At 63.1% G+C, this 57,671-nt stretch carries 42 protein-coding genes and 2 tRNA genes (1 of these 44 running past the window's edge); 23 read left to right on the forward strand and 21 right to left on the reverse strand.

Annotated features, from left to right (window positions below):
- Positions 1–234: 234 nt before the first annotated feature.
- Both KA354_09290 and KA354_09295 read right to left on the reverse strand, forming a co-directional pair.
- The gene (locus tag KA354_09290) at positions 235–1,524 is read right to left on the reverse strand and encodes a neutral/alkaline non-lysosomal ceramidase N-terminal domain-containing protein (protein ID MBP7934825.1); all 1,290 of its coding nucleotides are present in this window, start codon (positions 1,522–1,524) and stop codon (positions 235–237) included.
- Between the two features lie 199 nt (positions 1,525–1,723).
- The gene (locus KA354_09295) at positions 1,724–2,722 is read right to left on the reverse strand and encodes a sugar phosphate isomerase/epimerase (GenBank protein MBP7934826.1); all 999 of its coding nucleotides are present in this window, start codon (positions 2,720–2,722) and stop codon (positions 1,724–1,726) included.
- 184 nt (positions 2,723–2,906) lie between these two features.
- Between KA354_09295 and KA354_09300 the strand changes: the two genes are divergently transcribed.
- Positions 2,907–4,619 carry an AarF/ABC1/UbiB kinase family protein gene (locus KA354_09300; protein MBP7934827.1) on the forward strand — a complete coding sequence of 571 codons (1,713 nt, stop codon included), beginning with the start codon at positions 2,907–2,909 and terminating at the stop codon, positions 4,617–4,619.
- Between the two features lie 55 nt (positions 4,620–4,674).
- Here the strand turns inward: KA354_09300 and KA354_09305 are convergent, their stop codons facing one another.
- Genes KA354_09305 through KA354_09315 form a run of 3 tightly spaced genes read right to left on the reverse strand, consistent with a single transcriptional unit; the run spans position 4,675 to position 8,834 of the window.
- A complete protein-coding gene (locus KA354_09305; protein MBP7934828.1) occupies positions 4,675–5,478 on the reverse strand; it encodes a SagB/ThcOx family dehydrogenase in 804 nt (267 codons plus the stop codon).
- Positions 5,479–5,492: 14 nt separating this feature from the next.
- Positions 5,493–7,805 (reverse strand): TOMM precursor leader peptide-binding protein, encoded by a 2,313-nt coding sequence (locus KA354_09310; protein ID MBP7934829.1) that lies wholly within the window; start codon positions 7,803–7,805, stop codon positions 5,493–5,495.
- Positions 7,806–7,832: 27 nt separating this feature from the next.
- On the reverse strand, positions 7,833–8,834 hold the full coding sequence (locus KA354_09315) for a hypothetical protein (protein MBP7934830.1): 1,002 nt from the start codon (positions 8,832–8,834) through the stop codon (positions 7,833–7,835).
- Positions 8,835–8,999: 165 nt separating this feature from the next.
- On the opposite strand from KA354_09315, the gene KA354_09320 reads away from it, so the two are divergent.
- From KA354_09320 to KA354_09330, 3 genes are all read left to right on the forward strand, one after another.
- A complete protein-coding gene (locus KA354_09320) occupies positions 9,000–9,236 on the forward strand; it encodes a hypothetical protein (GenBank protein ID MBP7934831.1) in 237 nt (78 codons plus the stop codon).
- Positions 9,237–9,912: 676 nt separating this feature from the next.
- Positions 9,913–10,986: a tRNA preQ1(34) S-adenosylmethionine ribosyltransferase-isomerase QueA gene (gene queA / locus KA354_09325; GenBank protein MBP7934832.1), complete on the forward strand. Its 1,074-nt coding sequence runs from the start codon at positions 9,913–9,915 to the stop codon at positions 10,984–10,986.
- A 28-nt stretch (positions 10,987–11,014) separates the two neighbouring features.
- A complete protein-coding gene (locus tag KA354_09330; protein MBP7934833.1) occupies positions 11,015–12,433 on the forward strand; it encodes an RtcB family protein in 1,419 nt (472 codons plus the stop codon).
- A gap of 87 nt (positions 12,434–12,520) precedes the next feature.
- Here the strand turns inward: KA354_09330 and KA354_09335 are convergent, their stop codons facing one another.
- The 3 genes from KA354_09335 to KA354_09345 form a co-directional block, all read right to left on the reverse strand.
- The gene (locus tag KA354_09335) at positions 12,521–13,309 is read right to left on the reverse strand and encodes a hypothetical protein (protein MBP7934834.1); all 789 of its coding nucleotides are present in this window, start codon (positions 13,307–13,309) and stop codon (positions 12,521–12,523) included.
- 75 nt (positions 13,310–13,384) lie between these two features.
- Entirely contained in the window at positions 13,385–14,005 is a 621-nt protein-coding gene (locus tag KA354_09340; protein MBP7934835.1) for a methyltransferase domain-containing protein, read from the reverse strand.
- Positions 14,006–14,085: 80 nt separating this feature from the next.
- Positions 14,086–14,159 (reverse strand) — tRNA-Arg (locus KA354_09345).
- A 975-nt stretch (positions 14,160–15,134) separates the two neighbouring features.
- On the opposite strand from KA354_09345, the gene KA354_09350 reads away from it, so the two are divergent.
- Positions 15,135–15,206 (forward strand) — tRNA-Thr (locus KA354_09350).
- Positions 15,207–15,561: 355 nt separating this feature from the next.
- Entirely contained in the window at positions 15,562–18,408 is a 2,847-nt protein-coding gene (locus KA354_09355) for a glycoside hydrolase family 78 protein (protein ID MBP7934836.1), read from the forward strand.
- 84 nt (positions 18,409–18,492) lie between these two features.
- Here KA354_09355 and KA354_09360 read toward each other — a convergent pair whose 3' ends face one another.
- Entirely contained in the window at positions 18,493–20,496 is a 2,004-nt protein-coding gene (locus KA354_09360) for a hypothetical protein (protein MBP7934837.1), read from the reverse strand.
- A 247-nt stretch (positions 20,497–20,743) separates the two neighbouring features.
- On the opposite strand from KA354_09360, the gene KA354_09365 reads away from it, so the two are divergent.
- Positions 20,744–21,643, forward strand: coding sequence for an aldo/keto reductase (locus tag KA354_09365; GenBank protein MBP7934838.1), 900 nt, complete (start codon positions 20,744–20,746; stop codon positions 21,641–21,643).
- Positions 21,644–21,649: 6 nt separating this feature from the next.
- Here KA354_09365 and argH read toward each other — a convergent pair whose 3' ends face one another.
- Positions 21,650–23,047, reverse strand: a complete 1,398-nt coding sequence (gene argH, locus KA354_09370; GenBank protein ID MBP7934839.1) for an argininosuccinate lyase — start codon at positions 23,045–23,047, stop codon at positions 21,650–21,652.
- Positions 23,048–23,096: 49 nt separating this feature from the next.
- Here argH and KA354_09375 point away from each other — a divergent pair, with 49 nt between their 5' ends.
- Together KA354_09375 and KA354_09380 are read left to right on the forward strand one after the other, a co-directional pair.
- Positions 23,097–24,296: a DUF1570 domain-containing protein gene (locus KA354_09375; GenBank protein MBP7934840.1), complete on the forward strand. Its 1,200-nt coding sequence runs from the start codon at positions 23,097–23,099 to the stop codon at positions 24,294–24,296.
- Between the two features lie 187 nt (positions 24,297–24,483).
- Positions 24,484–24,681: a hypothetical protein gene (locus KA354_09380; protein ID MBP7934841.1), complete on the forward strand. Its 198-nt coding sequence runs from the start codon at positions 24,484–24,486 to the stop codon at positions 24,679–24,681.
- Positions 24,682–24,808: 127 nt separating this feature from the next.
- Here the strand turns inward: KA354_09380 and KA354_09385 are convergent, their stop codons facing one another.
- A complete protein-coding gene (locus tag KA354_09385; protein ID MBP7934842.1) occupies positions 24,809–26,554 on the reverse strand; it encodes an Rne/Rng family ribonuclease in 1,746 nt (581 codons plus the stop codon).
- Between the two features lie 24 nt (positions 26,555–26,578).
- Between KA354_09385 and KA354_09390 the strand changes: the two genes are divergently transcribed.
- Positions 26,579–26,923: a hypothetical protein gene (locus KA354_09390; protein ID MBP7934843.1), complete on the forward strand. Its 345-nt coding sequence runs from the start codon at positions 26,579–26,581 to the stop codon at positions 26,921–26,923.
- Positions 26,924–27,543: 620 nt separating this feature from the next.
- On the opposite strand, the gene KA354_09395 is transcribed toward KA354_09390, so the two are convergent.
- The 5 genes from KA354_09395 to raiA all read right to left on the reverse strand — a co-directional run bounded on the left by KA354_09395 (position 27,544) and on the right by raiA (position 31,355).
- On the reverse strand, positions 27,544–28,239 hold the full coding sequence (locus KA354_09395) for a TIGR03936 family radical SAM-associated protein (protein ID MBP7934844.1): 696 nt from the start codon (positions 28,237–28,239) through the stop codon (positions 27,544–27,546).
- A gap of 129 nt (positions 28,240–28,368) precedes the next feature.
- Positions 28,369–30,108, reverse strand: a complete 1,740-nt coding sequence (gene ptsP, locus KA354_09400; GenBank protein MBP7934845.1) for a phosphoenolpyruvate--protein phosphotransferase — start codon at positions 30,106–30,108, stop codon at positions 28,369–28,371.
- Between the two features lie 6 nt (positions 30,109–30,114).
- Entirely contained in the window at positions 30,115–30,342 is a 228-nt protein-coding gene (locus KA354_09405) for an HPr family phosphocarrier protein (GenBank protein ID MBP7934846.1), read from the reverse strand.
- A 140-nt stretch (positions 30,343–30,482) separates the two neighbouring features.
- Positions 30,483–30,956 carry a PTS sugar transporter subunit IIA gene (locus tag KA354_09410; GenBank protein MBP7934847.1) on the reverse strand — a complete coding sequence of 158 codons (474 nt, stop codon included), beginning with the start codon at positions 30,954–30,956 and terminating at the stop codon, positions 30,483–30,485.
- A gap of 48 nt (positions 30,957–31,004) precedes the next feature.
- Positions 31,005–31,355 carry a ribosome-associated translation inhibitor RaiA gene (raiA, locus tag KA354_09415; GenBank protein MBP7934848.1) on the reverse strand — a complete coding sequence of 117 codons (351 nt, stop codon included), beginning with the start codon at positions 31,353–31,355 and terminating at the stop codon, positions 31,005–31,007.
- 219 nt (positions 31,356–31,574) lie between these two features.
- On the opposite strand from raiA, the gene KA354_09420 reads away from it, so the two are divergent.
- The 4 genes from KA354_09420 to KA354_09435 all read left to right on the forward strand — a co-directional run bounded on the left by KA354_09420 (position 31,575) and on the right by KA354_09435 (position 39,888).
- Positions 31,575–33,440 (forward strand): hypothetical protein, encoded by a 1,866-nt coding sequence (locus KA354_09420; protein MBP7934849.1) that lies wholly within the window; start codon positions 31,575–31,577, stop codon positions 33,438–33,440.
- Entirely contained in the window at positions 33,437–34,966 is a 1,530-nt protein-coding gene (locus tag KA354_09425) for a hypothetical protein (GenBank protein ID MBP7934850.1), read from the forward strand. The genes KA354_09420 and KA354_09425 overlap by 4 nt, the downstream gene beginning before the upstream one ends.
- 589 nt (positions 34,967–35,555) lie before the next feature.
- Entirely contained in the window at positions 35,556–36,653 is a 1,098-nt protein-coding gene (locus KA354_09430; GenBank protein ID MBP7934851.1) for a M48 family metalloprotease, read from the forward strand.
- 4 nt (positions 36,654–36,657) lie between these two features.
- Positions 36,658–39,888 carry a hypothetical protein gene (locus tag KA354_09435; protein MBP7934852.1) on the forward strand — a complete coding sequence of 1,077 codons (3,231 nt, stop codon included), beginning with the start codon at positions 36,658–36,660 and terminating at the stop codon, positions 39,886–39,888.
- 21 nt (positions 39,889–39,909) lie between these two features.
- Here the strand turns inward: KA354_09435 and KA354_09440 are convergent, their stop codons facing one another.
- On the reverse strand, positions 39,910–41,397 hold the full coding sequence (locus KA354_09440; protein MBP7934853.1) for a sulfatase-like hydrolase/transferase: 1,488 nt from the start codon (positions 41,395–41,397) through the stop codon (positions 39,910–39,912).
- A 284-nt stretch (positions 41,398–41,681) separates the two neighbouring features.
- Between KA354_09440 and KA354_09445 the strand changes: the two genes are divergently transcribed.
- From KA354_09445 to KA354_09470, 6 genes are all read left to right on the forward strand, one after another.
- Positions 41,682–41,879 (forward strand): Flp family type IVb pilin, encoded by a 198-nt coding sequence (locus tag KA354_09445; GenBank protein ID MBP7934854.1) that lies wholly within the window; start codon positions 41,682–41,684, stop codon positions 41,877–41,879.
- 336 nt (positions 41,880–42,215) lie between these two features.
- The gene (locus tag KA354_09450) at positions 42,216–43,853 is read left to right on the forward strand and encodes a hypothetical protein (protein ID MBP7934855.1); all 1,638 of its coding nucleotides are present in this window, start codon (positions 42,216–42,218) and stop codon (positions 43,851–43,853) included.
- A 79-nt stretch (positions 43,854–43,932) separates the two neighbouring features.
- Positions 43,933–45,708, forward strand: a complete 1,776-nt coding sequence (locus tag KA354_09455; protein MBP7934856.1) for a hypothetical protein — start codon at positions 43,933–43,935, stop codon at positions 45,706–45,708.
- Positions 45,709–45,718: 10 nt separating this feature from the next.
- Positions 45,719–47,044 carry a hypothetical protein gene (locus KA354_09460; protein ID MBP7934857.1) on the forward strand — a complete coding sequence of 442 codons (1,326 nt, stop codon included), beginning with the start codon at positions 45,719–45,721 and terminating at the stop codon, positions 47,042–47,044.
- An 83-nt stretch (positions 47,045–47,127) separates the two neighbouring features.
- Positions 47,128–47,823: a response regulator transcription factor gene (locus tag KA354_09465; protein MBP7934858.1), complete on the forward strand. Its 696-nt coding sequence runs from the start codon at positions 47,128–47,130 to the stop codon at positions 47,821–47,823.
- Positions 47,823–49,691, forward strand: coding sequence for a HAMP domain-containing histidine kinase (locus KA354_09470; GenBank protein ID MBP7934859.1), 1,869 nt, complete (start codon positions 47,823–47,825; stop codon positions 49,689–49,691). The genes KA354_09465 and KA354_09470 overlap by 1 nt, the downstream gene beginning before the upstream one ends.
- Before the next feature lie 27 nt (positions 49,692–49,718).
- Here KA354_09470 and KA354_09475 read toward each other — a convergent pair whose 3' ends face one another.
- A complete protein-coding gene (locus KA354_09475) occupies positions 49,719–51,743 on the reverse strand; it encodes a hypothetical protein (protein ID MBP7934860.1) in 2,025 nt (674 codons plus the stop codon).
- Between the two features lie 307 nt (positions 51,744–52,050).
- Between KA354_09475 and KA354_09480 the strand changes: the two genes are divergently transcribed.
- Positions 52,051–52,359, forward strand: coding sequence for a hypothetical protein (locus KA354_09480; protein ID MBP7934861.1), 309 nt, complete (start codon positions 52,051–52,053; stop codon positions 52,357–52,359).
- 6 nt (positions 52,360–52,365) lie between these two features.
- Here the strand turns inward: KA354_09480 and KA354_09485 are convergent, their stop codons facing one another.
- The 3 genes from KA354_09485 to KA354_09495 form a co-directional block, all read right to left on the reverse strand.
- The gene (locus tag KA354_09485; GenBank protein ID MBP7934862.1) at positions 52,366–52,989 is read right to left on the reverse strand and encodes a class I SAM-dependent methyltransferase; all 624 of its coding nucleotides are present in this window, start codon (positions 52,987–52,989) and stop codon (positions 52,366–52,368) included.
- Positions 52,990–53,041: 52 nt separating this feature from the next.
- Complete coding sequence (locus tag KA354_09490; GenBank protein MBP7934863.1) at positions 53,042–54,100, reverse strand: radical SAM protein; 1,059 nt, start codon at positions 54,098–54,100, stop codon at positions 53,042–53,044.
- 91 nt (positions 54,101–54,191) lie between these two features.
- On the reverse strand, positions 54,192–55,991 hold the full coding sequence (locus tag KA354_09495) for a glycosyltransferase (GenBank protein ID MBP7934864.1): 1,800 nt from the start codon (positions 55,989–55,991) through the stop codon (positions 54,192–54,194).
- A gap of 202 nt (positions 55,992–56,193) precedes the next feature.
- Between KA354_09495 and KA354_09500 the strand changes: the two genes are divergently transcribed.
- Together KA354_09500 and KA354_09505 are read left to right on the forward strand one after the other, a co-directional pair.
- Positions 56,194–56,457: a transcriptional regulator gene (locus KA354_09500; protein ID MBP7934865.1), complete on the forward strand. Its 264-nt coding sequence runs from the start codon at positions 56,194–56,196 to the stop codon at positions 56,455–56,457.
- A 257-nt stretch (positions 56,458–56,714) separates the two neighbouring features.
- On the forward strand, positions 56,715–57,671 hold the 5' portion of the coding sequence (locus tag KA354_09505; GenBank protein ID MBP7934866.1) for a hypothetical protein. It continues 324 nt past the right edge of the window; 957 of the gene's 1,281 nt are visible here — the first part of the coding sequence; the start codon lies at positions 56,715–56,717; its stop codon lies off the right edge, out of view.

Consider the following 57,671-nt stretch of genomic DNA (forward strand, 5'->3'; position numbering starts at 1 on the left):
GTTTGACCATGCCCCAGCGGCTGCGATACCTCGAAGAGGCTGCGCAAATGTAGTGAAGACTTTCAGAAGGAAACGGCCTTGGCGCTATCGCCAGGACCACTGACGCTGCCAAACTCAGTAACTTGGGTTAGATCCCAAGGCAGACAGTCCGCCCCACCCAACGCCAGGATCGGCAGACCGCAGAGCAACAGCCGCCGCTGAACGCTTCAACGGTCACTCATGCCACCTCTCTCTTCAACCATGTCGGACCAGGTCGGTCACGTGGTCACGAAGCCGCTCAAACTCTCCCCGCTCGACCGGCAAGCCTCCGTAGAAGACAAACGCACTCTCGATCTCATAACCGCCCTCGTCATACGCCGCCGACGGAGCCAGATACCCTGCATCCCCGTTGGCGTAGCCCACGACGTACAACCTCCAACCGAGACGTGAACGCAAGTCATCGGCCATGACCGAGAACACCTCGGCGCCAAGACACACCCACGTCGCCTCGCCGAACCGCAGAATCTGCACATCCACGGGGATCCGCGGGCACCAATCCGGCTGGGCGACCCGGGCGATCATCCTCCGCTCCCACAGGTCAACCGCCTCCCGGTAACGATCGGCCACATAGCCGGTCTCCTGGGCATAGACCAGGCGAAGCCTGGCGGCATGATCTCTGATCTGGCCCGCATCGAAGGGCTGAAGTCGGACATCGAACTGCGAGAGGACACTGTGAAGCCGCGGCTGGGGTACCACCTCGGTCAGAGAGACCGCGGCTACGATGGCAGCCGCGATCTGGTCACCCCACCGCGCCATTTGCGCGAAGGTCGGCAGGTTGGCCGTGCGCTGGATGAACTCGCTGGTCACCGAGGGTGGATTCAGGTTGCCACAGGCGCCGTTGGTGACCAAAACCACCGGATTGCCCGGCAATCCTGTCGAGGCGGTGGCCGCCGCCCGCCCGGCCATGTCCGCGCTGATCGACCGGTTGTCCGCCCGCATGGCCACGTGGTGAATCGGGTAGTTGGCCAACACCCCCGCGAAGCTGCCATCCGCCCGCCGCCATGCGACAACGCCGAGGCGCGGATCGGCGTGGGCGCTGACCTTGCCACGGCGGTCCACGGCCAAGGTGCACCGCCCTTCTCCGACGAGCATCTCTGCCTGCTCGGGGGAGCATTGGGCACCCGCAGCTGCCTTCAGCATCTCACGGCCCAGCCGATCCACGTAGCCGGCATCGTAAGTGCCGGCATTGATCAGCGGTATCGTCGCCGGACCCGAATGGGTGTGAGTGGCGGAGAGGACGATCTCGTCGCGTCGCAGGCCAAAGCGAGCGGCCAGGGTCTGCTTGACCTCGGCCACAAGCTCGCGGGTGTAACCGATGAGATCAGCATGAAGCCAGAGCAGTCGCTGACCGCCGTCCTCCAGATACAGGGCCCGCACCGCCAGTCGATCGTGGATCTCCACCGAAGGCTGTACCCGAGCTAGAAAACCGGACAGCTCCAATCCCGGCTCGGGCGTAATATCAACGACTGATGTCCCGATCCTCATTCATACCATCCTGACCAACCAGGCAACCGCGATCTAACCAGAGTGTCGGGCCAAAGGGCGATCCGGTCAACACCACATCCAGAATGAACGTGCAGACTGCCCCGCTCCAGTCCTACGGCAGGCGTGCGGTCCGACAGAACTGTCTTCAAGAGGAAACCCCCAACGAGCGGGCTCCCGTCACCCCGGTGTTGAATGCCGCTCAAACTCTCGCGTACTGGCTCTTCACGTAGTCCCGAGCGCGGGCAACGTCCTTGAGCTGAAGATGCTCGATGACCAGGTCCAACTCCTTGTCCAGCGCGGCCAGATGCCGAAGATAGAGCGGATAGTCAAGAACGCCCTGCCCGGCAGCAGGCAAATCCGTTCCATCTGCCGCCGCCTTCACATCCTTGGCATGGGCCAGGACGGTCTGTTTGCCGACCCGCTTGAACATCTCGTCAAGCATCGGCTGCATCCGGGCAAGATCATCCTTGCGGTAATAGTTGCACGGATCCATGGTCAGCTTCAAGGAAGGAGACGGCACATCCTTGAAAAGCCGCTCCGCCCGCTCGATCGAGTCGATGACGTTCCGCCAGTAGACTTCGATGGCCACAATGGCTCCGGTCTTCTCGGCCATGCGGGCCAGCCGAGCGAAGGCATCCCGGCAGGCAAGGTAGCCCTTCTCCGTGTAGTTGTCCGGGTGATCGCTGAACTCCGACTGCGGATTAAACGAACCTGTCTCGGTTGAGATGATCGGCTGGCCAAAACGCTTCCAGTTCTTGAGCAGACACTCCATGCGCTGCTCACCATGACGACGACGCTCTGTCACGGGGTCGATGACATTGTAGTAGCCGAAAAGGCCCGCCACCCGGATCCCCTGCTTGTCCAGCGCGGTCATCATCTTCCTGGCAGCATCCCAGTCAGGCTTGGCTGCGTCGAACTGGACGTCGGCGAACTGACCTTCGAGTACTACGCTGGCGAATCCGTCCTCCCGGATTCGGCGGGCCGCTTCATCGACGGGGAAGCTCGCATAGACGCTCGACATGATCCCCAGTTTGAGATTCCGGGCGGCTTTCGTCTTCAGGTCCGGCCTGGGCGGCGTCTCCAATGGCCCGTCGCCCAGGAGCGTGCAACCCTGTCCCGCCAGGACCGCCGCCCCAGCACCGGCCGCCTTCAACCACGCCCGCCGGGTCATGCTCACCTTTGCTCCTGTTCGCTCCATGTGCCACCTCGTAGTCCGTGCCCGAAGAAGAGCGCCTACGCCCACTCCGTTGATCCTAACGCCGCGGTTCGCATCTGTCGAGTTGACGCTCCTTCTCCGTCCGCTATTCTAACGTCCTTCGGCGGATATGGGATCGGCGTTGGCCGGCCAGATCCGGTCCATCCGAAGACAGGCGGTGGAACCCGTGACTCTCAACCTCCCCAAGACCGTCCGAAGCATCCGCCGCGTTCAGACCATCGCCGGTGTGCTGAGCCGGCACGGCTTCGGGCACCTGATCGACCGGTTGCACCTGGGGCGATATGTTCCCCTGCCCAAGCGATGGCGAGAAGTGATCGCACCGCCATCCGACAGGGCCGTCGACGTCAATCTCGGGCGGCGGATCGCCCGGGTGTTCGAGGAACTGGGCCCCACCTTCATCAAACTTGGCCAGATGATGTCCACCCGACCGGACGTTTTTCCGGCCGACATCATCAAGGAACTCATCGCCCTCCAAGACCGTGTACCACCCTTCAGCACGGATGAGGCCAAGCACACCATCGCCTCCAACCTCGGCAGCCCCCTTGAGGAGTGCTTCGCCACCTTCGATGATGTCCCCTTCGCCAGCGGCTCCATTGCCCAGGTTCATCGAGCTACCACCCGCCCTACCGAGGATCGGCCAAGCGAGCGGGTCGTGGTCAAGGTCAAGCGGCCGGATATCGAGGATATCGTCCGCCTAGACATGACCATCCTCCGGTGGATCGCCGACCTGACCGAGCGAATGCTGCCCGAGCTGCACATCTATCACCCGTCGCTGATCGTGGACGAGTTCGAACGAACGCTTCTTCGGGAAATGGACTTCGTCAACGAAGCGGCAACCATGGCTCGCTTCGGCGAGTCCTTCGAGGGTGACCCCGGCCTCCACATCCCCAAGGTCTACTGGGACCTGACCGGTCCCGGTGTACTGACCCTCGAAGAGATACGCGGGGTCAGCGCCCAGAAGTTGATCGATCAACCCGACCCAAAAGTCAACGCCAAGGCCGTGGCCGCTCAGCTGGCCCAGGCGTTCGTCCGCCAGTTTTTCGAGATCGGCCTGTTTCACGCCGACCCCCATCCGGGCAATTTGCTCATCGAGCCCCCCGCCCGGATCGGGCTGATTGACTTCGGCCTCACCGGCCGGATCGACGAGGAACGACTCAGCCAGCTGGTTGTCGCCCTCATCGCCGCGTTCAACCGAGAACCGGAGATCGTGGTTGAAGTCCTGGCCGACATGGACGCCCTAGGCGAGAGCACCGACCGGCAGGCGCTGCGGCATGATTTCCTGCAGCTCATCGAGAAGTACTACGGCCTGCCGCTGCACCGCTTCGATCCGCAAACGCTCTTCTTCGAGATCACCAGCCTGATCCGCCGCCACGAAGTGAGCCTGCCACGCGAATTCGTCATGTTCGGCAAGGCTCTGGTAGCCATCGGCGGCGTATGCCTGCAGTTCGACCCGCAGCTCGACCTGCTCAGCCTTGTCCAGCCCAAGCTCACCGCCCTGCTGGCCAACCGCTTCCGGCCGTCCCGGTTGCTCAAATCGGCAGCGGTCTCAACCTGGCACATGGCCCACATCGTCAAGACCGCCCCCGGCCAGCTCCGCGACATCTCCCGGCGTCTGGCCCGCGGCAAGTGGCAAGTGAATATCCGCCACCAGAACCTGGACATGCTCGCCCAGGAGTTAGACCGGTCCAGCAACCGGCTGTCGTTCTCGGTAGTCATTGCCGCGATCATCGTCGGGAGCTCCTGGGTCGTGACCACTCCGGCGACGACCAAAGTCTTCGGTATTCCCCTGCCGGCTCTCGGCTTTACCGGCTACCTTGTCGCCGGCATCATGGGACTCGGCTTGGTGGTCGCGATGCTCCGCAGCGGCAAGCTGTCCTGACGCCGTACCCGCCCTGGTTCCACGCCCCGTGGGACGCTCCGCGCCGAGATGCTCCTCAGCGGCCAACGACAATCAGATAGACCAAGTGTTGCTCCCGCGTGTTGCAGCCGAAAACGCCTGCCACTTCCTCGTCGATGAACCCGCCGACGGGCACAGCCGCAAGTCCCAGGGCGGTGCTGGTCAGCAGCAAATTCTGGGCCGCGTGGCCGGCCTCCAGCAGCGCGAAGCGGTAGCCGCGATCCCCGTACTTCACAATCAGCCGCCGCCAATCGGCGACAAACCCGATCACCGCCCCGCAGCCTGCGACCAGATCGCCGTGGAGGGAGACCCGCCCGAGATGCTCGACCGGCACGCCTTCAGCAAGTCGTTCGAGGCAGTGATCCATGGTCTGGTATCGATAGATGCCTCTGCCAAGACCGCCCACGTTCAGGGCCGCCAGCCGATACTCCAGGGGAAACAGGGCCCCCGCCGAAGGTGCGGCCCGACGCGGCCAAGGGATGCCGTCCGCATCCGCGTTCGGCCGAGAAGTGACCCCGGCCGTATTCAGCAGCAACCGCGACAGCACGGTCATGCCCAGCGGCCGACCGGTGAACCGCCGGATCGTGCGTCGGCATCGGATCAGCCGGTCAAGTCCCCACCATCCTCGTTGCCGCGGCAGAGCGATCTGCGGGGCGGCCGGACTGATACTGATCTGCGGGTAGAGTTCCTCCATCGCCGCGGTCGCCTGGCTGAGCCGCTCCTCGAACTCCAAGAGGTTGGCCGCGGTGAGGCTCGTGTTCTGGTGATACATACGAGCCAACTCGCCATCCGCATGACGTTCCAGCTCGGCACCCCCGCGGTGATCGTCAGTTGAAGACATCGCGATAGCCCCTTCTACGGGTAGGGATGTGGCCATGGATTCCGCCGCTTCGCTCGAGTCGTGCACCAGGCGAAGACGCGCTCCGGCTGATCCTGCCGCTGGCCGCCAAGGAACGGCAGCAGATGATCCCCGTGCAGCAGCTGCGTGCCGGGTACCAGGACACGCACCACGCGTAGCCCGGCGGAGCCCACATCCGGCGTGGTCAGGTCAGACCAGCAAGCCCTCAAGCCGACGGACTCAATCCGGTTCACAATCGCCTCGATGGCGGCAGCACCCGTCAATCCCGGCTGGTCAAACCGGTCCAGGTCCGCCGACAGGCGGGTACTCACGAGGCGGAAGAGGTGGCGGCAGAGACGTGGCCTCCGCGTGTAGAACTGGGCGTGATCTTCAAAAGTGCGCACGTCCAAGCCGTCGCGGCGGTAGCGGATGCCCGGTCGACGGCGCAGCTCTTCGCGAATGTACTTACGGCCCATTCCGGCCTCGATCAGCGCCTTCAGCACCGCGGTGCGGGCATCCGGGTGAGTGGCGGCCCCGAAAGAGATGACATCTCCGTCTTCGGATGGGCCTCGCGAAACCACCGCGTAGGTAGGAACGCCCGTGTCCGGCGTGAGGTCCGCGATGCGGTAGTCGATCCGCGGCCACAGGAGACAATCCTCCAGGATCTCCCTGTGCCACCTGCACTGGTCGGAAGCCAGATCAACCTGCGGAGCCGATAGCCCGTTCCGCCATGCGACGACGAAGGCATCCCGCTCGATGACCTCGCAAAGTGCGGAGAGAATCGCCGCCTCCGCGGTGGGTCCGGCGGCCAGGCCGGTGGATGTGGCCACGGCCAGAGGAGAACGCTTCTGACGCGGCGGAAATCCCAGATACACCAGGTCTGCGGGAAGCCAGGCGAGACGATGATCGCCCCAGCGCCCACCACTCAGCCAGGACCCTTCTACCCAGTCGGTCAGCGTGTCGCGGCGAAAAGGGTCAAAAGGGAACTCGGGCAGGCGATACTGAGCGCCGGAGTACAGGGCGACGCTTTCCGGATCGACAGCCGCGGAACCATCGAAGTCAGACCACTTGCAGGTCTTCACACTCTCCTCGCTCGGCGGCAGACCTGCACAATACCGTTCGGCAGCCTCGCCGACGGCCGCACGCCAGGCATCGCTCGCCGTGAGTCCACCTCCACCACCGCCCGGTGACACCGACCATCCTCCCAGGGATCGGAGGTCCGCCACCTCCGCAGTGACGACGAATAGCCGCGGGTCGTCCCAACGGCCGGGGACCTCACGTGCTCCCCGGATGATCCCGCAACGGCGAGCCACCAGCAGATCCTGCCATTCCTGCAGCCCGGCTCCCGGTTTGAACAAGGCTGCATCCTGGAACCTGCGTTCCGGTGGTGAACGAGATGCCGGTGGCCCTCCGCAAGACGAGCAGCTGGGCACCGAAAGCACGGCCTCACTGTTCGTGGCATAGGTCCGCAAGTCCACAACCAGAAGCCGCCCCAGGCATCGGCAGGGCTGGTGGCCAAACAGGTAGCGAAGGATCTCCGCGACTGCCAGGTTGACAATGATCTTCCTGATCCAGGACGGCGGAGCGACCACGATGGCCCGATCGTCAGGCAGCGTCGTCAACTCGTCCGCCGCCGTTGACGATGCCGCTCCGAGACTGCGGCGATTGCTGTTGAGTCGCTGCTGAAAGCACGCCCAGCAGGCGGTCTGGCCGGGCACGAACAACGGACCGATCCATCCCGTATCCAAATCACCACTCAACCACATCCAGCTCCGATGATGCCGGATCGCCTGATCGTTCAGGTCATGCCAATCACGCGTTCCCGGTCCGTCCTCGACAGCCACATGCAAACCATGCGTGGTCTCGGCGTCCGCGTCAGTCCATCCTCCCGCGTAATCGCTGGTCAGCCCCGTTTCCTTGACTGCCGTTTGGAGATCAGACGCGATCGATCCCTTTCCGACCACACGAATGGGACACGCGGCGCGAACCTGGCGAATCTGCTCTGACCCGATGCCCCATCGAGACAAGCACCTGGCGAGCATCTCCACATCCCAATCCCGCTGCTCACCAGGCTCTGAAGCCGCGATCTCAACGACGCCTTCTGCGATGAGTTCATTCAGCGCCCGGCGCACCTCTTCCTCACTAAGCCCATTCGGCATCAAATCGCGAACCTCGGCACTCGTTCGCGCTCGAGTCAGCGACTCGATGACACCACTGAGCCACGGAGGACCTTCCAGCGTCCATCGGCGCATTCCACCGTCTCTGGCTACCCACCGACCGTCTCGGACCGGCAGAAGAGTCAGATGCGGTTTGAGGCGATACCGTGGCATGACCCTACTCAAACTACAAACCACCCGCTAGAGGAAGGCGGCGATGGTCACTCCCAGGCATGAGCCTACCAACGCCCCCCCGACCGGACCTGTCGAGACCGGGTGCCAGAGCGTCACCGGAAAAGGCACGTAGGCCCGAGCTCGACGGACTTGAGACTCATCGAATTCCCGCCCACATTCCGGACAGCGTGGCTCCGGAAGGCCGGTCAGGTTGTAGCCACAACTGAGACACACCATGGGCTGGTCCTCAGGAACCACAACCGTCGACGGAGAGCTCCTGTGGCTCAAAATGCCCAACACAAGCCAGATCGCGGCGCCCGCGAGCATCGAGCCACCCATCCAGAGTATGTCCGGCCAGGAGTTGTTGTCCCACAGAACAGTTCCCATGATGGCGGCCATCCCACAAGCCAGGCTGTCCGACGCGACCGCCAGCGCTGTCCACGATCGCCACCGCGTAGGCCTGGTTGCCCTGTTCTTCATCCTGCACCGCCGCAGGCTCAGTAGACCCCCGACCAGGCCCGCCGCGCCGGTCAGGATCCACGGATACCATACGGGTAATGTCTGCACCGCCAGGAGGGGGATGGCCGCGAAAGTCAGCGCGAGATTCGCACCCACCAGAACGCCCGTCAGTCGCCCGAAATGGGGCTCGGGATGAATGAAGCCATCGCGTTGCTCGAGTCGAGCCAGCTTGTGGGCAACGAGTCCCCCCGCCACGGCGGCTACGGGAAAAACCAGTGTCGAGACCATGCGAAACGGCGTGTTCAGGTTGAAGTCGTCAAGCACCGACACGGCGATGCTACCCAGCCCCACACTCAGCACGATGACAGCAAGGACCGACCGCATCAGCTTCAACGGTCGCCCATAGGCCTCGCGATACGGACGATCCGCGAGCAGCGCGTGCCAGGCCATTGGCAAGCTCAGACACAACGGCGCAAGACAGCCCGCAACGTACAGCAGGATGTTGTCCTCCCAGTCGAACCATAGGACCAGCGCGACCATTCCCTCGATCCCGCCCAGTAATAGTCCCATTCCGACGAGCCGAATCCACATCGGCCAGCTGGGACGATGCCGACCCGGAAGGTACCCGATCCCGAGCAACAACGGCGCCGCCAGCACGCCACATCCAGCGCCGACTGGCACTTGCAGGCAACACGTACAACAACAGCAGGCGACTTGATGGAGTCTGCTGGGTGAGTGTTCGAGGAAATCGCCGAGGCCTCGCCGAATGGTGAGGAGTCGAGGCTCCTCCTTCGAGGCTCGATGAGCAACAGGGTCGAGAAACATGAACGTTCCCGCTCGCCAGGCGCGTCAGGCGATGCAAATCTAACCATGGGACTCGAGATAGACAAGGTCGAACCGGACGAAAGGAAGAAGGAAAAACGTTGCCTACGCCAGAAAGTCGATGAGACCCCCGACGCCGCGCCAGAGTAGGACTCTCTGAGGTTCCATGAAGGAGATCTCATCTGCGATGGGGGCTGCAACTGGCGGCGGTGATTCGTTGGGCCACCACCGGCGAACTTCGTCGAGAAAGGCCGAGTGTGCCGGCCAGGGTTTCCAGGGCTCGACAGCCCAGACGCGGCCGTCCTGCGGGGCGCTGGGCCTACTGCCCCACCATGCCATGAGCCGCTGTGGGCAGGGAGCACCCACCTCGGGTCGCTTCGCCAAGCACCAATGAACGTACAACGGGGCGATCTGTGTCAATGGGTGCCCCGTCCACTCGCCCGCTCCAACTGGGCGTATCGGGGGTATCAAGGTGCGCTACTCCCCCCTCATGTGACTTCTTTCCTACCGGAAGCACCGAAGGGATCCCCGCTTGAGGCCGATCCCTCGCTCTCACAAGGCGGATTATCGGCAATCCATGTGCCGAAAACCCGCCTTCCAGTATTATGGACAGGACTGTCCCGATAAGCTTCGCGATGGCATGAGGTTGTCGAGCGGTGTTTTTCCGTCTCAGGCATCCGCCTGATATCCTGCATCCATCTCAGATGTTGACGAGGGGCAACACGTGCAAAGCCCCTGGACGGCCTAACTTTCTGCCTCAATAGCGGTTATCATCAGCGTCCGGAATCCGCCCCCTGTGGTTTTTCCAGGACATCGAGGAGCAGGCTTGTTCACGCGCGAGTTGCAGTACGACTTGCCACCCGAGCTCATTGCCCAGCAACCGACGGCTCAGCGCGGCGTCAGCCGGCTGTTGGTGCTTGACCAGCGAAGTGGCCGGTGTCGTCATGAGACGTTCAGCCGGCTGCCCGATATGCTTCCCTCGGGTGCGCTGCTGGTGCTCAACGACACTCGTGTTCTGCCCGCGCGACTCAAGATGCATCGCCGAACCGGCGGACGCGTTGAGGGGCTTTACATCCGCGACGTGTCCCCCGGCGTCTGGGAGATGATGGTCACCGGAGCCGGGCGGCTCCGAGCCGAGGAGGAGCTGTTCGTCGACGGCAGCGGGCAGCGCCTTCGGCTTCTCGACCGGATGGATCGAGGCACATGGCAGGTTCGGCCTGAACCACCCGGCGAAGCGGGGACCATACTCGAACGCGACGGCTTCATGCCCCTGCCGCCCTACATCCAGCGTCGTGGGAAGATCTCGGCCGATCAGGCGGCTCTTGACGCCGAGCGGTATCAGACCGTTTATGCCTGCCGGTTGGGAGCGGTGGCGGCCCCGACGGCCGGCCTGCATTTCACCCCGGAGCTGCTCGAGCGGCTGCGGACGGGGGGCTTCGAGATCGTCTCTGTCACGCTGCACGTGGGGATGGGAACGTTCGCGCCGATCCGCGTCGAGAACCTGGCCGACCACCCCATGCACGCCGAGTGGTATGATTGTCCGGCATCGACCGCCGCGATCATCAACCGAGCTCATCGCGAGGGCCGGCCGATCATCAGCGTGGGCACCACATCCGTGCGGGTGCTGGAGACCTGTGCCGCTGAGGACGGGACGGTTCAAGCGGGCACCGGTTGGACGCGGATCTACATTTACCCGCCCCGAACGTTCAGAGTCGTGACGGGTATGATCACCAACTTCCACCTCCCCGGCAGTACGCTGCTCGCCCTGTTGTTCGCCTTCGCAGGACGCGAGCACGTCCTTGCCGCCTACAATGAGGCGATTCGCGAACGGTATCGCTTCTACAGCTACGGCGACGCGATGCTGGTCTACCCTGACGCCGTAGGGGGCGGGAAGCGATGAATGGGACACCTGAAGCGAGACGGTCAACATGAAGGCTCGTGAACTGCTCAAGCTAGGATACCCCCAGGGCCGGATTCTCGGCATGGCTCGGGCCGCGGCTGGGGCGGCTCGCGTGTCTGGCAAGACGACCCGCCAGGTACGGTCCATTCTGGAGCTACTTCTGCGTGAGCCGGCCCACTTCTCTGAGGATCCGGTTTTTGGGGCTCTGGCGGCGGAGGTCGTTGCCCAGGGCATTCAACCGAAGACGCTGCCAACGCCCTTTTCCATGATTGACTACCGCCGTCCGGAGGATCTGACGTACAAAGTCTGGGGCCAGGACATCGACGTCGCTGCCCATCAGCAGATGCGTAACGCATGCCGGCTGCCGATCTCGGTGGCCGGAGCCCTGATGCCGGACGCCCACGTCGGCTACGGCCTGCCGATCGGCGGTGTGCTAGCGACCGAGAACGCGGTGATTCCCTACGCGGTAGGCGTGGACATTGCCTGCCGCATGATGATGACCGTATTCAACCTGCCGCCGGATCAGTTGACGGAGGACTCGTCCCGGTTCGCGGGCATTCTGGAGGAGAACACGCGTTTTGGTGTCGGGGCGGAGTGGCGGCCGCGGCGTTACCACCCGGTCATGGACGAAGATTGGCGCATCAGTTCGACTACCGCTCACGTCAAAGACCTCGCCCACAGGCAGCTCGGGACCTCCGGTTCCGGGAATCACTTTGTCGAGTTTGGTGAGCTCTTGCTCAAGGAGTCTGTCCGGGGCATTGAGCCCGGCCGGTACCTAGCCGTCCTGTCGCACAGCGGGAGTCGCGGCCCGGGGAACAAGGTGGCCACCCAGTTCAGTAAGTGGGCGATGAGCAAGCACCACCGCATGCCCAAGGAGCTTCGGCATCTCGCCTGGCTCGATCTGAACGGCGACGGGGCCGAGTACTGGGCGGCCATGGAGTTGATGGGCCGATACGCGTCCGCCAACCACCAGATCATTCATCGCCAGATGGTCGCGGCCGTGGGTGAGTCTCCGCTTCTGCAGATCGAGAACCACCACAACTTCGCCTGGCGGGAGAATCACGATGGCCGGGAGGTGATCGTCCACCGCAAGGGGGCGACACCGGCCGGCAGACGCATGCTGGGCATCATTCCGGGCTCGATGGCCTCCCCGGCTTACCTGGTTGAAGGGCTGGGCAACGCGTCCTCACTGAGTTCAGCCTCACACGGTGCCGGGCGGCGAATGTCCCGATCCGCGGCCTTCAAGCAGAACACCTGGCCGGAGGTGAAGAAGTACCTCGCCGACCGCGGCGTGATGCTCTTGTCGGCCGGGCTGGACGAGGCCCCCTGGGTCTACAAGGACATCGATGAAGTCATGGCCGCCCAGGAGGATCTGGTCCGCCCACTGGCCCGCTTCATGCCCCGGATCGTCAAGATGTCGCCGGCCGGGGAGCGGCCGGAGGACTGACCGCTGACCGGCGCCATCCGCCACACACGGCCGACAGCTTGCGAAGGCGAGGGACGCGCAGCCGGAAGCCGGGGCGCGGGGCGCGGCTCAGGGTATCCTGCCGACCGCCTCCGGGGAGGTGGCCGTGGCCAATGGCGGCAGGACCCTGTTGATCAGCTCTGCCCAGAGGCGATAACCGGGCTCGTTGAGATGTAGGCCGTCACGCGAGAGGTCCCTCCTCAGCTGTCCCTGTGTGTCGGCGAAGGGCATGTAAACGTCGATGAACGGGCACTTGAAGTCAGCCGCGATCTTCTCCAACCGTCTGTTGAAGTCCACGACGTATGGCGTGAGTGGGGAAAACCGGTCACGGGTGGGGAATAGGCCGACGACGACCAGAGGCACATCGGGCAGCCGGGCGCGGATCTCCTTGACGACCTTTCGATAGCACCTGTCGATCTCGTCCATCGAAGGCTTGCCGTTCCGCCACAGTTCGCCCAAATCGTTGACACCGTTCTCAAGAATGATGAAGCCGGGGTTACAGTCGAAGACGGAGCTGTCCAGACGATGCAGCACGCCGCGGTCTTCGATGCCGATCCGGTCGGATGCGATGCCGCGGTTTACGACTCGCCGGCCGGGAAGCAGCTTGGACGCGTCGAAGCCCTCGACGTGCGACGAGCCGACCATGACGATGTTCCTGGCGGCCGCGTTCTCTTGCCTGAATCGGGCCACCCGGTCGTGGTAGTGTCTGACCCACTTGTCTGCCGTCGGCGGTGGCTGGCTAGCCCGCGGGCTTGACTTTCTGTCATCGCTGGTCGCGGCCATGCCGGCCACGAGCACGGCGCCGATCACCATTCCCGCGGCGATAGTCCATTGCCATGTCGTGTTCGTCCGATTCACGAATGTGGTCTCCTGAACAGACCGTCTCCTTCTTGCCGACTACCGGTCATGGACGGCTGATACGGGGGTTGCGTCTCAGGGCCCGCTCTTCACTGCCACTGCCGTGTAGTAGTACCCACCCAGCCGCTGGGCGACCTGCAATCCGGGAGACAACTCCGCCAGCCTGGCCACGTAAGGGCGACACGGCTCCACATGGTGAAGCTGCATCCAGTTTCGCAACGCCCGTCCCGCCGGCCCCCATCCCTCGAAGGTTCCAAAGTCCAGGACGACCAGCCGCCCCCCCGGTCGCAAGTGCTCCCACGCCCGATCGATCGCTCCCTGCCAGTTGGCGATCATGGTCAGACTATACGCAAAGAGGATCGCGTCAAAGGCCCGCATGAGGCGAATCCGGCTGGCGTCGCCGGCTATCAGTGCGACGTTGCTCCATCGGTGTGATGTCACTCGTTGCCCTGCACGCCGGAGCATATCCACTGACAGATCGAGGCCGATGATGCGTCCGCCCCGCCGGGCATCAAGCCGTTGCTGAAGGCGGCCGAAATTGAGTCCTGTCCCGCAACCCACATCCAACGCCCAACCGTCGGCTGGAACTCCCAGCAACTCGACGGCCCGCGAACGACCGTGGAGGAACAACCACCGCGTCCAGTCGTACAGTGGGGCCTGGCGGCGATAGAAGCGTTGAACAGCGGACTCAGCCAAAGGACATCCTCTGATGATGGGTTGCTTCCACCGCGCGTGGCCGCCTTTGCCTCCCCCTGGCATCCCCGGTTTGTCTCCACCGCGCCCGGCAGGACTCGAACCTGCGACCGACGGATTAGAAATCCGTTGCTCTATCCGACTGAGCTACGGGCGCAACGCATCTCCATTTAAGCACTTGCGACGCGCGCCGGACACGCTGTGTACAACCGGACGCACACCCTGCTGCACGCACGTTGCTGGATCTCGCGGGGGATCCACGAACGACGAGCGCGGCGTGGGGATTTTAACTCCCTCCACCGGCTCGGGCAACGCTGCTGGTGGCCAAGTCTACACCGAGGACACGGGCTTCGGTGAGCAGTCAGCGAGCAACAGTCAGACACGATGAGCGATTCAAGATCAGCAGGAGGTGAGTGGGCCTCTGGCCGGGCAAGAAGCTGTTTGCGCCAAACGAACCCAAATTGCTACCTGCAGTCCGTAACCCATGTGTTCGTCGAGTTTTACGCGACCATTCGGATCCGTTCGTATCCTCCATCCTCGACGGGCCCGGGGTACGCCTGGGCCCCAGGTTGATCGACTGTCACGGCTTCAGGCTTCCCGTCTTTCCCTGTGGGCTTCGGCGGGAAGAGGCTTTGACAAGAGAACAACGCAGCGTACGTTCCGATGTGGGGCAAAGAAGGAACGGCTTGTGAAAGAACGATGAACTATGGCGGACTCCCGACGGAGGGGTGCTGCGGTTATCTCAGGCCTGATGGTGCTCCGGTCCGAGAAGCCGGCGATTGGGCTCGGGCCGTCGCCCGGTGCCGCGGTCATCCGTTGCCCGGCTGAGCTATCCAGCGTGTATGCGGACTTATGCGGCCGTAACGACATATTCAATAATGCCTTACATTAGTGTGCCCGAAGGCAGAGGTCATGCGACGCCGGTTGTGATTATTTGCACAGCGATTTGCCTTTCCTCGGTTTGAATCCTACAAATGATATGGAAGCTGTCGTGTCCCCTTTCAACGGCCCCGTCCTTCCGGTCAAACGGAGGGACGGGGTTATTTTGTGCCTTGTCAGGGGCTATTGTTCCAAGTAATCTACGTTGCTCGCGGCTGGCGGGGGGGTTGGTGCCGGCCGGGCGCGGGTCCGTGCCGATGTAGCTCAACGGTAGAGCACGGCTTTCGTAAAGCCGGGGTTGAGGGTTCGAATCCCTCCATCGGCTGTTCACCAGCCAGATTCCTCATCCGCATGTTCGGGGTCCCTTCTAGTCGTCAGTTGGGTGGGCACGGAGCCAGGGCAGGCTCGGTCGGGTCGGGCAATCGGGGGACCGTATCTGGAAGAGGGGATGCGGCCGCAGTGTCGGCGGATCACGTTTCGGGCGCTTCACAGGGCCGTCCGAGTTCGGTATGGTTCATTCCCGGCAGCCGGTCACGGGGCCGGCGGTCGCAACGCATCTCGTCCTCAGTCTGATGTGAGAGTCTGCAGACTGGACGAGGCCAGGAGATGCGAGCCACGTGGTGGGCTACACGCGGCTGCGACGGCACGATTTTCGTCCACATGAAGCGAGGAGGACGCCCATGCGATCGAAGGCGGTGTTGACCTGTTGTGGTACTCTTCTGCTAATCTCAGGAGCCACGGCCATGGCCGGTGTCAGGGTCGCCCACTTGCGTACCGAGTATCTGACCCACCCGCTCGGGATCGACGCGGTCCAACCGCGTCTGAGCTGGGTGTTGGAGTCCGACGAACGAGAGGTGCGGCAGGCCGCCTACCAGATTCTGGTTGCCGGGGCGAAGGATGAGCTTGGCGGTGACAAGGGGGGGCTGTGGGACAGTGGCAAGGTATTATCCGGCGACACTGCCCAGATTGTCTACGCTGGCGCGACGCTGAAATCGGGTCAGCAGGTTTTCTGGAAGGTTCGGGTTTGGACGGATGGCGACTTGCCTTCGTCGTGGAGCGAGGCGGGCTCATGGCGGATGGGACCTCTGGAGCCGGCGGCGTGGCAGGCGCAGTGGATTTCCGCGCCGGGGGTACTGCAAGGAGGCGATCCTCCGCCCGCTCTGCCGTCGCCCATGTTCCGCAAGGTTTTTTCGTTGAGCAAGCCGATGAAGCAGGCCCTGGTGACGGTTTCGTCGCTGGGTCTGTATGAGCTGCGGATCAACGGCCAGCGGGTAGGCGACGCCTTGCTGACGCCAGAATGGACGGACTTCAAGAAGCGGGTGCAGTATCAGACCTACGACGTGACCGCCCTGCTTACAGGCGGCCGGAACGTTGTCGGGGCCATGCTGGGCGATGGCTGGTATGCCGGGCGGATCGGCATCTCGCACGTCGACCCAGCTGGTCCGTTGCGTAACTTCTATGGCCGCAGGCTTCACCTAGCTGCCCAGATCGTGATCGAGTATCAGGACGGCAGCAGCGAGACGGTGATCACCGACGGCGCGTGGAAGGCGACGACGGAAGGTCCGATCATCAAGGCGTGCATTCTGGACGGGGAGGTCTACGACGCCCGCAAGGAGATGCCTGGGTGGGACAAGGATGGTTATGATGACTCTGGGTGGAAGCCGGTTGAGGTGCAGGATCGGATTGGCGCCCGGCTGGTCGCCCAGCCCAACGAGCCGGTTCGTGTGACGGAGGAGCTCGAGCCGGTGAAGATCACCGAGTCTCAGCCCGGCCGCTGGGTCGTTGATTTCGGTCAAGTTTTGGCCGGCTTTTGCCGTGCCGAGTTCAACGCCCCGGCTGGCACGACGATCACGCTGCGTCATGCCGAAGTGTTGAACCAAGACGGCAGCGTCTACCGCGACAATCTCCGCATGGCGGTTTACGAGGGTGACAAGAACCTCAAGTGGGGCAAGTATCTGGGCGCCCGGCAGGAGGACCAATACACCTCGCGCGGCGGTGCTGGCGTATTCGAGCCGCGTTTCACCTACCATGGCTTCCGCTACGTGGAAATCACGGGTCTGCCGTCCAAGGAGGCTCTTGTCTCGATCAAAGCTCGTGTGTTTCACTCCGCTCCGCCGGTCAGCGGCCGGTTCGAGTGTTCCAGTCCCCTGCTGAACAAGCTCATGAGCAACATCACGTGGACACTTCGGGACAACCTGCCGAGTGTTCCGACCGACTGTCCGCAGCGTGATGAGCGACTCGGCTGGATGGGTGACATGCTGGTTTTTGCCCAGCCGGCCTGTTACCTGATGGACATGGCCGGCTTCTTCACCAAGTGGTCGGCGGACATTCGGGACGCCCAGGCGAAGGACGGGCGATACCCGGATTTTGCCCCCCACCCGTTCGATCCTGACGCCCGGTTTTCCGGTGTTCCCGCCTGGGGTGACTGTGGTGTGGTCGTGCCCTGGCGCATGTATGTGAATTACGGGGACAAGCGTATCCTGGCCGAGCATTTCGACTCCGCTCGTCGCTGGGTGGACTGGATCCACTCGAACAATCCTGACCTGCTGTGGAAGAGCAAGCGGCACAACGATTACGGCGACTGGCTGAACGGCGACACCCTGGATCTGGCGAAGTTTGGTTTCCCGAAGGGTGGGAGCGAGGTGCCGAAGGAGACGTTTGCGACCGCCTTCTTCCAGCAGTCGGCCGCGATCGTCGCGAAGATGGCCACCGTCATTGGCAAGACGGAGGAAGCCGCGAGATACGCGAAGCTGGCCGAGGACATTCGCACAGCGTTCATCAAGGCCTACGTGAAGGAGGATGGCCGGATTGCCGGCAACACGCAGTCGTCGTATGCTCTGGCTCTCAACCTGGGTCTCCTACCGGAAGACAAGCGTGCAGCGGCCGTCGGTTACATGATCGAGCGGGTCAAGGCCTACAAGGACCACATTTCCACTGGCTTCCACACCTCGATCATGCTCATGAACGAGCTGACCCGGGCCGGGCGGAACGATGTCGCCTACATGTTGATCAACAATCGCACGATTCCGTCGTGGGGTTACACCATCGAGCAAGGGGCCACCACGATCTGGGAACGATGGGACGGCTACGTCGAGGGCCGCGGATTTCAGAACGCTGGCATGAACTCCTTTTGCCACTACGCGATCGGCTCGGTGGGCGAGTGGATGTACCGCACGATTTTGGGCATTCATCCTGACGAGAGTCACCCCGGCTATCGCCACTTTGAGCTCCGCCCGGTCCCCGGCGGAGGCCTGGCCTGGGCGAAAGGCAGCTACGATTCCATCTCCGGCAGGATTGCCAGCGAGTGGAAGCTGGACGGCGGCACGTTGACCCTGAAGGTCACGGTGCCGGCGAACACCACGGCCAGTCTCTACCTGCCGGCGGCTGTAGAGAGCGGGGTCACGGAGAGCGGCGAGCCGGTGGGCCGAGCCAGGGGGATCAAGGCGGTCCGCATGGAGAACGGCGTGCTTGCTTGCGAGTTGGGCTCGGGCACGTACACGTTCGTTTCGACGGGAGTCGGGCAGTAGCCACACGGTTGCGGCAGCGGGCGGCCGGTCATGCTAAGCAGGCCAAGAGGAGGGTGGAGGTTTGACGTTCTGAGTGGTACGGTCTCAGCCCCCGGATGCACGTTTGCGCGATGATCGCTTGGGTGCTTTGGGCGGCAAGGTAACGCCCCGGGCGGCCGCGGCCACATTCTGCTGAGCGGTTTCCCACCGCAAGCGGGCCGCAGTGACCTGAGCTTCGGCCTGCTGGCAGGCGGTGCGAGCCAGTTCGGCCTGAGCGAAGGCGTCGGCGAAATGGCGAGACGCGTCGAAGGCCTGATCCGTGGCCTGCTTCAGCTCGAGTGTCTTGGCGAGGGTCTGCTGCGATTGTTCATGGATGCGAGCGACGTTCTCGAACAGGTTGCCGAGGCGATCGATCTGCGATACCAAGGTGTTTTTCACCTCGTCCAACTGGCAGCGGAAGTTATCGGCGTCGACTCCCTCGGCGTGGGCAGGGGCCGGTGCCGGCGCAGCATCCTTTCCGGCTGGTGAGGCCTGCGGTGTTGCGAGCTGGCCGGGCGAGACGGTCATGTGAGGCTCGGTTTGGGCTAGGCAGCGGCTCTGCGGGGTGTTGCCTTGGGAAGCAGGAGCCTCCCGTTGCGAGGTCGCGGCAGCCGGTGAGGCCGGGAGCTGTTCCGCGGTGACGGCAGCCTGGGGCACCTCAGGGGTGAGCGCGGGCCCGGTTGCACTTGTCAGGGAAGCGGTTTCCGCCGCCATTGCGGCCATGCCGGCGTCTGGTGCAGGCGCAGGCTCCTGCAGGAGTGCGGCAAATGCCTGCGCTTGGACAGGGTCCTCTTCGCTTGTGCCCATCGATTCGAGCAGATCGGCCAGTGCATCGCCCTGAGCAGGTGCCGTTTCTGCAGTCTGCGTGCCAGGATCCGAAGATGGACCTGTGATTGATTCCTGGGTCGGCGCATTCTGGGTTGTGGCAGAGGTGATCGGGGCGGAGATCTCTTCAACGGCTGGGGAGAGGTCCGCGGCAGGTTTCCCGCCCGTTTCCGAGCTCGCGTTCAGGGCCTCAGCAAGGGTAGCGTCCAGGGCCGCATCCACTGCAGCTTCCGAGGTTTCAGAACCGGGAATCGGATCGCCAGCTGGGGTATCGACGACAGGAGCGGCGACGGACTCGGTTATCGGTTCGGGAGTGTCGGCCAAAGGCGTCATCATGTCGGCCATGGCGGCTGCAAGGTCTGCGTCGGCAGCGGCCGTCATGTCAGGCACACCGACGGTAGCGGCCACGCTGGAGGTCAGTGCGCCAAGTTCGTCGGCGGTTGTGGACAGGGACTCGGACAAGGCGGCGAGTTCATCCTGGACATCGCTGAATGCGCTGGCTGTCGTTTTCGCGGACTGGGCGGACGCCGCATCGGGGGGATTCTCCGTTGCAGGCGCCGTCGGTTCTCCCTGGGACGTTGCTGATTCAGCCACCGCGGCGAGCAAGTCCTGTCCGGCCTCGATCTGGGCAAGGAGATCTTCGGCGGCCGCGAGGTTTGTCTCGGCTGCCTGGGCAGCGGTCTCGGCCGGGGATGCGGCGTCGGGTACGCTCATAGGCAACGGCTCCATGGAGACACCCTCCAGGGGCTGGGGCCCAACCTCGTCTTGCTCGGCAGGCAGGTCCGCGTGATCCCCCGCATCGGCGGTTGCCTCGGCGAAGGCCTCGGCCAGTGCATCCGCGTCGGGCACTCCGGAGACCGAGATTTCCGCGGCCACATCCTGATGAAACTGATCGCTCTCGTTCTTGATCTCGTCCATGTCCAAAGCCCCAGTGAGAGTTGGGAAATCCGCGTCTATCTGGCGAGCCGCCATCAAGTTAGCCGGAGCCATGCCGTCGACCAGGATCGACCGCATGTCGGCGAGCTGGACGATGGCCGATCCTACGTCGCCCGTGCCCTCGGCGTGCAAGCGGCTCATGCGTTCATCGAGTGCCTGGAGGACGCGTTCGTTGGCCCCGGCGCCGAATCGCAACGTCAGCTCAAGCTCGGCGCGCAAGGTGAACAGTTCATCGGCATCGTGCACCGTTGCCGTTTGAACCTGCCCTGAGCGGACGATTCGGTACGTTCGTGGAAACGCTGCCATCATCTACATTCCCCATGAGTTATCGTCCGTCCGGTAAGCCGACCTGACTTAGCCCTCTCGTGAATCCAGGACGAAGAGGACCGGTATTATTGCCCTCTTTCTTATCGGGCGTGGGGGTTCTTTTGCGCTGAAGGGGACCTGTTCGCTTTCCTATCATGCTCCGATAAAATAGGCCGCTGGATGGTCCTTGCCTATCGGGCTGGTGCCTGGCGGCACGGGCCTGTGGATTGAGCTTCGGGAAGGTCCGCACATGAGAGCGATTGACCGACGCGAGTTTCTGGGTGCAGCGACGGCCGCAGCGGGCGCGGCTCTGACCGGCAGCGTCCAAGCCCTTCTGACTGACGCAGCTGCACCGGCGAATTCGCCCGGTTTCCTTCGAGCCTCGGATACTGTCCGGCTGGGCAAGACAGGCCTGAAGGCATCGCGTCTGGCGTTGGGAACGGGGACGAAGATCCTCATGCAGCGTGAGCTTGGCGCTGCGGCGATCGTCAGGCTGCTTCGCCATGGTCTGGATCGGGGCATCTGCTGGTGGGACACGGCCGACATGTACAAGATCCACCCCTACATGGGCACCGCCCTCAAGGAGATAGAGCGGGACCGAGTGGTCATCAACACCAAGACACTGGCCAGGGATGCGGCCACAGCGAAGGCCGACATCGAGCGGTTTCGCAAGGAGTTGGACACCGACTACATCGACATCGTTTTGCTGCACTGCCTGACGGACGGGCGCTGGCCGGAGAAGCTGCAAGGTCCCATGGATGCGCTCAGCGAGGCCAAGCGAAGGGGTCATGTAAGGCTGGTCGGCTGCTCGTGCCACTCACTGGATGCGCTGAAGGCTTCGGCGGCCAGTCCCTGGGTGGATATCCAGCTTGCGCGGGTCAATCCCTACGCAGTGATCATGGACATCCGCAAGGCCGATGAGGTCCCCATAGTGACCGGGGTTTTGGAGGAGATGCACAAGAACGGCAAGGTCGTGTATGGCATGAAGATTCTCGGCGAGGGGCAGTTCAAGGGCGACCGAATCGACCGCTCGCTCGAGTTTGGGCTGAGGCAGAGCTACCTGACCGGCTTCACCATCGGTTTCCGTTATCCTGAGGAAATCGACGACATCATCGCCCGCATCGATCGGTTGAAGGTTCCGAGGGTATAGCGGCCGCTACCGGCTGCCGCCCAGGCGTTGTTGCCAGTAGCGGATCTGCTCGGCTGCGGAAGCCGGCCCGGCGTTACCCTCGCTCCTGTACCGGTTGACGACATTGGTCGCCCCGAGGTAGTCGTAGACGTCCTGGCCGATCCGGTCGCATACGGTCTTGAAGTCGTCCAATGAGAGTTCGGCCAGTTCGCGGTTATGGTCCTCGGCCTGGGCGACCAGCCGGCCGACGTACTGGTGGGCCTGTCGGAAGGGGACGCCCTTAGCGACCAAGTACTCGGCCAGATTGGTCGCATCCAGGAAGCCTCGTTGCGTGGCCTGGGCAAGCCGATCGAGGTTGAAGCGGGCGTGACGAACGACTTCGGCCACGATCTCCAGCGATGCCTTGAGTGTATCGTGAGCGCCGAACAGGTAGATTTTATCCTCCTGAAGATCGCGGTTATAGGCCTGGGGCAGTCCCTTGGTCAGGGTGAGGATACCGAGCAAGGCGGCGTACACGCGTGCCACCTTGCCGCGGACCAGTTCCATGACGTCGGGGTTCCGCTTCTGGGGCATCATGGACGAGCCGGTACAGAATGCATCCGCGATCCGAATGAACTGGAACTCCTGGGAGGAGTACAGGACCCAGTCTTCGGCGAGCCGTGACAGGTGGCCGGCGCAGATGGCGGCCGCCGCCAGGAACTCGGTGATGAAGTCTCGATCGCCGGTGGCGTCGATGCTGTTTCGTGTGATCGCGGCGAAGCCGAGTCGCCGGGCCACCGCGTGCCGATCGATTGGCAGGGTTGAGCCGGCCAGCGCCCCGGAGCCGAGCGGGCAGACGTTGGCCCGTTTTCGAGCGTCGGTGAACCGGTCGAAGTCGCGATCGAGCTGTTCCACATAGGCCAGCAAGTAGGCTGCCGCGGTGACCGGCTGGGCCCGCTGCAGGTGGGTGTATGAGGGCATGACCGCGTTGACACATCCGCCAGCCATTTCCACCAGTGCGGTCTGAGCGCTTCTCAGCAGGGGCAGCATATCCAGATCGATTGCGTCGCGGGTGTACAGTCGCAGATCGAGGGCCACTTGATCGTTACGCGATCTTGCGGTGTGCAGCCGCTTGCCGGGCTCACCGACTTTGGTGATCAGGGCTCCCTCGACGGCCATATGGATATCCTCACAGGCGGGGTCCCACTTGAACCTATCCGCCCGGATTTCGGCCTCGATCTCCTTCATCCCCCGGACGATCGCCTGGCAGTCGGCCTTGGTGATCAGGCCGACCTCGGCGAGCATCTCGGCGTGAGCCACGCTCCCGGCGATGTCATACTGCCACAGACGCCGATCGAAGGAGAGGCTCTCGACATAGCTCTCGGTCAGGCAATGGGCGGATTCGGAGAACCTCGCCTGCCAGCTTTTCTGCGTTGGTTTCGACATTGCTGCAGTACTCCCACAAACAGCGCCGCATGGACTATAATGCGAGAGCATGGAGTTTGCCACTCTCCTGTCGCTGCTGCTCGCTCTTCTCTCGGCTCCGCCCGGGCCGGCCAAGCCCGCGAGCGCCGCGGCGAGCTCTTCCTTGCCGGTCGACGCGAAGCAGGAAGCTGCTTTGCTCCGCGATGCCGGGACGGGCTTTGCCATCAAGCGGACCGCGCATTTTGTCGTGGCTCACAATGTTCCCCCCGAGGTAGCCGATGAACTGACCGCTCGGTTCGAGCGCACGTACCTTTCGATCTACCGTTTCTGCGAGCACAACAGGATTCAGGTGGAGTATCCCAAGCAGCGACTTGAAGCGTTCTTTTTCGACCGCCGCGAGGAATACGACCGTTACGGGGCCCGCATTTCCTTCTCGTCTCCGGGCACATTCGGCGTCTACAGCGAGTCCAGCAACCGCTCCGCGTTCCTGAACGTGCACAATGACCCGCAGTTCGTCCAGCTCCACGCGAGCCTGGTGGCATCGCGCCAGAACCTGGACCAGCTGTCGAAGGCGATCGCCAGAATCCGTGACAATCGAACCGTGGTGGAGTTGAGCTTCAGCGACGGCCGGCAAATGCGACTCAACAAGCAGCAGGCTAACCGGGAGCTGAACCAGGCTCGCCGAGAGCTGAAGAGGATCTCCGGCCAAGTGGACGACTACTCGGATCGGATCAACCGTACGGTCATCCAGCACGAGACGGCTCACCAGACCTTCTACAACGCTGGTCTTCACCGCCGCGGGTCGGACAATCCCCGGTGGCTGGTTGAAGGGCTGGCCTGTCTGTTTGAGACTCCGCCCAGCTCGGAGGGCGTGGGCATTGCGGCGATCAACAGGATGCGTCTTGACGATTTCCTTGCCGCGGTGTCGGGTGATCGCGAGTTCGGCCGAGTCACGGCCGAGGATGTGCGCAACGCCATTGTTGCGGGCCGAATCGCTTCGCCTCGCGACCTGATCACGCGCCCGGGTCTCTACCAGCAGCATGACGGCCAGGGAGCGGTCCACTATGCTGTCACCTGGGCGTTTCTGCATTACCTTCACCGGACTCGCACCGATCAGCTGGGGGCGTTCCTGCGGGCCGTGAGCGACCGGAGACCCGGCCAGCGTTTCTCGGCGGAGCAGGAACTTGCGTTGTTCGAGCGGCACTTTGGACCGCTCGACGAGACGTTGCTCCAGCGATGGAGTGCTTACATCTGCAAGCTGCGGAGATAGGAAGCGGGTTCCTTTCGCCGCTGACCAGGATGGTCGGTTCTGCCGGCGGTGCCGCCTCGCCCGGACGGCGCCTCTTCCCTACGCAACGGTCGTGGGCCTATAATGCGGTTACGGACCCAGGCGTGGGCATCTGGCATTCGGGCAGGTTGGCCGGGTGCTCTCGTGGGTTCTGCTGGAGAGACTCGTGATGAAGCTCAGGTTTGTCTTGTCTTCCGTGCTGGCCGGGTTGCTCCTGCTGACCAGCGCCGGCTGCGGTGATCAGTTGAGGGATTCGTTCAAAGTCGGCGTGTTCACGTACGTCAGCGGCACGTTCAGCAGCCTGCAGTTGCCCACGCAGATCAGCGACGCGCTGGTGAAATCGGTTATCAGCGGATTCGGCCGCTGAGCGGCCCGGAACAGCGGGATGGAAGGCACCCCGAGGGCGTTTTCTCAAGCTGTCGCGGCCTCACCCGAGCAGACACCAACCGGTTTGAGTGGCAACCGCCGGACATGCCGTCGGGCGGCAGGCATGTTCAGTCGACCATTTCCTCGAATCGGCTATCGTCATCGTTCCGTTCCGGCTCGGCCGGTCGCGAGCGTTTGCCGTGGACGTCGCGTTGACGACTGGGGGCCTCGGGCACGTCGATCACGCGAACGACGCCGCCGCGCTGATCCAGGCACTCGAAGAGGTACTGATCGGGGCCCAGGTGGCTATCCCCGTGGATGGTGATGCGGATGCCGGTGTCCTGTTCCATCGCGAAGATCTTGGCCCGTTTGTGGTTCTGCAGGTGGAACGCGACCGACGGCGGGACGCGGACCGAGACTCTCTCCACCTGCTCGTGGTGTGTCGCGACCGCCAGCAGGCGGATGACGTCAAGCGTCATAGACTCGGCGTTCTTGATCAGTCCGGTGCCATGGCAATGCGGGCAATCCTGGTAGATGCTCTTCTTGATTGACGGGCGCATGCGCTGGCGGGTGATCTCGATGATGCCGAACTGGCTCATGCGGAGGCACTTGGCTCGCTCCTTGTGCTTCTTGAGTGCGTCTCGGAGGCACCGCTCCACCTCGCGGCGATGCTTGTCTGTCCGCATATCGATGAAGTCGCAGAGGATGAGGCCGCCCAGATCGCGCAGCCGCAGGTGTCGGGCGATCTCGTCGGCTGCTTCCATATTGGTGCGGAATGCGGTCTCTTCGGCATCGTCGTGATCCCGGAACCGCCCGCTGTTGACGTCGATGGCAACCAAGGCCTCGGTTGAGTCGATGATAAGCGATCCGCCGGATGGCAGCGGAACGACGCGGGAGTAGAGCCGCTCGATCTCCTGCTCGATACTGAATCGGTGAAACAGAGGTTCGTGGCCGGAGTACTCTTCGACCTCGGAGCCGCCACGGGGCATGGCGATCGAGAGGAAGTCCCGCACCTTCTGGGCGGTTTTTGTGCAGTCGACAATCACCCGGTTGAATTCCGACGAATAGACGTCGCGGATGGTGCGGATCACCAGATCGGATTCCTGGTAGAGTTCGCACGGCGCCCGGTCGCTCTTGACCCGTCGGGCGACCACGTTCCAGAGCCGCTGGAGGTAGGTGAGGTCGCGCTGCAGCTCGCGCTTGGTCTGGTCCTGTCCGGCGGTGCGGAGGATGAAGCCCATGTCCTTGGGCAGATCGAGCTCATCCAGCAGCCGTCGCATTTTCCGGCGGGCTTCCTCGTCCTCAATCCGGCGGGAGACACCCAATCGGTTCATACCTGGCATCATGACCAGGTACCGGCCGGGAATGGAGACGTAGGTTGTCAGCGTCGGGCCTTTGGTACCGATGCCTTCCTTGATGATCTGGACGATAACCTCTTGGCCGCGGCGCAGGCACTTCTGAATCGGCGGCCGATCGCGGCGCGGTGTCTTGCGGCCGATGTCCTCAATGCCCCTCATGCCGTCGGGGAAATACTGCGGCTGCAGATCGCTGATGTGGAGGAAGCCGTTTTTGGGCAGTCCGAAATCGATGAACGCGGCCTGAATGCTAGGCTCGACGTTGGTGACTCGTCCCTTATAGATATTGCCCACATGCGAGGCGGAGCTGTCTCGCTCGATAAACAGCTCTTCCAGGCGGTTCTGATGAACGATGGCGATGCGGCATTCCTCGCCTTCCGCCACATTGATGAGCATAGCCCGTTCGTCGGGCTTGATGGCTCGGAGGGTGTGGGCTTTGCCCTCGCGCGACGGTGCCGGGGGTGTAGCCGGCTGATCGAGCCGATGGTTTTTCTCCCGCTGGTCGTGGCCTATCGGCAACCGATCCTCGCGAGGCCGTCCCTCATGTTTCGATGGCGCGTGGGCATCGCGGCCCCGGTGGTCGTGGCCGGGCGCGGATCGCCCGTCACGAGGTCTCTGATCGTGGGTGGGGGCTGGCCGGCCGCCATGGTCTCGGTGTTCCGGCGCGGGCACGGTGTGCGGGGTGTGTGCCTGTCCGGACCGATGGGTTTGTTGTATGGCGCTCTTGCCACCCCTGCCATCGCCGCCGCCGGGGGTGCCATTGGCGTTCTGGCCGGCCTCGCGATCTCCTCCTCGCCGGCCACGTCGACGACGTCTTCGCCGGCGACCTTCGCGCAGCTGGCCGGCTTGCCCATCGTTCTCACCTTGGCGATCCGAGCTCTCGGGTGACAGCCTGGCGGTTCCCGGCTCGGCCTGCAGCGGCTCCCAGATCTGCTCGCGTTCCTCGAAGGCTGCGATATCGCCGTTACCCGCCGCGTCGCCTTGGGGAACGACGGCCGGTTTCGGGGGTGGGGTGTCGAATCCACCGAGCGGGGTCGGTGGCGGCTCGGCTTGAGGTATGGGCTCGACGGCGGGAGTTGGAGGCGATTCTGCGGCGGGAGCCTGGGCCTGTGGTTCCGTCTTGCGCCGAGTGCGCGTTCGGCGTTGCCGTTTGGCCGTCGGCTTGGTTTCCGTCGTGGTGTTCCCTGGCTCCGGCTGGGGCTCGATGTCGTCTTTCGACTTAGTCGTCTTCAGGACCGTTGGTGCCGGTTCCACCTCCATATCGTGGAGGCCGAAGCCGAAGTCATCGACGTTGCCGGCGGTGCGGGCCGGTTCTGGGGCCTGAGGTGTTGGCACCTGGGGAGGGGCCTGCGTCGCCAGCGGCGCGTTGGCATTCCGGCCCGGCTTCGCTGTGCGTCGGGGACGACTGGACTTGGTTTTCTTGCTGGTTTCTTTCGAACTGGATTGGGTCATAAACTACCTGCTCTCGTAAGTTCCACGTCGGAGCAGCGGTTGTCAGGTTGGCCGTTTCAAGCCAGCGGACGGTCGGCCTCGTCGGAGGACGGTTCCGATGCTCCGGACTGGAGTCGGTCTCGGTCCATCCACGCCACCCGCGTCCGTCTGACCCGGTGCAGCCAGGACGCGGCGTCGAGCCCCAAGGCCGTGAGGATTTCCGCGGGACGGGCACCGCCCTTCGGGTCCACCCGGACTTTCCAGTGGAGGGTGTTACCGTCCACGCCGACCTCGACCAGCAGGGCACGAAGATCGATTCTCCTACCGGCTTTGCCGCCATTCGAATCGCGTTCGATGCACCAGTGGTGTTCGGCCATGAGGGCCGCCGCCTGGGCGGCCGCGCGGATTGCCGACTCGGCGGACAGATCGACTGAGTACTCCACCTCGCAGGGCTGGACTGTTCCGTCCGACGCCACCGGCCAAGCTTCCCGAAGTCCGAGGCCCTCGGGCATCTGGGGCTCGAGCCGTTGTCGCACGTCCTGGGCGTCCATCGGTTCCGAGAGTTCAAACACTGCCAAGTCCGCGTCGCTGGCGATCCCCACGGAGCGGGGCAGCGGCAGCGACACTCTCGGTTTCGGATTGAACCCTCCAGAGAACTTCACCGGCACCCGGCTTCTGGCCAGGGCCCGCTCGAAGAGCCGCATCGTGTCACGGTGCGAAATGAACCTCAGGTCGCCCTCGATCGCAAAGCGAATGGCCACCTTATACCGCAATGAGCTCCTGTTTCCTTCATGAATACCGTTAGTGATTCGTCATGCCACACCCGCATACGGCGGATATGGCCCATTTGTCTGACCGAGTGCCGCGTCACCGCGGCGTGTCGTTCATCACTCTCCCACTCACTAGAGGCTTTCAGGTGCGACTTTGCGCACCTCGTCGCGTAGGTAGTTGCTTACGAGTCGGTCAGTCTCGTAGGACAGCGCCTTGCGCGCGATCCGCTCGGCGCGGGCGACGGTTGTCGAGCGGATGATTCTCTTGATCTCCGGGATATCGTTGGAGGCCATGGAGAACTGCCGCAGCCCGATTCCGATCAGGAACAGGGTGTACAGCGGTTCGCCGGCCATTTCCCCGCACAGGCTGCACGGCACGCCGGCTCGGTTTGCCTTCTGGATGACCTCTCTCAGGGTGTGGAGCACGGCCGGGTGTGAAGCGGTGTACAAGGGGGCCACCCGCTCGTTGTTGCGGTCCACGGCCAGGGTATACTGGATCAGATCGTTCGACCCGATGCTGAGGAAATCCACCTCGCGCATAAACTCGCGAATCTGAATGGCTGCCCCCGGTGTTTCCACCATGATACCGACGGGGATATCACGGCGGAATGGCACGCCCATTTCCTCGAGGTCTTCCATCGCGTCGCCCAGGGCCATTTTGCCCTGCCGGAGTTCCATCAAGCCCGAGATCAGGGGGAACATGATCCGGACGTCGCCCTCGGCCGACGCCCGCAGGATGGCCCGCAACTGGATCTTGAACAGGTCGAGGTTCTGGAGGCAATAGCGGATGGATCGGAGACCGAGGAACGGGTTGCGTTCCGGCTCGGTGGCCTGCTGGCGGGTGTACTTATCGGCGCCGAGGTCGAGGGTGCGGATGATGATTGGCCGCCCCTTCATAGCCCGGACCACGGAGTAGTAGGCCTCGCAATGCTCCTGCTCGGTGGGTTCGGTTTCGCTTCGCAGGTAGAGGAACTCGGTCCGGTAGAGGCCGACGCCTTCGGCCCCTTTTTCGAGACAGAGGGCGGCCTCGTAGGGGAACTCGATATTAGCGACCAGCGAGATCCGGGTTCCGTCGATTGTCACTGCGGGCTTGTCGCGCAGTTCGACGAGGCCGACCGCCACCTCCCTCATTCGCTGTTCTTCGCGGCGGTACTCTTCGACCATCGCCGGGTCGGGTCGGATGATGGCCAGGCCCTTGGTGCCGTCGAGGATCACGGTGTCCCCGTCGCCGACGGCCTGAGAGATGTCCTTGAGACCCATGACCGCGGGAATGCCCATGGACCGCACGACGATGGCGGTATGGGAGGTCAGGCCGCCGGTGTCCATCGCCAGGGCAAGGACCTTGGTCCGGCTGAGGTTTGCCCCTTGGGACGGGGTCAGATCGTGGGCCACGAGGATGACCTGATCCTGGAGGTGGGCGAGGTCTTCCCCGGACCCGCCGCACAGGTGCCGCAGCAGCCTACGTTCGATATCGCGGATATCGCGGACCCGTTCCCGAAGCAGTTCGTCCTCCATGTTGAGGAACCGCCGCTGGTAGTCGCGCATGATTTCCCGAACGCTGTACTCGGCGGTATAGCGGTGGGAGGTCAGGAGGGCGGCCATCTGCTCGCGGAGCCGTCCCTGGCTCATGACGCCGTAGTGGAAGTCGAAGATGGCGGCGATGTCCTGGCCGACCTGGTGGGCGGTGGTCTGCCGCAGGCTGCTGAGTTCGGCGAGGGAGGCCTCGAAAGCGGCGTTGAGGCGATCCAGTTCGCGGGCAACCTGTTCCGGGGCCACGGGCTCGTGGGATATCCGGTATTCCTCGGCGCCGAGCGTGACCGCGGTCGCGATCGCAACGCCGGGCGAGACAGGGATGCCTTTCTTGATCTCCATGCCGACTCACATTTCGCCGAAGCCGCCTTCGATGAGTGCCGCCAAGGCTCCGAGGGCCCCGTCGGCGTCCTCACCGTCCGCGAGCAGCTCCAGTCTGGTGCCTTTCGTGGCTTCCAGGAGCATCATCTCCATCGGGTTTTTTCCATCGACCTGGCAGGTGCCCTTCTTCACGACCACTCGAGATTGGAACTGCCGGGCGATATCCACGAACCTCATCACGGGTCGCGCGTGCAAACCCTGGTCATTGGGGATGATCACAACCCGGGAGACTTCTGCCAAAGTGATCTCGGCTACTTACCTGGAGACCATCGATATCCCGTTGACGAGCGGGGTGCCCGATCATGGGGGAGCCCCCGCGATCACAGCCATCGAGATCATCCGGCGGGAAGCTCGTCCGCCTCCTTGATCAGGTCCACGATCTCTTCCTTGGTTGACGCCTGCCGCAGGAACCGCCGGAAATTATCGCGTTGCAGATGGCGGAAAATGTTCTCCATGGACGCCAAATGCTGGTCCGGGTTATCGGGCGGACTCAGCAGCAACACCACGATGTACACGGGAGCGCGATCCAGAGCGGCGAAGTCCACGCCGCCGCTCGATCGGGCGATCGTGGCGGAGATGCCCTTGATGGCCGCGTGGCGAACGTGTGGTACGGCCACACCCTTGCCGAAGCCGGTGCTGCCCTGGTTCTCGCGCTGAATGACGGCCTTGCTCACGGCGGCCGCCTCGTCCTCACTCAGGCCGATGCATGAAGCGATGGCGTTGACCATTTCCCGGATCACGCCGTTCCGGTCGGTAGCCTGAAGGTCGGGAATGACGGCGTCCGTCACGATAAAATCAGTTAGCTTCATGGTTTAGCACCTGTCGGCCCAACTTCTCTGGGGTCGCGCCTTTCAGCGTCAGCTTGCCTGCTCCGTCACCTCATCTTCGGTCATTTTCGTACCTGGTTTCACGGAACGTCTCCGGTGTCGGAGCTTATCTTTGTGCTTTCGCAGCTGCTGGCTGAGTTTGTCGATGACCAAGTCGATTGCCTCGAAGAAGTCACCTGCCGCGACCTGGCCCACAAAGGACTGCTTGTGATCGGTGTGGATAACGACTTCGACGCTATGCTGGATCTGCTCCCGATCAATGATGATATCGATACGGTCGATGCGGTCGAAGAAGCGGGCCAACTTCGAGGCCTTGTCCTCGGCATATTGTCTCATTGGGTCGGTGATATCGACATGCCGCCCGGTCACGGAAAGCCGCACGCATCAACCTCCTTCTGCGCGAGCCGCCGGCAACCGCGGATCGCCATGGAATGCCGGGCAGGGCCTACCATGCGCCGGTGGCCCTTAACCACGCAGCGACAAAGGATTGTGGCTCAGCCCCTGACGAACAGCAAGGGAATGTACGGCATCGATCCCGCGGCGTCAATACCGCCGGGGCTGGTTTGCAAAGCCCCGGAGGCGGCTCTAAGATGCCCAGCGATGTACCAGGTTTACTCTATCCAGCGTCCGGGGCATCCCCGATGGGCTCTGGCGGCCAGTGGGCTTCTCCTGGTGGCGAGCGTTGGACTGGCCTGGAGCCTGATCCAAGCCAAATCTCGCGGCACCTACATGCCCCTGGAGGACCGGTCCCGTGACTATCCGGCGTGGGGCATGCGTGCGAGGTTGCCGAGCGGGTGGAAGGCGCTGGATGGTGCGAGGGTTGCCAGTCTTCCGGCGGTGGTGGCGGCGGTGGCCGCTCCGGAGGAATCGGACCGGGTTGCCTGCGTCTTTCGGGGGAATCGTCAGCGGTTTGGGGTGCCTTCGGCCCACGTTCTTGACGTACTTGAGGAGGCGTTCGTTCACCTTCGGCTGGCCGGCGATGTGGAGACTGAGCCGGCCATGATCGGTCCCTTTTTCGCCCGCACGGTCCGTTCGACGGCTGGCGACAGTGTCGGCAAGGCACCGGGCTCTCACTTTCTTGCCCGGGTAGCCTTTGCCCCGGACGGTCAGACCTTCGGGATTCTGCTGCTGCTGCCCCGAAGGCCGACCGACCGCGACAAGCAGCTCCTGGACGAAATGGGTCAGCATCTCCAGCTTCTTACGCTGACACTTGACGAATCTCCGGCCAGGCTGATGGCGGAGGCCGGCATCCGATTCGATCCTCCTTCGAAGGTGAGGTTCGTCAAGCCGGAACCGCCGCCTGGGCCGCTCTTGCCGCAGCTTCGCCTGATGAGTGATGATTCGTCCGCCTGCTGGTACTTGAGCATCTGGCAAGCGCCGTTGCTGGGAACGCGGACCTGTGCGCAGCTGGTTGAGAGTCTTGCCCTCACGACCCTTCGCCAAGGCAGGCTCAGAAAGCAGCCCACCAGGAGCACAGTGGCCGGGCACGAGGTCGCGCGGCTGAGCATCTCGCCGGACGAAGAGGCCCAGCCCGGCTCGGGCGCCCAGATCTGGTGTGTCCAGATGGATGGTGATACCGCCCTGTTTCTTGTCGGGCACCATGAAGCCGAAGCGGGGCCCAAGCTGAGCGAAGTCTGTGCATCGATCGTTGCCGGCGTCTCATTGTCCGGCACCGACTTTCTCCTGGACACGTCTGCCGCTCTTGAAGCAGGTCGTCGGTACCTGCGCGAAGTCGCCGCAGAGAAGCTTACCAGTAAGTGGGGTGATCTGGTTAACCGTCGCCAGCGTTTCGTGCTTCGCGGATTGGCCGGTGTCCGGCTCCAGGAGGAGACGTCCTACCAAGTGGCGCGGAGGGAAGATGGCTCTCGCTGGTGGCGACAACTGACCACATACTCGTTGCCGGGGCCCTTGGCCGCGATGGTCCCTGCCGCCACGGACGAATGGTTTGTGCGTGATGACGCCAGCGGACATGAGGGCCGGGTTCGATGGCCCGCGAACTCGGCGACCGATGAGCGGATCGAGTACCTGGAGACGCGTTCTCCAGGGGGGGCCGAGGTGGTATGCTCTCTGAGCATACCTGAGAAGGAACCTCGAGACTGGACGTTGGCGGTAGATGGCAACTACGCGTGCCAGCCGGTTCTTCTCGAAGCGGCGGCCAAGGTGGCCCGGGATCCCGACCGGCATGCCGCCCTGTTCTCCACGAGTGAGGTTTTCAATCCGCACTTGTCCTGGGTCATGGCGAACCCGCTGGGTGAACTGCCTCTGCCGGGCTCGGAGGAAGATCGAAGCGCGGCGGCTGTCCGGCTATGGACCGATTATGAAGACGAACCGGAGATCCTGTACTTCGACGAATCTGACCACCTGATCGGCATGAGTCTGGAGAGAGACCTGCACCTGGAGCGTGAGAGCCGTTCCTTCAGACGCGACGACTCCCGGTCCTTTTTCGATCGCAGACAAAGATCATGAGATTCGGAAAGACGCACCTGAACGGAGGAGGAGACGCCCCACTGACCCATCCGACGGCCGTGCTGGCCGTGCTCGTGCTCCTGGGCCTGCCTGGCGGGTTCACGGCCGCCCAGGCGCCGCCCGTTTCGGCAGCCAGCGACAAGAGCCGGCTCGACGAGAGCCCTTACGTGGACGGCAGTTTTGGCTTCTCGATCAAGACTCCGGCGGGATCGATCGTGCAGCGTGAGAAGAAGCTGGTCGGCCTGGCCGATGTCGAGATTGTCCGCTTTGTCCAACCCGAGTTCGCCTGGTCGCTGGTGGTCCGGCTGTCCAAGTCCAATCGGGTACTGAGTACCGACCTGATGCTCGAGGAAGTGAGCCGGAGTGTCCGGGCCGAGCACCAGGAGATCAAGCCGATTCGGAGCGAGGCCGCTCGTTTCGCCGGCCGGGAGGGTATTCGGTTCGCCGCGACGTTTGCAGGCGATAACCAGACGTGGCTTCGGCAGCAGGCGGTGATCGCCAAGTCGCCCACCGAGTACTACAGTCTGATTCTGCTTTCGCCTGTTGACGATCAGGCTGCGGCGGCATCGGTGTTTGAGCGAATCGCCACGAGTTTCGAGATCCTGCGTACCGAGGAGGCCCAGCGGGAGATCAACGAGGCACTTCGGCGCGGCCAGGCGCTGATCCAGTCGGTTTTCGCCGATCCGAATAAGCTACGTTCGCTTGCGGCCCACGATGATTATCTTTTCGTTCTGCAGGGTGGCAAGGAGATCGGCTTTGTCCACATCCACTGCACTCCTTTCGACTACGGTGGGCGCCAAGGCGTAGCCGTGCGTGAATGGAGCTGGGTGATGAAGTCCGATGGAACGACCCAGCTTCTGCATGACATGTTCGAGGGCGCCGGCCTGCCATTCTCGCGATGGGAGACCATGGTCCGCACCATCAGCCCTATCCCGGCGGGTACGGATGTCATCACCAGTCTGGCGCAGCTCGAACGGGGCATCCGTCAGGACGACACGCTTCTGGTCACCTACACTCGGAAGGCCGACGACGCGGAGATGAAGGATAAGGCCATCACCATCGAGTCGAGCTTCGCTTCGCCTGCTTTCCTGCTGCTCCTGCCCCGGCTGGTGGACCTGACCAAGCCCGAGCTTTACGCCTTCTCCGCGTTCAGCACCGATCGTCGCGGTCTCAGTCTGCGTACCTTTCGCATCCTTGGCCAGAAGGAGGCCTTGATCGACGGTCGACGAACACCGGTGTTCACCATTCAGGACAGCGAGGGGCTCTTGCCTCCGGTTAGCGAGCTGCTGGTTGACGGCGGGGGCCGGCTCCTGCGTGTCTCTTCCGGACCGGTGGAGATGGTTGGTACGACCCAGGCCGAGGTGGAACGGCGGTACAAGACCCGCGTGGATGCCGCCCTGGCCATTTTCCAGAAGAAGCCTGTTCGACTGCCCATGCCGCCGGACCGGTCGGCGGAGAAACCGGGAGGAATACCGAGCACTGCGGTTCAGATTCCGGTCCCGACGAGCAGGCCTTCCCCGCGCTAGCTTCCGGCCGGCATGGCACGGTGGCGCCTACCGGCCCGTAAGAACCTATAACTTGTTGCGATATATCATGTTACATCAACCGCGAGCGCCGGACGGCGGTTGATTCGATGGGGCATACCAGCGTGACTGGCATCCGCAGGACTCCGAGGTCAGTCCTGGCGCCGCCCAACCCATCAACGCCCTGGCGGAGGCTGTTGCCCGGGGCGTGGGTGGTGTGATGGAGGAGTGAGGGGTTGGGAATGTGGCCGTGTTCAGCTCATCCGGCAGCGTGTTCAACGAGCTCGCCAACGTGACCCCGGTCCCCAATCACATCGCCCAAGGCCTGATTGCGTGTTCGCTGATGCCGACAGAAGTAGCGGGTGGTTCTCGTGGAGCTGATCCATCGGCCGAGTGCCTGATGGCGGGGTGATGGCTGTCGACCTCGCGGGCCCTATCGGCAGTGCCAGTTCGTGATCACCCTCGGCGGGGACTTCTCAGACCAGTCCGGCCCTGCTATTCTTGGGTCATGGATGTACCCATCGCACCCAGTGTACCGGATGAACCGCAGCTCTGTCAGCCGCACGTTCCCAAGCAGCGGCCGCGGGAGGAAGTGAAGGCTTACCACAAGATCAAGCGGACCTGCCACTTGGTTGACATCGGGCTCTCGCTGATCTACTGGGGGCTTTGGCTCGCCCTAGCCTCTCCTTTTGTCATCTGGCTGGACAGCTGGATCGACGCCCGGTGGCTCGCCCTTATCGTGGCGGCCCTGGTCATGTTTGGCGGGAGGATTCTGTTGCTGCTGCCGCTGAGCTACTACGACGGGTTTCTGCTGGAGCGACGATACGACCTGACCAACCAGACGCCGAGGAGTTGGCTAGTTTTTGAGATCAAGGGCTGGCTAGTGCAGTTCGTCATCGGGGGGATCCTGGTGGCAGGCTTGTACGCTCTGCTCTGGTACTCGGGTCGGCTTTGGGGTCTGTGGGTGTGGATCGGGGTCATGCTCTTCAGCATCGGCCTGGCCAAGGTTTTCCCGCTGGTCATTCTCCCGATTTTCTACCCGTCCAAGCCGCTGGAACGGCCGGCCCTGGCGGAACGTCTGAAAGCCCTGGCCGGGCAGGCCGGGATGACGCTGACCGGCATTTTCAACCTGGGTCTCAGCGCGGAGACCAAGAAGGCCAACGCCATGCTGGCGGGTCTCGGGTCGACCCGGCGCGTCTACCTGAGCGACACGTTGTTGGACGCCTTCCGGGACAACCAGATCGCAGTCGTGTTCGCTCACGAGCTCGGCCATCACATCCGCAAGCACATCTTCAAGAGTATCGGCCTGGCGGCCGTGGTGACGTCCGGTCTTGTGGCTCTCATCCGCTGGCGATTGAACCCGTTCGCGGGCGGCCCGCCCGACGACTGGGCAGGCTCGATCGCCGGGCTGGCCGAAGTCGGGATGCTGTTGTGTCTCTATCCGCTGGTGGTAGGCCCGGTCACATACGCGATCAGTCGGCATTTTGAACGTCAAGCAGACACCGACGCCCTGCGCATGACGGATGATCCAGGCGCATTCCGTGAGGCTTTCGAGCTGTTGCGGGACATGAATCTGGCCGACCCGAATCCACCGCGATGGGAGGAGATCATGTTCGACGATCATCCAGCCATGGCGAAGCGTATCGCCATGGCCGATGAATACGCCCGGCAGAAAGGCCAGCGGGGATAGGATCATGATCACGAGGCTCTTCTCGGCCGGCACGATAGCCATCATTCTGTTTGCGCCGCCGGCGCGGGCCTTCCATCCGGCCGTGAGCCGGAACGGCCCCATCGAACTGAGTCTGGAGGGGCCGGCGAAGGTTGCTGAACGTGCCATCGCACTCACGGCCACGATCAGGAACACCGGCGATGGTCCGGTTTCCGGGAAAGTGCGGATCCAGGCGATTGACGATTGGCGGGCCATTCCTGCCGAAGGCCAGTCGTTCCTGGTTCCCGGTCGTTCACAGCTTCAGCTCGCCTTCCGGGCGACCGCGGGACCGAGCACCTACAACGCCCTGTACCCGTTCCACGCATTTGCCGACTGTGAGATCGCCGAGGAGAAGCTGGCCTGCCATGTGGTTCTGGTGGTGGAGACCCAGTTCGCGGATCCACCGCGTCCTGCGGTCACATGCGTCGATTTCAGGCCCATCGAGGTGCGGGCGAAGTCCAGGCTGGCGCTCTGGCGGGTTCCCGTTCACCGCACGGTCATCCAGTTGCGTGACAGGAAGACGACCGTGCAGCCGCCCGGATGGAGTGGTGCTGAGTCGACTCACCGAACAAGCGTTTTCTTCAACCGATCTGAGAATCGTGGTACGACCAAGGCGGTCATTGCCATACATCCGCCCTGGCATGGACAGTCGGGCACGGCTCTCCTGGAGTTCCCCTTGCGCCTTCCGGAGGAAGGCGCGATTGAGCTATGCTTCGCCCATGCGATCCGGTCGCATCATGTGGAAGCCGGCGAGCCGCCCAGTGACGGGGTGACATTCCGGGTTCGAGTGGTGCCGATGGACGCCTCTGCGGGCGACTTTGGCGAGATCCTGTACGAGCAGCACACTGACGCGAAGGTGTGGAAGGAAGCGAGAGTAGACCTGACCCGCTTTGCCGGCCGCGCCATCCGTCTGCAGCTCGAGTCACACCCCGGTCCTAAGCATGACACGACCTGCGATGAGTCCTACTGGGGCGAACCGCTGATCGTGGCCGGCTCCCCCCCACCCCCGCCGCCCCTTCCGCCAGACTCGAACGACGGGTCGCGAGTTCTGGGCACCGTCATGCTCGACATGAAGCCGTGCGAGGTCCGTTTCTGGCCTGGAGCGAGAGGGATACTCGATGGCACCATCGCGTTCTCGCTCGGTGACCGCCGGCTCTGTTTCCGAGGGTTCCAGGTCACGGTTGCGGGCAACCGGCTGGACGATCCGGCCTCGCTCGCCACGCCGGTGGAGATTCGCGAGGAATCGCCGGGGCCAGGATATCGGGTGCGCCATCGGTTCACGGACCCACTGGGAAACTCCTATGACCTCCTGGGCAGCCTGCAAGTCGAGGGATACGGTCTCAAAGCCGCGTTCCGACTTGACGCCCTTTCCGACCCGAAGCCCTGGTCGAGCATTCGCATCGAGGACCTGGCTGCCGGTCCGTGGAGCGATCTCGCCGAGCGGGTCTACGCCGGTGTCGGTAATGTCATCGTCAAGCCCGAACCGTTTTCGCTTGGGTTTGACGGCCACCAGTTGGCCACGTCGTTTGTGGGCCTCGATTTCGCCGGGGGCCTGTCGGTGGTGCAGGCGGTTGACGTGGTTCCCTCGCGGTTCGCGGTTGATCCCGGTGCGAAGCACTACAGCCTGCACTCCGCTCACGCCCAGACGTGTACCTTCGTCCCGGCCACTGACGTCTGGCAAGCGGTGCGTGCCTGGCGGAGCAACAACGGGTTACGAGCCGGCGCCGGAGTTGCCAAGCTTGCCGGCCGGGCGGTCTTCGACCTCTGGGGCGGCCGCTATGGTCCATCCGCCGACGCGCTTGAGCGGGCCTGCCGATACGGGTTGACCGATTCTGTTGTCGTCTGGCACAACTGGCAGCGATGGGGTTACGATTATCGCCTGCCGGACATTCTGCCGCCCAATCCCGATCTGGGGACGCCGGCCGAGTTCCGCCGACTTGCGGACACCTGCAGGCGTCATGGTGTTCTTTTCGCTCCGCACGACAACTACATTGACTATTATCCCGACGCTAACGGCTACTCTTACGAGGACATCGCCTTCACTTCCGATCGGCGGCCTGTTCGTGCATGGTTCAATCCTGGCCCCAAGGCCCAGTCTTATCGCTGGCGAGCTGATCGCATCGGTCCGGCTGTCGAGTGGAACATCCACGAGATTCATAGGGATTACGCTCCGACTGCCTATTTCATCGATGTCTTCTCGTCGATTCAGCCGTATGACTACTGGACGCACGACGGCCAGTTCTTCGACGGGAATTTCACGCGCGACGTCTGGCGAAGCACGTTCGCGCGGATCCGCGCGCAACTCGGCGAGAACGCTCCGCAGATCTCGGAGAGCGGCCATGATCAGTTAGTCGGCTGGCTGGACGGTGCCCAATGCAACCATCTGCGCGTTGACGCCAAGCCTCCGAAGGAATCCTGGACTGTCTGGCGGGTGGCATGCGTCGAGGCCGAGCGGATCGCCTGGTTCGATGCCGCGCATCATGCCCTCTTCGTACTGCATGGTGCGGGCTACCAGGATCGCTACGCCGGAGGACTCGACCGCGCCGCGCACGGCATCTACAGCGACGACTACATATCCGCCGAGGCGATGACCGGCCATCCACCCATGGTTTCGGAGCCCTTCGGCCGCAATGTTGTCCGCAAGTACTGGCTGCTGCACGATCTGGGCGGTGCCCTTGGCCGGGCGAACCTCCAGGATGTCATCTTCTTCGAGGGCGACATTCACCGGCAGATCGTCTCCTGGTCGAACGGAGGCAGGGTGTATGTCAACCGTGGCGAGAAGGAGTGGACAATCGAGGGGCACACTCTGCCTGCGTATGGGTTTTGGGCGACAGTGCCTGTAGCCGAGGGTGGGCAGGTCGAGGCCGCCGTTGAGAGAGTCGGCGGGGCAGTCGTGGAGTGGTCTCGATCGCCGGCCGCCTGGTATGTGCACGCGCGGGGGGCGGGAAGTGGACCGATTGCCTTCGGGCCGATTGCGACCGACGGAGGTCTGCGGCTGACCAAGGATGTCGCGAAGATCCGTGTGACGGTTCTTCCTGACAGCAGGCCATTCCAGATCATCCTGCAGCGCGAAGGTCCGTTCTGGTCTGTGCCAGCGTCGTCTCGCCTGGAGGCAATCGACGAAGGGGGAAAGCCCCTGAAGGCTGTACCGATCGGGGCATCGTCCGTTGCGATGACCTGGAGCACTGAAGCCGGAGTCTTCGCCTACCAATTCTAGGAGTCCCCAGACCGGAGGCGGCTACCGGTTCGGGGGCTTCTGAGCTGTCGGGCGGCCCCAGTTGGGTTTGCTCAGATCGCAGGGGTCGCCATGCTGTTTCATCTCTACGGTCAAGCGGGCCTTGAGCTCCCTGACTCGCTCGAGCTGGCTCGGATCGCCGGCCAAGTTCTTCGTTTCCCATGGGTCCTGCTGAAGATCGAACAGCTGAGTAGTCTCCTGGCCAGCCACGTTGTAGAGGATGAGCTTCCAACGATCGGTCCGAAGGGCACGCTGGCAATCGCGATATGAGAGGAACAGGTGATCCCGAGGTCCTGGTCCCCCTTTGCTGGCCACCGGGAACAGGCTCCTGCCTTCGATTTCGATGGGCGTTGGCACCTCCAGCAGATCACACAGCGTAGGGTAGATGTCCAGCAGATAGCACAGCGCGTTTCGCTTCTCAGCACGGGGCAATCCAGGGCCCGCGATCAGCAAGGGCACGCGTCCGCTGTGCTCATAGAGGCTCTGCTTACCCATGAGACCGTGCCGTCCGACTGCAAGACCATTGTCGCCCGCCAGGATGACAATGGTGTTCTCCGCGTCGCCGGTCTCCTTGAGGGTGTCGAGGATTCGGCCGATCTGAGCGTCAAGGTGTGTGATCATCGCGTAGTAGGCCGCGATGTGCTGGCGGGCGATCTCCGGTGTTCGTGGCCAGGGGGCCAGTTGCTCATCACGTCCTCGCAAGTCGCCATTGTCGAAGGGGTGCTCGGGCAGGAAGTTCGGTGGAAGGAGGACTCCTGTAGTCGGATAGAGGGTCGCATACTCCTGTGGAGCCATGCGCGGATCATGGGGAGCGGTGAACGCCACGTAGAGGAAGAACGGCTTGTCCCCCTTGTAGTCGTGGAGAAACCGGATGGCCGTATCACTGAACAACTCGCTTGAGAACTTCTCGCCCGGCCGGTTTCTGCCCTCCGGGTATTGTCCTGTCGGATCGAAGTCGTAGACCGGCACCCTGAGATGATCGGACATGCCGCCGAAGAAAACGTTGCCTCCCCGGGTGAAGCAGCGCGCGAACGATGCCCGATCGTTATGCCACTTGCCCGTGCCAAAGGTGACGTAACCATGTCTGCGCAGGAGTTCAGGCAACGTCAGGTGCTCCGGAGGGATAACCGCGGCATTGGGTCTCAGGTGAAAGAGCGTCCGGCTGGTCATAAGCATCGCCCTGCTGGGCATACATACCGCGCCGTGCATCGAGCCCATCACGTGGGCATGGGTGAAGGCCACACCGCTTGCGGCCAGTCGATCCATGTTCGGCGTACGGATCTCGCGGTTGCCAAGCGCGGCGATGGTGTCGAAGCGTTGATCGTCGGTCAGGAGGAGCACGACGTTCGGCCGCCTCGAGATAGCCGCAGTCTCGGGGTGCGCGGCAGCGACGGGCGAGGTCGCGGACAGGGCCAGAACCGCTCCGGCCAGAAGCCGGAGGCTGGAGCGGTGGCTCGATAACACGCGTCTCGCATCGGTATAACTGAACATGATCTCGTGCTCCTTTGAAGGCGCTGTTTGGATCTGAGAGCTCTGGTGGGACCGCCTTTCCACCTGATTGACGTGTGCCGGGCATGCATCCGGATACGCACCTGGCAGCCGGCCGCACCCTCATGACTTCGCGGTATTCTAACGGCCGATAAGCATTGGGGCGAATGGACGGGACGCGTTCTGGGACGCTGGCCATCGGCTCTCTGCCCTAAGTGGGAGTTCTGTTTGCATTTGCCCATTTTTACATGTTACGTTTGTCCGTAGCTCATTTGGGAGGGAAGCCGATGAGATCTGGATTCCTGGGTAAATGGCGCGGGCGACTGGTCAGGTTTCTCGTGTCGCAGGATGGCCCTGCAGCGGCCGAGTACGCCATCCTGCTCGCCATGATCGCCGTCGTATCGATCGGCACGATCCGATCGATTGGCGAGCGGTTCTACAATCTGTACACCATGATTGCCAACTCCGTCGGCAATGTCATGTAATGCCACCTGCATTCCGCCCGGCGTGAAGAGGTCGTCGACCGGGCAAGTCTGGGCGCGTACTTCCAGGTCTGGGCCGTTCTCGGCCCGAGGCTTGATCTGCCTACATCCTCCCGGCCGTTTCGCTTCAGCATGGTCACCTAAGACTGCCCCACCCAGCAGTGCTGTCGTCTGCCACCGCTGACGCTGGAGGGAATGTTACACAGCCGTTACAGCGCTCCGTTCGTTTCTGATGTACATCATTCACAGAGCCCGCCGCACAGGGACCGGAGAACCGCCGGCCGCTAACGGGATGGCCATTTTCAGAGAACCGGGCGAGTTTACGAAAGGAGCATTTCGATGGCTGACCATGTCGCGCGTTGGTTCCGATTCACGACCGTGAGGGGGATCGCCGGCTGTATTCTGATGATGGCGGATCCTTTGACCTCTCCGACCGCTGGCGCGCCGCCTGTTCGCCCGCCGGCGTCCCAGGCGGCCTGGCCGGTTGACAATCCCCAGGTCTGGCAACCGCGTACCCGGTCGGTCGCGGTTTTCAAGAATGGAATGGGCTTTTTCATGCGTGAGGGCGAGGTGGCTCTTCGGGACGGCTGGTGTACGGCTCAGGCTGTGCCGCCGGCTGCATTTGGCACGTTGGCTTTCTACTCGACGAACCAAGGTCAGATTGTCGACGTCGTCGGCTCCGGCCCAGGTGAGACAGTCGACTTCGACGACCGGGACGCACCGAAGTTGGCAGCTGAGAAAAGGGAGCGGATCGAAGCGTGCAGCAACATGAAGATCGCGCTGACTTATACTCACAAGGGTGTCACCGGCTCGGCCAGCGGCAAACTGGTGTCGGTCAGCTCCGATTTCGCAGTTCTGGAGAGCGAGCAGCACAACTTCGCGGTGGGGCTTGAGGAGATCACCCGGCTGCAGCTTCTTGAACTGCCGCTGCGGATCCATGTGGCCGACGCCACGCACAAACCGCCGGCCAGGGCCGCCCTGGGCATGGCCTACCTGCGTCAGGGAATCACCTGGATTCCGGAATACACCTTCAGGATCGTCGACGACGAGCATGGGGAGCTCACCCTGCGGGGCACGGTGGTCAACGAGGCTGAAGACCTCATTCACTGCGACGTTCACTTCGTCGTCGGTGTCCCGCACTTCATCCACGACAACCTGCTGGCCCCGATTGCGGTGGGCCAGGTCATTCGCACGATCGGAGCCTCGGTCGCCCCAATCCAAACCAGAAGCCAAATTGCCAGCGACGCCTTTCTTTTCTCGAACGCGATCCGGGCCGACCAGGTTGGTCCGGGTGTCGTGGAGCAGCCTGCGGGCGGCGAAAACCGTGATATCCGTGCCGTGCTTGGCAATCTACCGAGCCTGGAAGGCCCCGCGAGCGCCGACTACACGGTCTACACCAAGAAGGATCTCACCCTGCGGCAGGGCGAGAAGGCCATTGTCACGCTGTTCGTGAAGAAGATCAGCTATTCCCACATTTACCGCTGGAACCCGCCCGCCCAGATTGCCCATTACCTGGTTCTACACAACGATACGGACACCGCCTGGACCACTGGGCCCTGTCTTGCCATCGACGGCGAGCGACCGCTCAGTGAAGACCTGATCAAGTACACGCCGAAACAGGGTCACTGCGAGATCCCGGTCACGACTGCGGTCAACGTGGCCTGCAACAGGAGCGAATCCGAGGCTGACCGCAAGCTGAAGGCTCACAGTCCGGCTCCCAACTTCTTCCTCGACCTGGTCACGCTCCGGGGCGAACTGAAAGTCCGCAGTTTTGAGAAGACAGCGGTGACTGTCGCCATCGAGACTCCGGTACCCGGCAAGCCGACGGTCGCCTCGGATGACGGCGATCTCTCGGTGGACACTTCGAAGCTGCAGCTGCTGGAACGGAGCGGGGCGATTCGCTGGCAGACTCGGCTGGACAGCGGAGCCAGCAAGACACTGACGTACCAGTACGAGCGGTACGTGCCGTCGAAGTAGAGCAAGCACAAAGAAGGTGGAAGATTCGGATGTCAGGTGCAGGTTCATGGTGACCGCCATTCAGAAAGGAGCGCAGGTCATGAGGAGACTCGCCGCATCGGCCGCTGTCACTCTGGTTCTTGTCGCATGGTTATGTCCAAACAGTCTGGTATTGGCTAACGGAGGGCCGTTTGTGGTCAAGTATCCCGAGGGCGACCCAGCGGCCAAAGGAGTGCTTGCGCCGCTGACCAACCAGCTCAGACCAGGACGAGAGGAGCGACTGAGAGTTCTCAAGGAGGATCTCGAACTTGTCTTCGTATCCGACCGGAGCCGCATCCCTCTCGGGACGGGGGGGCACGAATCATCCTCACCACTGCCGCCGCTCGTTGTCGTGGCCGCGGCTTACACCATCGAAAACCCGACGGACAAGGACATTGAAGTCGCCTTCGGTTTTCCCATTCTCCGCGGCCTGTACATGAGTCCCTTCTCGATGATGCCCCGTCCCGACGCTCAAGTTCGGTTGAACAACAAGGATGTCGTGCATTCGACGATCATCTCGAATTCGGCGATCTACGGCATGATCCGTGAGCAGGCCAGGCGAACGATCGAGAAAGCCATCGCCAGGGACGACCGGTTGAGTGCGCTGGTTGCCCAAACACGAGCGACCGGCTGGGTCCGGCAGCGCGTGCGGGCTACCCTGCGGACCGCAGTCGGACAGGACCGGGCCCTACAGAAGGCCGTGGACAAGGATGCGCTGGTTGGAGACGCGGCGGCGCCGGCGGCCGGACTGCGCGAGTCGGACCATGAGGCCGCCAGGACGGCTCTGCGAGAGCACGCCGCCAGGGTGATGAAGTGGGACAAGAGCAGCGCCGGACTCCTGGTCGAATACGCGAGTCTCGATTGGGGAAGCTCTGAGGTTCTGGCCAATCCACCCGATCGACCGTACTTCTTGTGGGGCGGGGCTGGCGACAGCAACCAATGGGTCTATCGAAACCTCGGGCCGTTGAGTGCCATCGGCGAACAGAAAGCCACCCAGCTCTTTGCGACGCTGGCGGCTCGCTTTGATCCGATGGTTGCCAGCACTTACGAATCGATCTTCAGCTCATGGGGTGGCGACGTGCGGGAGCGATCAGTCGATCTGACCACCGGGACCGTGCGCCCCAGGGAGATCATCGTCTCAACTCGGCCGGCGTCTGAGGATCGTCACGCCTTGAGAGGGAGCGATCCGACAATATATGCTCGCGTGGACTACCTGGACCCGAACGCCCGGATTAGCGAAGCGGAAAAGGACTCCTGCAGAGGTCTCCTCAAAGACCTTCCGGTCGTGTTCACGTTTGCCCCGATGAACCTGATCCAGTACCAGGTCCGATTCCCGGCCAAGGCCACCCAGGTGCTAACCGTGAGCTACATGCAATACGCGTACAAGGACACGCGCGAGCCGGCCAGTTACCAATTCGCCTATGTTCTGCACCCGGCCTCGATGTGGCGGGACTTCGGGCCGATTCACCTGAAGGTGGGGGTACCAGCAGACGTGCCGTTCAAGGCTTCGGTTGCCTGCGCGACCGGCGGCGTGGAAGAACACGAGTTGCCGAAGGACGTACTGGTTGCTCGACGCTCTGATGGGAGTTTGAAGGATCGATACGCCTTTCACCGGGCAACGCTTCGGGACAAGACTGGCGAGCTGTTTTTGGCGGTGGGCGCGGCCGCGATGGACCAGAAGACCCTCGAGCCTGTGGCGGCCCAGCCGCCTGCCGCGCGCTCGCAACCGGGCGGCGTCGGCACTGCTCAACCTGCGACGCTGACCGGGGGCACACCGGTATCCAACCACGGCGTATCCCTGCGACCTCCGACCACAGTGACACCATCAGGGCAATGAGGCTCATCTCATGAACCGCCGACAGTTCCTACGATACACTTTGGGGACGGCGACAACATCGCTGGGCGCAGCGGCGTCGACCGTCACGCCCGGTGCCGTTCTCCTGACAACCCACACCGGCGATGCTGCGGCGCGATGCGCACGTCTCCCGCCGGTGAGGCGGACCGAATCCGCACCACGTCGCCGGCAGCCCAAGAAGCAGGATCGCAAGCTCATCGTCGTGGTGTTTGGCGGCGGCACGCGATCCAGCGAGACCATGGACGACCCCTCCCATCGGCACATCCCTCATCTGTGGAACGAGATGGTGCCGCGGGGCACGCTCCTGAGTCACATGCATATCGAGCATCGCGTGGTGCACCCCAACTGCACGGCATCGATCATGACCGGGCACTGGGAATGGGATGACAACGATTGGTCGAAACCGTTGGCCCATCCCAGTCTGCTCGAGATGGTTCGCAAGGAGACCGGGCAACCGGACACATCGGCATGGGCCTTCGTGTATGCGTCCATCCTGGCGAGGATCAGCGAGAGCATCGCTCCAGGCTATGGTTTGCCGGTGGCGGCCAACGTGGTTGAACCTCCGACCATCTCACGATCCGTGGCGGAACAGATGAGTCAGTTGCTGCACGAAGCCGCCGGGCGTGGCTCCGTCGAAGGGGAGTTGGCAGCCGCCCGGGAGTGTGCCCGGCTGGCTCGTCTGAACAGCCGGCTCAACATGAGCGGCCTTCGGTCGGAGCCGGCCCGAGCCTTTGTGGAGCGCGAGTACCAGGCCTGGAAAGGAGGCGACGGGACGACCAGTCACGATGCCTTCCTGACCGATCGCGCGGTTGCCTGCATGAAGCGGTTCGCGCCTGATGTTCTGGTTGTCGCGTTTGGCGAGATCGACTGCGCTCACTACGGCTCGTGGTCGCGGTACGTGGAGGCGATCCAGCGAACCGACGAGCTAACCTGGCGGCTCTGGCAAGCGACCCAGGAGATGGAGAGCTATCGCGGCAGGACGCTCATGCTGATTCTCCCTGATCATGGGCGGGAGTTAGAGAGTGCCGACGGCCCGGGTTTCATTCATCACAGCGATTTCTACACCGACCGCGGTGCCGATGAAGGCTGCCGACGGGTGTGGATGCTGGCTCTCGGGCCGGGTGTACCAGTCGGGGGGAGGGTCGATCGGCCGATACCCACCACCGCCGTCGCGGCCACAGCCCTGGAGCATCTGGAGCTGAAGGCCTCGGAAGGAGCCGCGGCTTCCGTACTGACGGAGCTGCAAAGCTGCAGTGGAGCGAGCGGACAGGAAAGGCCGCCCGGAAGACGCGTTGCGATAGTGGAGAAAGCGGGCTAATCTGGATTCGTCTGGATCGATGCGGGCCGGGGAGCTTGGCGACGTCGACCCTTCGGCGTCTGTTCATGAGATGGGAGTGGTGAATGGTGCAGATTCTGGTCATCGAGGATGACGCCGCCATCCGGCAAGGGATCGTGGATGCGGTGGAATCTGAAGGGTACTCCACATTCGAGGCGGCAGACGCCGTACGGGGACGCGACATGGCCCTGGGGGTGGATTGTGACCTGGTTTTGCTGGATCTGGTCCTGCCTCGCGGCGATGGGCTGGACATCCTTCGCGACGTCCGGTCCGCCCGCCCCACCTTGCCGGTGATCATTCTCACTGCCCGCGGAGCCGAGGACGACCGCATCAAAGGGCTGAAGCTCGGGGCGGACGACTACGTGGTCAAGCCGTTCAGTGTGAAGGAACTGCTGGCCCGCATCGAGGCTGTTCTGCGCCGGTCGCCGGAGCGACCGGTGGACATCCGTGAAGTTCATCTGCCCGGCGGCGTGGCCGACCTGGAGCGGCGGGAACTGCGATTCCAGGATGGGGGGCGAACCGAGCTGTCCGAGCGGGAGTCGGAGTTGCTCCGATACCTGGCGATGAACCCCGGGCGAGCCGTTTCCCGGGAGGAGATCCTGTCTCACGTTTGGCGTCTCGACCCCAACGGGATCGAGACGCGTACGATCGACATGCACGTGGCCCGATTACGTGAGAAGCTGCGTGATGACGGAGCCCAGCCGCGCGTGCTGCTCACGGTACGTGGCAAGGGCTACATGTTCGCCTCGGAGGGTGGCTGATGCGTCCGTGGCACAGATGGACGTTGTTCGCTGTGGCTCTGGCCGTCGTCTTGGCGGCCCTGGCCTGGAGCACACGTACCATCGTGTGCCTGGATCGGGCTGAAGCCGAGGCCCGGCATCAGACCGCTCTGGAGGAGTCCGTTCGCCTGGTCTTATGGCGAATGGACTCGGCCCTGGCCCCCCTGATCGCCCAGGAGAGTGGGCAGCCCTATTTCGCCTATGTGCCCTTCTATCCAGCCGAGCGAGCGTACACCCGGATGTACGCCAACATCAGCGCCGGTGATGTGCTGATGCCCTCTCCCCTACTGATGCAGCCGCAACCGCGCGTTCTGGTGCATTTTCAGATTGACGCGGCCGGTCGATTCAGCTCTCCGCAGGTGCCGGTCGGTGAGCAACGGAACCTGGCCGAGCAACAGGGGTTTCGATCGGCAGCAGCGATTGAGGACTCTGCCCGACGGTTGGCGGTGTTAAGCGACGCGCTCAAACCGGATTGGCTGCGCGACCGGCTGCCTCTTCCTGCGGTTCGTAACCTAACCGTGGTGTCCTTACCCTCCGACCAGCCGGATGCCCAGATCACGGGCCCGTCCCCGTGGGCTCAGGCGATGGTCCAGCAGCAAGCCGTTCGCCAGCGACCTTCCGATGGGGGGAAGCTGACGAAAGGACAGCAGCGGATCATCGAGGACAACAGCCGTCGTGCCCAGCAGCAGGTCGAGGCCCAGCAGGGCTTCATGAGCGGCAATTTGCTCAATGTGGACCCCTACAACACGAATGTGGCTGCCGGCCTCATGCAGCCGTTCTGGATCGAGGACATGCTGGTGCTGGCTCGCAGGATCTCGGCCAACGGGCAGGAGTACATTCAGGGCTGCCAGTTGGACTGGCCGGCCATTCGCCAGTGGCTGCTGGCCGATGTCCAGGACGCCCTGCCGGCGGCGGCGTTGGAGCCGATGGGCGGCCGGACCGACGATCGCGCGATCTACCGACTAGCCGCCTTGCCGGTGCGGCTGATCGCCGGGCCGGTGCCGGTGGCCAGGGATTCCGTTCCTTCGACACTGAGGATCTCTCTGCCGCTGGCCTGGGCTTGTGTGCTAGTCGCCGCGACCGCGGTTGCCGTCCTGCTGAAGGGTGCGGTCTCACTGAGCGAACGGCGTGGGGCGTTTGTATCGGCCGTCACTCACGAACTGCGGACGCCGTTGACCACGTTCCGGCTGTACACGGATTTGCTGGAGCAGGGCCGCGTCACCGGCGAGGAGAAGCGCCGGCAGTATCTGACGACGCTGCGGGCTCAGGCTGAGCGGCTCTGCCACTTGGTCGACAACGTCCTGGCTTACGCTCGTCTGGAGCGTGGCAACCATCGGCGGCCGCTGGAGACGATTGACCTGTCGGATTGGCTGGCCCAGGCTGGCCCGAGACTAGCGGAGCGGGCGGCCCAGGCGGGCATGGAGCTTGGGGTGGTGATCAACGATCGGCAGTCGGCGGTAAGCCAAGAAGACCAGGCCGGGCGGCGGTCTAGGCTGTTTGTCCGGGCGGACGAGTCGGCCATGGAGCAGATTCTGCTGAATCTCGTGGACAACGCGTGCAAATACGCGTCCGGTGCCGAGCGGAAGGCGATCGAGATCGTCGCCGGGCGGCGAGGTGCTGGGGTGGAGATCATGGTCCGGGATCATGGCCCGGGGATTGCCCAGCCTGACCGCCGAATGCTGTTTCGGCCGTTCCGCAAATCGGCGAGTAAGGCGGCCAACTCGGCACCGGGTGTTGGCCTGGGCTTGAGCCTCAGCCGTCGACTCGCTCGCGAAATGGGCGGTGATCTGCGGCTCGACAGCGCGGTCCAGACCGGTGCGTGTTTCGTGCTGTCTCTCCAGGCGGAATGACGCGGGACGACGCGCTGCCGGTGCGTTCTACGGCTGCGCGATCAGCACGCCGTGTACATCGACTCGGGGTACGGTGACCGACAGGACGCCATCCGACCAGGTCCATTCCCCAGCGCCTCCTTCTGGAACCCATTCTACTTTTTGCGGTTTGACCGGGAGGCGCCATTTCACCGAGATGGGCCCGACGGGCGGGACGTAGTCGATCAGGGCGTACTCATTGGAGGTGGGTACGTTGGCCCGATTCAGGAAGTGCAGGGCGGGCCGTCCGTCCCTGGTTTTGCGCAGAGCGACGTCGAGGCACGGCGGGCCGCTCACCGTGAAGGCCGGCTCGGGGAAGACGCGTTGAACCACCTGCCCGATGAACTCACGAAGGTAGGGACTGTGCAGGTGGAGGAACCGCAGTCCAACCGGACCGTAGATCGCCCCGACGATGCCGTTCTCATGCCGGGCAATGGTGGCCGCGATTTCGCCGCCCATCCGCGTATCCCGAGTCGGGTATCGCCAGCCGACCGCCTCCGCCCGATGCAAGGTGACTTTCTGCCAAGGGCCATTGATCGCCCCGATTCCATGGGGGGACGCCAGCTCGGCTGGAACCTCCTGCGGCTGCCCTTCGAGCTTGACACCGAGGATGGGCTCGAACTGCCTGGCCGCCGCGGTCCCGACCAGAAGGAGTCGACCGCCATCCCGCACGTAGGCGAGCATCTCGTCCTTCATTCCATCGGCGAACCGGTCATAGTCCGGCACGACGATGCACGGATAGTCCTTAAGACGCCCCTTGATCTGGTGTTCCGCGAGAATGTCGACCGAGTAGTGGAGTTCGAGCAAGGCATGGAGTGTGCCGACCAACTCTGGAAAGCTGCCCCAGGCTGCGCCCACGCTGTCGGAGCGGTCCTCGATGACCGCGGTAGACATCAGCAGGGCGACTTGCGGAATCGACGTGCTCTTGTGGCTCACAGTCTGGCGTGCGCGGCAGAAATCGGCCACCCGGCCGGTGGTCTCGATGACCGCGTCGGCGATGTGCCCCTTTCGGGTCGGCTGGTAGTAAATCTGAAAGCCACCTCCCTGCATGAGGACCACGGCTGCCTCCTGCTGAAGATGGACGGCGGGCTTGATGTTCTGGCCCATGCCCGCCAGGTTGTTCACGAAGCCCCAGGCCATCAGGTCCCAGGGCATTGCGGTGGAAGCGGTGTAGCGAGCCTCGGGGCGGGCCCGATCGACGGAGTTGGTGGGATCGTAGTCGCCGGAGACGAAATCGACTTTGACCCTGACCGGCCAGGGGGTCAGCGTGGTGTACAACCAGTTGCTGGCCACCTGGAACCCTGGGCGTGCGGCATGGACGGCGTCCACCCAGTGCCCGACGTATTGCTCGAAATGACGCCGGTTGAATCGTTTCCACTCCAGCCAGTTGGGCTCGCTGCGGTTCCCGGGAGCCTGATCGAAGCCGGTTTCCTTCTTCCACGCCGCGAGTGCTTCAGGAGAGTAGTCCCAACGGGCGGCCCAGCATTCGCCATCCACCCACGCCCCATCCAGATCGTACTTGTTGGCCGCCTCGACGAGTTGCGGGATCATGACCTGGTCGACGTACGGGCTGAACACACTGGTGTTGTTCGTGTCCCGCTGCCCAGCGGCGTTCATCGCTCCCCACTGAGGGTTCCTGGCCAGTGCGGCCATGTCGAACAGGCCGGAGAAGTGGATGTACAAGGCCACGCCATGGTCGCGGGTCACTTTGCGCCAGATTTCCAGGGAATCCCTGGTGATGTGCGGCGCGGAAGGCCCGATGTTCGACGGCCAGCCCAGAAACCCGCCGTGTCCCTTGCTGTCGTACTGCACGTAATCTGGCTGCACGCGGGTGAGGAGCTTAGCGACCATTTCCTCAGTCACATCGGCACCGAGGGCCGGGTCGCCGGGGCCCGGGTGGAGATCGAAATGCAGCCCGAAGAAGGACTCCGCCCTGGGCAGCGGGCGATGACCTGCCCTATTCTCTCCCATCGACGGCGAGGCGCATGCCAAACAACCACTGACGACAAGGACATAGAACCGGTCTCTGAGCATGGATGGCTTCCTTTCTGGCCGATCTGCTCTACACCGCAGATGTCTGTGGCCGGATGCCGCCTCTGACTTGACCGACGCCGGTCCGCGGTCACCTGGGGTCTGAAGGGTGTCGAGACTCACGGCCGTCGTCAAGTGCCCGCTTTCGACGTCAGGTCCGCCGGGCTGTCGCACCGGGGAGTATACCACGACCAGATGGCAGGCGAGGCCCTCCTCCCCGCCGCGAGGTTTTACCTCAACCGGGCTTGCGGGATGAACGATGTATACCCGCGATTTCCACTCTTGTGGAGTTCCGGAGGTTCACGCAGGCATGCAGGTTCAACTGATCGCGGGCGAGAAGGAGCGGCACCCATCAACCGGCGGCGACAGGTCATCCGTCCGGGAATCCTGTCCGGGGCTGCTTTCACTCAACCGGACACCCGATACAGTTGAGCCGCTCTCGCCGGATCTCGGGCTGACCGCTGTGATCTACCCATTCCAGGGCCGTCTGGCCGGCACGGCCAACCAGGTGGTTGCAGCTCTGTTAGCCGTGCTCATCCTGGCGATCATTGTTTTTCCTGCTTCTTTCGGCGGCGCCTGGGGAACCGTGCTCACCAAGATCATGTACTGGCTCTACTAACTCGTTTCACTTGAAGCATAGTCCGATGAAGTTCCATGCCGTGGACGGATGTCCCGCGTAGATGTATTCGTCGTTCTGGCAGAACACCATGACTCTACGGAAATGCGGGTTCAGCGTTCCCACAAATGAGTCGTAATCGTACTCATGGACGTGGTGATGCCGCCTGGACACGGACCGATCGACCCGGCTGCGCGGCGTGCTCAGGATGAACAGCCCCCCGTCCTTGAGGTGCCGGGCGCAGTTAGCGACCATCAACCGGCCGTCGTCGGCGCTGACGTGTTCGATCATCTCGAAGCTGACCACGACGTCGTAGTCGCCCTTCGGCGTCTGTTGGGGATGCACGATGTCTCCAACCACGTATTCCAGGTTGTCGCGATGATAGGTGGCCGCGCACCGAGCCACGGACTCCGGGTCGATGTCCAGCCCGGTGACCCGGCGTACGTGCCGGCTGAGGAAGTTGCATCCGAAGCCCGCCCCGCATCCGACCTCCATGACCTTGTCCGTTTCCCGCATCCATTTGCAGGCGAACTTATACCGGGCGATCGTGAAACCGATCATTTCCAGTGGTTCGTCCGGGTTGTTGAGCTCGACCCGAATACGGATCGGACAATTCACGTGGTCGGTTCTCATACTTGAGCATCTCCCTGCCGCCCGCGAGCGGACCGAGTGACCTGCCCGGCGGTCAGATGAAGTCCACGTGCTGCTTTCTCTCGAGCATCAGGTAGTTCAGGATGTCGTTGTACGTGTTGTAGCGGCTCGAGGTCATGCCGCCCATGCACGCCCGCCCGCATGCTCCCTCATCGACGCGAGCCATCACCTCGCGGCGTCTCGAACCCGTCCAGATGGCCTCAAAGCTCTGATGGTTGACGTTGCCGAAGCTGAAGGGCTTATTGCCTCGCAGGAAGCAGCAGGCGAAGACCTCGCCGTCGGCCCCGATCACTCCGACCAGGTTCGGCCCCAGGCATCGGCGCCAAGGGAACGCCTGACGCGGGTCGGCGTTCAGGTACTGATCGGTGAAGTTGCCGAGGAGGACGCGGAACTGGTGGTTGTCCAGCCGTTTGGCGAGGGTTGCCTGGCGGCGCATTTCCTCGCGGATCTCGACCGGCAAAGCGGCCTCGGGGTTGAAGACGCAGCGGATGCTGGCGTAGGCAGTTCCGAGCGAGCGGGCCAACTGGGCGAAGGCGACGATTTCCCGGTGGTTTCGCTGGTCAGCCACGAAGTTGAGGCCAACCACCGTCCGGTTGCTGTGCGTGGTGAGGTACTCGATGTTCCGGAGGATGCGATTGAAGTCTGTTGTGCCATGGATGAGTCGATGAGTGGCCGGCAATGCCGCATCGAGACTCACCCGGACCCAGTCGGCCGTATCGAGTACCGCCTGGGGCGTTCCTTCGCGTGGCATCGAGCCGTTGGTGATGAGTCCCACGGCCAGGCCGCGGCCGGCACAAGCTCGGAGCATCTCGTTGATTTGAGGGTGGACGGTCGGCTCGCCGCCACCCTTGAGTACAATGGACCGGACTTGCTGGGCCTCGAGTTCGGCGATCAGTTCGACGAATCGCTCGTACTCGAGCTGCTCTCCGGTGTGGGATTGAGCGCTGACGCACCACTGGCAGCGATGATTGCACTTGTTGGACGGATCGATCTCTACCGTGACCGGATACACGAGTTCACCGGTTACGACGGCCTGGACGCGGTCGAAGTGGTTGAGGATCTTGTAGGGGCTGAAAGGCTCACCCTCTTGCATGGGCGGTCCTGAGCGACCAGCCGCGGGGCGCAGGACGCGTATCTCGCCGTTGGGTGCTGGCGAACAGGCTGCCGGCCGCAGCATCGTGTCGTCAGCGGGCAGTACCGGTGGCGACATGGCGCCCGGTTCGTGCGTCGGACAGGTTGTCGGATGACTCATCGCTCTTGAGTACCTCCAGGAGTTGAGACATACGTCTCGCCATGGTGTGATCGCGCAGCGTTCGTTCGGCGGCCTGGCGGGCCATCCCCATGCGCTGCTCGGGATGGTCCAGGTAGTAGCGGATCTTCCGCTTCAGCTCGGTGATGGAGCCGAACGTATCCAGTTCCCTGCCCGGCTCAAAGACCTCTTCGAGCGGATGCAGCTCGTGCACCCGCCCGACCAACAGGAATCCGCCGGCCGCTGCGGTGTCGTACAGCCGCGGGTGGTGTACTGTCCAAGTGTGCAGATGCAGATTGATCGCCGATTGCCGGACGGCTTCGAGGAGAGGCGGACCGTTCTCGATCTTGGATCGAGCCTGGCTCGCCACCGCGGGAGACTCTGTCCAGCCGTTTCCGAAGAGCCCAAGTCGAAACTCGGCCAAGGCGGAGACGTAGAGTTCCCTCAACACGAAGTGGGCCACCCGATAGCGGAAGTACAGCGTGTCCTGTCTGGGGCTCCATTGGGTGGTCTGGCCGGTCAGACCCAACTCCGCGGCGCAGTCGGCCAGGAAAGTGCCCAGTTCGGGGAGAATGAAGGGCTCGTCCTCGCCCTGATGGAGGACCCAATCGCGCAGCCTCAGTCGGGCGTACTCGAATACGCGCTGCAATTCAGGCTTGAGGTGCTTGAATTGGATGAGGTCCTTGTACCACTCCCACGGGTAGATATTACCCACGAAGAGCACGTCGTAAGTTGGTGTTGAAGCGATCTCGGCAGGATGGTAGATTTCCTGATTGGTCCCGATGTTCAGATGGAGCACGTGCTCAGGCCCAATTCCCGCGGACAGAGCGTCTTCCCGCCAGTCTTCGAGCATGACCAAGAGCTTGTCTCTCGACAAGCGGTTGTCGCCGTATTGGGGATGCCAGCAAGCACCGTAGTCTTGGTCCCAGGTGACCACGCAGAGTTCGCTGGGTAGGCCGGGATACTGGGCGCGGGTCTCGCCGTTGATGAACAGGATGTCCGGATCGAATTCCTGGAGATGCTCCAGGAGGTCGTAGGACTTGGCCGGCGTTTGTTCGAGGAGCACGAGTCGAGTCTGCACCCCGTGGGCGCCGAGTGCGGAGGCGATGTCGCGGGCGCAGTAGCCCTGATAGGAGGTGTTGCGCATCGCCGCGGCCAGCACTCGCAACGGTCGGTCTCCAGCCTTCAAGATCGAACCGGGCTTCGGGCGGTTGACGTACGCCGGAGCGATGCGGCCGCGCAATTCGTGACTGACCAGGTCCAGCAGCATACCCAGTCCGTGTCCGATAAACTGAGCCCCTTGGCGGGCGGGAGGCTCCGGCCAGGCTCCGCGCCACAGGCCCCAGGGCCAATCCCGAGGCGGCTCGCGCCGACACCAGGATTCGCCGTAGTGCATCCCTGGAACCATGATCCAGGGTCTCCATGCCTGGTGCTGAATGCACTCCGATGCCCCTGGCGAGCCCAGGAACAGCAGGAACTGGGGTACGCTGTGGAACATCTGGACGACTTTTCGTCCTTCAGAGAGTGCCTCCAACCTCTGTCGAGCCGGCCACGCCTCGCTGGCATTGAACAGGTAGTCGTTTCGTCCGCTGGTCTGGTAGCATGGGGGAATCTGCTTCTCGGTGGGCGCCATGACGATGGGATTCGTCTGCCGCCAGGTTTGTATGTCCTGTAATAGCAGCGGGTAACGTTCCGCCAGGAGAGCAACACAATGATCGATTCCGCTGCTGAGCACGCGCAGGACTCCTCACGCCCGCGGCTTCCGGGCGGGCACCTTGTGTTTATCGGCCTAAAACCGGCGATGGCTCAGCTAGACCGCTTTGTTGCGGGGCGGGCTCGGCGAATCGGGTGATTCTGCGGTGGACTTCGGCTGGGCCCAGGATAGAGTATAAGAGGGAATCTGGCAGGTATCCCGGCTGACTCAGGGGGGAAACGAAATGACCGACGAGGTGCTCAACGCCAGACTGGCAGAAGCTCAAGACAGAATCAATGCTCTGCCCGCCGAACAACGCGGCCCCCTGCTCGCGCTCGTTGAGGAGACCCGCCAACGCCACCTGGAGCTGAAGAAGAGCTTTAATCGTATTCACGAGGCGGTCGACGAGTGGCGACTTCAGATGAAGTACCTCATTTTCGATCGCGAGGCCACTCATCGGGAGCTGGACCAGCTCCGCAAGCGGCTGGACGGATCTGAGCCGTCGTAGCCGGTCTTTGTTGAACACACCGGGCGGCGTCCAAACCAAGCTCATGATCCTTTGCAGGCAGATCCGTGCCCTCACCGCTCCCAGTGCCGGGCAAGCAGGGAGAACGCGAATCCTGATGCGGGCGTACTTCCGTCGCCCGAGTGGCTCTCTCAAGCCTGGGTCTCCTCGGCGAGCGTCACCCTCCGCATGTGCGTGGCATTTCCATGCCGGTATAATCGCCTGGTGCTGACGTCCTCCACACCACCAAGGAGAAGAAGATGAGCGTCCCTGAGCCATGCCGTATCCGGTGGATCGTGCTCGTGTGCTGCGCGGGCATGTCTGCAGTCGCGGTCCTCGGAGCCGAATCCGTCCAGAACACGGCTTCCGAGTTCGCGGGCGATTCAGCATTCATTCAAAAGGCCCTGGATGCGGCCGCCGCCCAGGGAGGCGCGGTCCGCCTCGAAGCCGGTCGATACAACGTAGATCGGGCCATTTCAATTCCGGAGGGCGTTACCCTGGCCGGCGTATGGGAAGGGCCTCATCACTCGCAACTCAAGCGAGGCACGGTACTGGAGGTTACGGCCGACCACGGCAATGAGAACGGCCCCGCCGCTATCACCCTGAATCCGTCGAGCACGGTGCGTGGAATCACTGTGTTCTATCCCACGCAGCGCATTCCCGACATCGTGGCGTATCCCTGGACCGTTCAGGGCAAGGGCATGCACAACAATGTGATCGACTGCACGTTCGTCAATCCCTACAAGATGATTGACTTTGGGACTCACGCCAACGAGCTACACTACATTCGCAACTGCTTTGGTTGCCCGCTCAAGATCGGCGTTCACATCGACCGGTGCACGGACATTGGCCGGATAGAGAACGTCCACTTCAATCCGCACTACTGGAGCAAGCGAACCGACGCAGCCAACGTCCCCGATTGGGGAGCGTTGTCCAAGTACCTTTGGGAGCACCTCATCGCTTTTGAGTTTGCCCGCACGGACTGGGAGTATGTATGCAACACCTTCTGCTATGGCGCCAAGATTGGGTATCACTTCCATGAATCGAAGGCGGGAACGGCCAACGGCAACTTTCTCGGCATTGGTGCGGACTGGTGTCATCGGGCGCTGGTTGTCGAGCAGTCGCAGTCGCCCGGGCTGCTGATCACCAACGGTGAATTTGTCGGCGGCACCGGTGGGCGAACCCTGATGGAGGTGACCGCGACTCATACCGGCGTT

It is taken from the genome of Phycisphaerae bacterium, from assembly GCA_018003015.1.
Taxonomy (GTDB): domain Bacteria; phylum Planctomycetota; class Phycisphaerae; order UBA1845; family PWPN01; genus JAGNEZ01.

Bases quoted from the DNA above. Each gene is read 5' to 3' on its own strand.
- KA354_09290 (MBP7934825.1), bottom strand. From the start codon at position 1,524: ATGAGGATCGGGACATCAGTCGTTGATATTACGCCCGAGCCGGGATTG.
- KA354_09295 (MBP7934826.1), bottom strand. From the start codon at position 2,722: ATGGAGCGAACAGGAGCAAAGGTGAGCATGACCCGGCGGGCGTGGTTG.
- KA354_09305 (MBP7934828.1), bottom strand. From the start codon at position 5,478: ATGTCTTCAACTGACGATCACCGCGGGGGTGCCGAGCTGGAACGTCAT.
- KA354_09310 (MBP7934829.1), bottom strand. From the start codon at position 7,805: ATGCCACGGTATCGCCTCAAACCGCATCTGACTCTTCTGCCGGTCCGA.
- KA354_09315 (MBP7934830.1), bottom strand. From the start codon at position 8,834: ATGGGACTATTACTGGGCGGGATCGAGGGAATGGTCGCGCTGGTCCTA.
- KA354_09330 (MBP7934833.1), top strand. From the start codon at position 11,015: ATGAAGGCTCGTGAACTGCTCAAGCTAGGATACCCCCAGGGCCGGATT.
- KA354_09355 (MBP7934836.1), top strand. From the start codon at position 15,562: ATGCGATCGAAGGCGGTGTTGACCTGTTGTGGTACTCTTCTGCTAATC.
- KA354_09360 (MBP7934837.1), bottom strand. From the start codon at position 20,496: ATGATGGCAGCGTTTCCACGAACGTACCGAATCGTCCGCTCAGGGCAG.
- KA354_09365 (MBP7934838.1), top strand. From the start codon at position 20,744: ATGAGAGCGATTGACCGACGCGAGTTTCTGGGTGCAGCGACGGCCGCA.
- argH (MBP7934839.1), bottom strand. From the start codon at position 23,047: ATGTCGAAACCAACGCAGAAAAGCTGGCAGGCGAGGTTCTCCGAATCC.
- KA354_09375 (MBP7934840.1), top strand. From the start codon at position 23,097: ATGGAGTTTGCCACTCTCCTGTCGCTGCTGCTCGCTCTTCTCTCGGCT.
- KA354_09380 (MBP7934841.1), top strand. From the start codon at position 24,484: ATGAAGCTCAGGTTTGTCTTGTCTTCCGTGCTGGCCGGGTTGCTCCTG.
- KA354_09390 (MBP7934843.1), top strand. From the start codon at position 26,579: ATGTTTCGATGGCGCGTGGGCATCGCGGCCCCGGTGGTCGTGGCCGGG.
- ptsP (MBP7934845.1), bottom strand. From the start codon at position 30,108: ATGGAGATCAAGAAAGGCATCCCTGTCTCGCCCGGCGTTGCGATCGCG.
- KA354_09410 (MBP7934847.1), bottom strand. From the start codon at position 30,956: ATGAAGCTAACTGATTTTATCGTGACGGACGCCGTCATTCCCGACCTT.
- KA354_09420 (MBP7934849.1), top strand. From the start codon at position 31,575: ATGTACCAGGTTTACTCTATCCAGCGTCCGGGGCATCCCCGATGGGCT.
- KA354_09425 (MBP7934850.1), top strand. From the start codon at position 33,437: ATGAGATTCGGAAAGACGCACCTGAACGGAGGAGGAGACGCCCCACTG.
- KA354_09435 (MBP7934852.1), top strand. From the start codon at position 36,658: ATGATCACGAGGCTCTTCTCGGCCGGCACGATAGCCATCATTCTGTTT.
- KA354_09440 (MBP7934853.1), bottom strand. From the start codon at position 41,397: ATGTTCAGTTATACCGATGCGAGACGCGTGTTATCGAGCCACCGCTCC.
- KA354_09445 (MBP7934854.1), top strand. From the start codon at position 41,682: ATGAGATCTGGATTCCTGGGTAAATGGCGCGGGCGACTGGTCAGGTTT.
- KA354_09450 (MBP7934855.1), top strand. From the start codon at position 42,216: ATGGCTGACCATGTCGCGCGTTGGTTCCGATTCACGACCGTGAGGGGG.
- KA354_09455 (MBP7934856.1), top strand. From the start codon at position 43,933: ATGAGGAGACTCGCCGCATCGGCCGCTGTCACTCTGGTTCTTGTCGCA.
- KA354_09460 (MBP7934857.1), top strand. From the start codon at position 45,719: ATGAACCGCCGACAGTTCCTACGATACACTTTGGGGACGGCGACAACA.
- KA354_09465 (MBP7934858.1), top strand. From the start codon at position 47,128: ATGGTGCAGATTCTGGTCATCGAGGATGACGCCGCCATCCGGCAAGGG.
- KA354_09470 (MBP7934859.1), top strand. From the start codon at position 47,823: ATGCGTCCGTGGCACAGATGGACGTTGTTCGCTGTGGCTCTGGCCGTC.
- KA354_09475 (MBP7934860.1), bottom strand. From the start codon at position 51,743: ATGCTCAGAGACCGGTTCTATGTCCTTGTCGTCAGTGGTTGTTTGGCA.
- KA354_09480 (MBP7934861.1), top strand. From the start codon at position 52,051: ATGCAGGTTCAACTGATCGCGGGCGAGAAGGAGCGGCACCCATCAACC.
- KA354_09485 (MBP7934862.1), bottom strand. From the start codon at position 52,989: ATGAGAACCGACCACGTGAATTGTCCGATCCGTATTCGGGTCGAGCTC.
- KA354_09490 (MBP7934863.1), bottom strand. From the start codon at position 54,100: ATGCAAGAGGGTGAGCCTTTCAGCCCCTACAAGATCCTCAACCACTTC.
- KA354_09500 (MBP7934865.1), top strand. From the start codon at position 56,194: ATGACCGACGAGGTGCTCAACGCCAGACTGGCAGAAGCTCAAGACAGA.